The 54089-nt window shown below is 57.5% G+C and carries 65 protein-coding genes and 1 tRNA gene (2 of these 66 only partly in view); 28 read left to right on the top strand and 38 right to left on the bottom strand.

Going from position 1 to position 54089, the window contains the following annotated elements; all coding sequences use genetic code 11:
• On the bottom strand, nt 1-306 hold the 5' end (the start) of the coding sequence (locus tag ACN0WW_RS11530; RefSeq protein WP_417612563.1) for an NTP transferase domain-containing protein. 498 nt of this gene lie to the left of the window's left edge; only the first 306 of its 804 coding nucleotides appear in the window; it begins with the start codon at nt 304-306; its stop codon lies beyond the left edge, outside the window.
• A gap of 109 nt (nt 307-415) precedes the next feature.
• Here ACN0WW_RS11530 and ACN0WW_RS11525 point away from each other — a divergent pair, with 109 nt between their 5' ends.
• On the top strand, nt 416-1783 hold the full coding sequence (locus ACN0WW_RS11525) for a lipopolysaccharide biosynthesis protein (RefSeq protein WP_417612561.1): 1368 nt from the start codon (nt 416-418) through the stop codon (nt 1781-1783).
• A 67-nt stretch (nt 1784-1850) separates the two neighbouring features.
• Here ACN0WW_RS11525 and rpsI read toward each other — a convergent pair whose 3' ends face one another.
• The 3 genes from rpsI to ACN0WW_RS11510 all read right to left on the bottom strand — a co-directional run bounded on the left by rpsI (nt 1851) and on the right by ACN0WW_RS11510 (nt 4165).
• Entirely contained in the window at nt 1851-2390 is a 540-nt protein-coding gene (rpsI, locus tag ACN0WW_RS11520) for a 30S ribosomal protein S9 (RefSeq protein WP_417612559.1), read from the bottom strand.
• Complete coding sequence (rplM, locus tag ACN0WW_RS11515; protein WP_417612557.1) at nt 2390-2869, bottom strand: 50S ribosomal protein L13; 480 nt, start codon at nt 2867-2869, stop codon at nt 2390-2392. The genes rpsI and rplM overlap by 1 nt, the downstream gene beginning before the upstream one ends.
• Nucleotides 2870-3112: 243 nt before the next feature.
• Nucleotides 3113-4165, bottom strand: coding sequence for a COX15/CtaA family protein (locus ACN0WW_RS11510; protein WP_417612555.1), 1053 nt, complete (start codon nt 4163-4165; stop codon nt 3113-3115).
• A gap of 140 nt (nt 4166-4305) precedes the next feature.
• On the opposite strand from ACN0WW_RS11510, the gene ACN0WW_RS11505 reads away from it, so the two are divergent.
• The 6 genes from ACN0WW_RS11505 to ACN0WW_RS11480 all read left to right on the top strand — a co-directional run bounded on the left by ACN0WW_RS11505 (nt 4306) and on the right by ACN0WW_RS11480 (nt 10271).
• Complete coding sequence (locus ACN0WW_RS11505; protein WP_417612553.1) at nt 4306-4713, top strand: MerC domain-containing protein; 408 nt, start codon at nt 4306-4308, stop codon at nt 4711-4713.
• A gap of 46 nt (nt 4714-4759) precedes the next feature.
• Entirely contained in the window at nt 4760-5218 is a 459-nt protein-coding gene (locus ACN0WW_RS11500) for a Fur family transcriptional regulator (protein WP_417612551.1), read from the top strand.
• Between the two features lie 97 nt (nt 5219-5315).
• Nucleotides 5316-7244 carry a 1-deoxy-D-xylulose-5-phosphate synthase gene (gene dxs / locus ACN0WW_RS11495; protein WP_417612549.1) on the top strand — a complete coding sequence of 643 codons (1929 nt, stop codon included), beginning with the start codon at nt 5316-5318 and terminating at the stop codon, nt 7242-7244.
• Nucleotides 7245-7294: 50 nt separating this feature from the next.
• Complete coding sequence (locus ACN0WW_RS11490; RefSeq protein WP_417612547.1) at nt 7295-7978, top strand: pyrimidine 5'-nucleotidase; 684 nt, start codon at nt 7295-7297, stop codon at nt 7976-7978.
• On the top strand, nt 7975-8811 hold the full coding sequence (gene dapD, locus ACN0WW_RS11485) for a 2,3,4,5-tetrahydropyridine-2,6-dicarboxylate N-succinyltransferase (protein WP_417612545.1): 837 nt from the start codon (nt 7975-7977) through the stop codon (nt 8809-8811). The genes ACN0WW_RS11490 and dapD overlap by 4 nt, the downstream gene beginning before the upstream one ends.
• Nucleotides 8811-10271, top strand: coding sequence for a carotenoid oxygenase family protein (locus ACN0WW_RS11480; RefSeq protein ID WP_417612543.1), 1461 nt, complete (start codon nt 8811-8813; stop codon nt 10269-10271). The genes dapD and ACN0WW_RS11480 overlap by 1 nt, the downstream gene beginning before the upstream one ends.
• A 165-nt stretch (nt 10272-10436) precedes the next feature.
• On the opposite strand, the gene ruvB is transcribed toward ACN0WW_RS11480, so the two are convergent.
• The 4 genes from ruvB to ACN0WW_RS11460 form a co-directional block, all read right to left on the bottom strand.
• Entirely contained in the window at nt 10437-11474 is a 1038-nt protein-coding gene (gene ruvB, locus ACN0WW_RS11475; protein WP_417612541.1) for a Holliday junction branch migration DNA helicase RuvB, read from the bottom strand.
• Nucleotides 11475-11571: 97 nt separating this feature from the next.
• Nucleotides 11572-12177 carry a Holliday junction branch migration protein RuvA gene (ruvA, locus tag ACN0WW_RS11470; RefSeq protein WP_417612539.1) on the bottom strand — a complete coding sequence of 202 codons (606 nt, stop codon included), beginning with the start codon at nt 12175-12177 and terminating at the stop codon, nt 11572-11574.
• Between the two features lie 106 nt (nt 12178-12283).
• Nucleotides 12284-12754: a crossover junction endodeoxyribonuclease RuvC gene (gene ruvC / locus ACN0WW_RS11465; protein WP_417612537.1), complete on the bottom strand. Its 471-nt coding sequence runs from the start codon at nt 12752-12754 to the stop codon at nt 12284-12286.
• 199 nt (nt 12755-12953) lie between these two features.
• Nucleotides 12954-13703, bottom strand: coding sequence for a YebC/PmpR family DNA-binding transcriptional regulator (locus ACN0WW_RS11460; RefSeq protein ID WP_417612535.1), 750 nt, complete (start codon nt 13701-13703; stop codon nt 12954-12956).
• Nucleotides 13704-13750: 47 nt separating this feature from the next.
• On the opposite strand from ACN0WW_RS11460, the gene ACN0WW_RS11455 reads away from it, so the two are divergent.
• Nucleotides 13751-14515, top strand: a complete 765-nt coding sequence (locus tag ACN0WW_RS11455) for a type II CAAX prenyl endopeptidase Rce1 family protein (RefSeq protein WP_417612533.1) — start codon at nt 13751-13753, stop codon at nt 14513-14515.
• Here ACN0WW_RS11455 and ACN0WW_RS11450 read toward each other — a convergent pair.
• The 4 genes from ACN0WW_RS11450 to ACN0WW_RS11435 are packed head-to-tail and all read right to left on the bottom strand — an operon-like array spanning nt 14512 to nt 15971.
• Nucleotides 14512-14832: a heavy metal-binding domain-containing protein gene (locus ACN0WW_RS11450; protein WP_417612531.1), complete on the bottom strand. Its 321-nt coding sequence runs from the start codon at nt 14830-14832 to the stop codon at nt 14512-14514. The genes ACN0WW_RS11455 and ACN0WW_RS11450 overlap by 4 nt on opposite strands.
• A gap of 55 nt (nt 14833-14887) precedes the next feature.
• Nucleotides 14888-15376: a GNAT family N-acetyltransferase gene (locus tag ACN0WW_RS11445; RefSeq protein ID WP_417612529.1), complete on the bottom strand. Its 489-nt coding sequence runs from the start codon at nt 15374-15376 to the stop codon at nt 14888-14890.
• A complete protein-coding gene (locus ACN0WW_RS11440; RefSeq protein WP_089133566.1) occupies nt 15376-15618 on the bottom strand; it encodes a DUF2312 domain-containing protein in 243 nt (80 codons plus the stop codon). Before ACN0WW_RS11440 ends, ACN0WW_RS11445 begins: the two co-directional genes overlap by 1 nt.
• Nucleotides 15619-15662: 44 nt before the next feature.
• Nucleotides 15663-15971, bottom strand: coding sequence for a DUF1244 domain-containing protein (locus tag ACN0WW_RS11435; RefSeq protein ID WP_417612527.1), 309 nt, complete (start codon nt 15969-15971; stop codon nt 15663-15665).
• Between the two features lie 86 nt (nt 15972-16057).
• Here ACN0WW_RS11435 and pyk point away from each other — a divergent pair, with 86 nt between their 5' ends.
• A complete protein-coding gene (gene pyk / locus ACN0WW_RS11430) occupies nt 16058-17509 on the top strand; it encodes a pyruvate kinase (RefSeq protein ID WP_417612525.1) in 1452 nt (483 codons plus the stop codon).
• On the opposite strand, the gene ACN0WW_RS11425 is transcribed toward pyk, so the two are convergent.
• The 3 genes from ACN0WW_RS11425 to galE form a co-directional block, all read right to left on the bottom strand.
• Nucleotides 17506-18093, bottom strand: coding sequence for an HAD family hydrolase (locus ACN0WW_RS11425; protein ID WP_417612643.1), 588 nt, complete (start codon nt 18091-18093; stop codon nt 17506-17508). The genes pyk and ACN0WW_RS11425 overlap by 4 nt on opposite strands.
• A 46-nt stretch (nt 18094-18139) precedes the next feature.
• Complete coding sequence (gene ykgO, locus ACN0WW_RS11420; RefSeq protein ID WP_011415100.1) at nt 18140-18265, bottom strand: type B 50S ribosomal protein L36; 126 nt, start codon at nt 18263-18265, stop codon at nt 18140-18142.
• Between the two features lie 101 nt (nt 18266-18366).
• The gene (galE, locus tag ACN0WW_RS11415; protein ID WP_417612522.1) at nt 18367-19371 is read right to left on the bottom strand and encodes a UDP-glucose 4-epimerase GalE; all 1005 of its coding nucleotides are present in this window, start codon (nt 19369-19371) and stop codon (nt 18367-18369) included.
• Between the two features lie 155 nt (nt 19372-19526).
• On the opposite strand from galE, the gene ACN0WW_RS11410 reads away from it, so the two are divergent.
• Together ACN0WW_RS11410 and ACN0WW_RS11405 are read left to right on the top strand one after the other, a co-directional pair.
• The gene (locus ACN0WW_RS11410) at nt 19527-20135 is read left to right on the top strand and encodes a DUF4136 domain-containing protein (protein ID WP_417612520.1); all 609 of its coding nucleotides are present in this window, start codon (nt 19527-19529) and stop codon (nt 20133-20135) included.
• Nucleotides 20132-21256: a M14-type cytosolic carboxypeptidase gene (locus ACN0WW_RS11405; RefSeq protein WP_417612518.1), complete on the top strand. Its 1125-nt coding sequence runs from the start codon at nt 20132-20134 to the stop codon at nt 21254-21256. The genes ACN0WW_RS11410 and ACN0WW_RS11405 overlap by 4 nt, the downstream gene beginning before the upstream one ends.
• A gap of 215 nt (nt 21257-21471) precedes the next feature.
• Here ACN0WW_RS11405 and ACN0WW_RS11400 read toward each other — a convergent pair whose 3' ends face one another.
• The 7 genes from ACN0WW_RS11400 to ACN0WW_RS11370 form a co-directional block, all read right to left on the bottom strand.
• A complete protein-coding gene (locus ACN0WW_RS11400) occupies nt 21472-21624 on the bottom strand; it encodes a helix-turn-helix domain-containing protein (protein WP_417612516.1) in 153 nt (50 codons plus the stop codon).
• Between the two features lie 266 nt (nt 21625-21890).
• Entirely contained in the window at nt 21891-23156 is a 1266-nt protein-coding gene (locus ACN0WW_RS11395; protein WP_417612514.1) for a serine hydrolase domain-containing protein, read from the bottom strand.
• A 194-nt stretch (nt 23157-23350) separates the two neighbouring features.
• On the bottom strand, nt 23351-24832 hold the full coding sequence (locus ACN0WW_RS11390) for a dihydrolipoyl dehydrogenase (protein WP_417612512.1): 1482 nt from the start codon (nt 24830-24832) through the stop codon (nt 23351-23353).
• A 149-nt stretch (nt 24833-24981) separates the two neighbouring features.
• Nucleotides 24982-25656 (bottom strand): FMN-dependent NADH-azoreductase, encoded by a 675-nt coding sequence (locus ACN0WW_RS11385; RefSeq protein WP_417612510.1) that lies wholly within the window; start codon nt 25654-25656, stop codon nt 24982-24984.
• Nucleotides 25657-25783: 127 nt separating this feature from the next.
• Nucleotides 25784-26500 (bottom strand): carboxymuconolactone decarboxylase family protein, encoded by a 717-nt coding sequence (locus ACN0WW_RS11380; RefSeq protein ID WP_417612508.1) that lies wholly within the window; start codon nt 26498-26500, stop codon nt 25784-25786.
• Nucleotides 26461-26946, bottom strand: coding sequence for a YHS domain-containing (seleno)protein (locus ACN0WW_RS11375; RefSeq protein WP_417612506.1), 486 nt, complete (start codon nt 26944-26946; stop codon nt 26461-26463). The genes ACN0WW_RS11380 and ACN0WW_RS11375 overlap by 40 nt, the downstream gene beginning before the upstream one ends.
• Nucleotides 26947-27094: 148 nt before the next feature.
• Nucleotides 27095-27919 (bottom strand): isochorismatase family protein, encoded by an 825-nt coding sequence (locus ACN0WW_RS11370; protein ID WP_417612504.1) that lies wholly within the window; start codon nt 27917-27919, stop codon nt 27095-27097.
• A gap of 238 nt (nt 27920-28157) precedes the next feature.
• On the opposite strand from ACN0WW_RS11370, the gene ACN0WW_RS11365 reads away from it, so the two are divergent.
• Nucleotides 28158-29174 carry an AraC family transcriptional regulator ligand-binding domain-containing protein gene (locus tag ACN0WW_RS11365; RefSeq protein ID WP_417612502.1) on the top strand — a complete coding sequence of 339 codons (1017 nt, stop codon included), beginning with the start codon at nt 28158-28160 and terminating at the stop codon, nt 29172-29174.
• A gap of 80 nt (nt 29175-29254) precedes the next feature.
• Here the strand turns inward: ACN0WW_RS11365 and ACN0WW_RS11360 are convergent, their stop codons facing one another.
• The 3 genes from ACN0WW_RS11360 to ACN0WW_RS11350 all read right to left on the bottom strand — a co-directional run bounded on the left by ACN0WW_RS11360 (nt 29255) and on the right by ACN0WW_RS11350 (nt 30676).
• Nucleotides 29255-29719, bottom strand: a complete 465-nt coding sequence (locus ACN0WW_RS11360; RefSeq protein ID WP_417612500.1) for a DUF1348 family protein — start codon at nt 29717-29719, stop codon at nt 29255-29257.
• A gap of 3 nt (nt 29720-29722) precedes the next feature.
• Nucleotides 29723-29986 (bottom strand): hypothetical protein, encoded by a 264-nt coding sequence (locus tag ACN0WW_RS11355; RefSeq protein ID WP_417612498.1) that lies wholly within the window; start codon nt 29984-29986, stop codon nt 29723-29725.
• 69 nt (nt 29987-30055) lie between these two features.
• Complete coding sequence (locus ACN0WW_RS11350) at nt 30056-30676, bottom strand: glutathione S-transferase family protein (protein WP_417612496.1); 621 nt, start codon at nt 30674-30676, stop codon at nt 30056-30058.
• A 177-nt stretch (nt 30677-30853) separates the two neighbouring features.
• Here ACN0WW_RS11350 and ACN0WW_RS11345 point away from each other — a divergent pair, with 177 nt between their 5' ends.
• The 3 genes from ACN0WW_RS11345 (at nt 30854) to ACN0WW_RS11335 (ending at nt 33062) form a co-directional block, all read left to right on the top strand.
• Nucleotides 30854-31750 carry a LysR family transcriptional regulator gene (locus ACN0WW_RS11345; protein ID WP_417612494.1) on the top strand — a complete coding sequence of 299 codons (897 nt, stop codon included), beginning with the start codon at nt 30854-30856 and terminating at the stop codon, nt 31748-31750.
• Between the two features lie 115 nt (nt 31751-31865).
• Nucleotides 31866-32474: an outer membrane protein gene (locus ACN0WW_RS11340; RefSeq protein ID WP_417612492.1), complete on the top strand. Its 609-nt coding sequence runs from the start codon at nt 31866-31868 to the stop codon at nt 32472-32474.
• Between the two features lie 258 nt (nt 32475-32732).
• Nucleotides 32733-33062, top strand: coding sequence for a hypothetical protein (locus ACN0WW_RS11335; protein WP_417612490.1), 330 nt, complete (start codon nt 32733-32735; stop codon nt 33060-33062).
• A gap of 174 nt (nt 33063-33236) precedes the next feature.
• Here ACN0WW_RS11335 and ACN0WW_RS11330 read toward each other — a convergent pair whose 3' ends face one another.
• From ACN0WW_RS11330 to ACN0WW_RS11320, 3 genes are all read right to left on the bottom strand, one after another.
• Nucleotides 33237-33461 (bottom strand): VapE domain-containing protein, encoded by a 225-nt coding sequence (locus ACN0WW_RS11330; protein ID WP_417612641.1) that lies wholly within the window; start codon nt 33459-33461, stop codon nt 33237-33239.
• A gap of 19 nt (nt 33462-33480) precedes the next feature.
• Nucleotides 33481-33705, bottom strand: a complete 225-nt coding sequence (locus ACN0WW_RS11325) for a VapE domain-containing protein (protein WP_417612488.1) — start codon at nt 33703-33705, stop codon at nt 33481-33483.
• A 477-nt stretch (nt 33706-34182) separates the two neighbouring features.
• Nucleotides 34183-34270, bottom strand: a tRNA-Ser gene (locus ACN0WW_RS11320).
• 218 nt (nt 34271-34488) lie between these two features.
• Between ACN0WW_RS11320 and ACN0WW_RS11315 the strand changes: the two genes are divergently transcribed.
• The 6 genes from ACN0WW_RS11315 to ACN0WW_RS11290 all read left to right on the top strand — a co-directional run bounded on the left by ACN0WW_RS11315 (nt 34489) and on the right by ACN0WW_RS11290 (nt 39677).
• Entirely contained in the window at nt 34489-35481 is a 993-nt protein-coding gene (locus ACN0WW_RS11315; protein ID WP_417612486.1) for a peptidylprolyl isomerase, read from the top strand.
• 188 nt (nt 35482-35669) lie between these two features.
• Nucleotides 35670-36659: a peptidylprolyl isomerase gene (locus tag ACN0WW_RS11310; RefSeq protein WP_417612484.1), complete on the top strand. Its 990-nt coding sequence runs from the start codon at nt 35670-35672 to the stop codon at nt 36657-36659.
• 86 nt (nt 36660-36745) lie between these two features.
• Nucleotides 36746-37870: an alanine dehydrogenase gene (gene ald, locus ACN0WW_RS11305; RefSeq protein ID WP_417612482.1), complete on the top strand. Its 1125-nt coding sequence runs from the start codon at nt 36746-36748 to the stop codon at nt 37868-37870.
• A 114-nt stretch (nt 37871-37984) separates the two neighbouring features.
• Nucleotides 37985-38956, top strand: coding sequence for an oxidoreductase (locus tag ACN0WW_RS11300; RefSeq protein ID WP_417612480.1), 972 nt, complete (start codon nt 37985-37987; stop codon nt 38954-38956).
• On the top strand, nt 38956-39162 hold the full coding sequence (locus ACN0WW_RS11295; RefSeq protein ID WP_417612478.1) for a DUF5818 domain-containing protein: 207 nt from the start codon (nt 38956-38958) through the stop codon (nt 39160-39162). Before ACN0WW_RS11300 ends, ACN0WW_RS11295 begins: the two co-directional genes overlap by 1 nt.
• The gene (locus ACN0WW_RS11290; protein WP_417612476.1) at nt 39159-39677 is read left to right on the top strand and encodes a GNAT family N-acetyltransferase; all 519 of its coding nucleotides are present in this window, start codon (nt 39159-39161) and stop codon (nt 39675-39677) included. Before ACN0WW_RS11295 ends, ACN0WW_RS11290 begins: the two co-directional genes overlap by 4 nt.
• On the opposite strand, the gene rpoN is transcribed toward ACN0WW_RS11290, so the two are convergent.
• The 5 genes from rpoN to ACN0WW_RS11265 form a co-directional block, all read right to left on the bottom strand.
• Nucleotides 39674-41182, bottom strand: a complete 1509-nt coding sequence (rpoN, locus tag ACN0WW_RS11285) for an RNA polymerase factor sigma-54 (protein ID WP_417612475.1) — start codon at nt 41180-41182, stop codon at nt 39674-39676. The genes ACN0WW_RS11290 and rpoN overlap by 4 nt on opposite strands.
• 2 nt (nt 41183-41184) lie before the next feature.
• Entirely contained in the window at nt 41185-41955 is a 771-nt protein-coding gene (gene lptB / locus ACN0WW_RS11280) for an LPS export ABC transporter ATP-binding protein (protein WP_417612639.1), read from the bottom strand.
• A gap of 220 nt (nt 41956-42175) precedes the next feature.
• A complete protein-coding gene (locus ACN0WW_RS11275; RefSeq protein WP_417612474.1) occupies nt 42176-42724 on the bottom strand; it encodes an LptA/OstA family protein in 549 nt (182 codons plus the stop codon).
• Nucleotides 42725-43369 (bottom strand): LPS export ABC transporter periplasmic protein LptC, encoded by a 645-nt coding sequence (gene lptC / locus ACN0WW_RS11270; RefSeq protein WP_417612472.1) that lies wholly within the window; start codon nt 43367-43369, stop codon nt 42725-42727.
• A gap of 57 nt (nt 43370-43426) precedes the next feature.
• A complete protein-coding gene (locus ACN0WW_RS11265) occupies nt 43427-44044 on the bottom strand; it encodes a ribonuclease D (RefSeq protein WP_417612470.1) in 618 nt (205 codons plus the stop codon).
• 337 nt (nt 44045-44381) lie between these two features.
• Here ACN0WW_RS11265 and ACN0WW_RS11260 point away from each other — a divergent pair, with 337 nt between their 5' ends.
• Nucleotides 44382-45044: a cold-shock protein gene (locus ACN0WW_RS11260; protein WP_417612468.1), complete on the top strand. Its 663-nt coding sequence runs from the start codon at nt 44382-44384 to the stop codon at nt 45042-45044.
• A 142-nt stretch (nt 45045-45186) separates the two neighbouring features.
• Here ACN0WW_RS11260 and ACN0WW_RS11255 read toward each other — a convergent pair whose 3' ends face one another.
• From ACN0WW_RS11255 to ACN0WW_RS11240, 4 genes are all read right to left on the bottom strand, one after another.
• Nucleotides 45187-48720: an autotransporter domain-containing protein gene (locus tag ACN0WW_RS11255; protein ID WP_417612466.1), complete on the bottom strand. Its 3534-nt coding sequence runs from the start codon at nt 48718-48720 to the stop codon at nt 45187-45189.
• 339 nt (nt 48721-49059) lie between these two features.
• Complete coding sequence (locus ACN0WW_RS11250) at nt 49060-49524, bottom strand: Dps family protein (protein WP_417612464.1); 465 nt, start codon at nt 49522-49524, stop codon at nt 49060-49062.
• A gap of 137 nt (nt 49525-49661) precedes the next feature.
• The gene (locus tag ACN0WW_RS11245) at nt 49662-50228 is read right to left on the bottom strand and encodes a TMEM165/GDT1 family protein (protein ID WP_417612462.1); all 567 of its coding nucleotides are present in this window, start codon (nt 50226-50228) and stop codon (nt 49662-49664) included.
• A gap of 11 nt (nt 50229-50239) precedes the next feature.
• Nucleotides 50240-50575 carry a hypothetical protein gene (locus tag ACN0WW_RS11240; protein ID WP_417612460.1) on the bottom strand — a complete coding sequence of 112 codons (336 nt, stop codon included), beginning with the start codon at nt 50573-50575 and terminating at the stop codon, nt 50240-50242.
• 199 nt (nt 50576-50774) lie between these two features.
• Between ACN0WW_RS11240 and rpmG the strand changes: the two genes are divergently transcribed.
• Nucleotides 50775-50942 (top strand): 50S ribosomal protein L33, encoded by a 168-nt coding sequence (rpmG, locus tag ACN0WW_RS11235; protein ID WP_066741431.1) that lies wholly within the window; start codon nt 50775-50777, stop codon nt 50940-50942.
• Between the two features lie 18 nt (nt 50943-50960).
• Here rpmG and ACN0WW_RS11230 read toward each other — a convergent pair whose 3' ends face one another.
• Complete coding sequence (locus ACN0WW_RS11230) at nt 50961-51329, bottom strand: response regulator (RefSeq protein ID WP_417612458.1); 369 nt, start codon at nt 51327-51329, stop codon at nt 50961-50963.
• A gap of 52 nt (nt 51330-51381) precedes the next feature.
• On the opposite strand from ACN0WW_RS11230, the gene ACN0WW_RS11225 reads away from it, so the two are divergent.
• The 5 genes in view from ACN0WW_RS11225 to ACN0WW_RS11205 are tightly spaced (at most 14 nt apart) and all read left to right on the top strand, a layout consistent with a single transcriptional unit that may run on beyond the window.
• Entirely contained in the window at nt 51382-51672 is a 291-nt protein-coding gene (locus ACN0WW_RS11225; protein WP_417612456.1) for a DUF3572 domain-containing protein, read from the top strand.
• Nucleotides 51665-52342 carry an HAD family hydrolase gene (locus tag ACN0WW_RS11220; RefSeq protein WP_417612454.1) on the top strand — a complete coding sequence of 226 codons (678 nt, stop codon included), beginning with the start codon at nt 51665-51667 and terminating at the stop codon, nt 52340-52342. Before ACN0WW_RS11225 ends, ACN0WW_RS11220 begins: the two co-directional genes overlap by 8 nt.
• Nucleotides 52343-52354: 12 nt before the next feature.
• Nucleotides 52355-52822 (top strand): RidA family protein, encoded by a 468-nt coding sequence (locus ACN0WW_RS11215; protein WP_417612453.1) that lies wholly within the window; start codon nt 52355-52357, stop codon nt 52820-52822.
• Nucleotides 52819-53577, top strand: a complete 759-nt coding sequence (locus ACN0WW_RS11210) for a glycerophosphodiester phosphodiesterase family protein (protein ID WP_417612451.1) — start codon at nt 52819-52821, stop codon at nt 53575-53577. The genes ACN0WW_RS11215 and ACN0WW_RS11210 overlap by 4 nt, the downstream gene beginning before the upstream one ends.
• A 14-nt stretch (nt 53578-53591) precedes the next feature.
• Nucleotides 53592-54089 carry the 5' portion of a GNAT family N-acetyltransferase gene (locus ACN0WW_RS11205; protein WP_417612449.1) on the top strand. 657 nt of this gene lie beyond the right edge of the window, so the window shows 498 of its 1155 coding nt (coding positions 1-498); the start codon lies at nt 53592-53594; its stop codon lies beyond the right edge, outside the window.

Raw genomic sequence — 54089 nt, 5'->3', positions numbered from 1 at the left:
CTTTTCACATCCTAGCAACACACTGGCAGCGATGTTGCTGTCTGATGCGACGAAGTGGATCGGCATGTCGGATCGTGCAAAAGCTTCCGCAACCGGGCGAACAGCCCGCTCGCCATCGGGCTCAATCAAGACATATATGGCCCGGCAGCCCGGGTGCGAGGAGACAGACGCTAACGTGCGGGCAATCAGCATCTGATCCGCGACTGGAATCAGGCATTTATGGCTTACACCATGGGCCTCAGCGAGCGGATTGGTTACACCTGCTCGTTGGGCGGCAAGCAAAATCACGTCAAATCGAGTGCTCATTCCGCTTTTGTGGGGAGAGAAGATTACTTTTTCAAGACAGATGCAATGATAGAAATATGGAAATAAATGAATTTTACGATAAAGACAGGCTCAACCGCTGGAACCCCTTTTGGAAAAGTTGAAACCTGTGTCGCGAAACATGCTCTCCAGATGGTCCAGCAGCGAAGATTCGCTGGTCCGCGTGTTCCGCAACAGCAGTTGGTTATTTTCCGCCAAGGGCGTCGGTGCGGTCCTCAGCATTTTCTATCTCGCAATATTGACCCGGACGTTAGGCGTCGCCGGTTTTGGTGAGTTCATGGTCATCGTGGGCGCGATTCAGGTGCTGACCGCAGTACTGAAACTTCAGACCTGGCAGGCGGTTGTGCAATATGGAGTGCCCTATTTGCTGGCTGGTCAGCACCAGGCTTTTCGAAAATTGTCGGCCCAGAATTTCTGGATCGAGTTTATCGGCGGGCTCGCCGCTTGCGGGGTCCTGTGGCTGATGCTTCCCTATGGTGCCGCACAATTCGGCTGGAACCCGGCGGTCGAGCAGGCCATCATGGGCTATGGCCTGATCGTGTTCCTGTCTGTTCGATCAACCCCGACCGGAATATTGCGCGCTCAGGATCGCTTTAGCGGCAATGCATTTGGCGATGCGATCATTCCGATCGTGCGCTTCGCCGGAGCGCTGGTGCTGTTGGCAACCGCACCGTCGATGACCGGATTTCTGATTGTCTGGGGGCTTTCCGAGTTCGTCAGTTTTGTCGTCATGTGGTTGATGGTGTGGCGGCGTCATGAGGCAAATGACCCGGTGGAAGATCGACCGGCTGCTGCGGTCGCTCCACCAAGCCGAAAAGAATTTATCGCCTTTCTATTGTTCACCAACCTCGCCTATCTGGTCAGCGTGATCCGGGAACGACTGGTGGTTGTTATCGTCGGCTTCTTTGTAGGTCCGGCTGCGGCCGGACTGTTCCGGCTGGCCGATCAGCTTGCTAATAGTCTCAACCGGCTCGCAGAGGTTTTTGCCCGCCCGTTGTTCGCCGAGCTCTCCCGGTTGTTCGCAATCGGCCAGTCGCGGAAATCCCGCGCCTTGTTCTGGCGATCACTGCGGGTATCCGCGATCAGCGGCGGGATCCTGTTTATCTGCTTGCTGCTGTTGGGCAAACATATCATCGCCATGATTTCCGGGCCAGAATATGTCGCGGCTTACCCGATATTGCTGCTGCTCGGCGCTGCGACCATTATCAGTCTGAGCGGACTCGGCCTCGAACCCCTGCTTCAGGCCGCAGGACGAGCACGGAGTGCGCTTGTCGCTCGTCTGGCCGGGCTGGTCGCGCTTGGCCTGCTGCTGGCAGTTTTTTTGCCGGAATTCGGCACGATCGGGGCATCATGGGTGATGCTGATCTCGGCGATCTTGACGACGATGATCCTCTTTGTTTCCAGCCGGGCCGTGATCAGGGAACCGCAACGCCCAAAACCAAACGCCCCGATCTTTTAAACACCGACAGCCATAAAAAAGGCGACCCGCAGGCCGCCTTTTTGATATTTCGTTGTGGTGGGGTCGCTTAACGCTTCGAGAACTGGAAGCTCTTACGCGCTTTCGCCTTACCATATTTCTTACGCTCAACCTTACGGCTGTCACGGGTCAGGAAGCCAGCTGCCTTGACCGTAGCACGAAGCTTCGGTTCATATTTGGTGAGAGCCTGCGAAATGCCGTGTTTGACCGCGCCAGCCTGGCCCGAGAGACCGCCGCCTTTAACAGTCACGTCGACGTCATACTGACCTTCGCGTTCGGTAATCGCAAAAACCTGATTGAGCACGAGACGCAGGGTCGGGCGAGCAAAATAGGTTTCCTGATCGCGGCCATTGATCGTAATCTTGCCTTTGCCTGGCTTCAGCCAGACACGGGCAACCGCGTCTTTCCGGCGACCGGTGGCATAAGCCCGGCCAAATTTGTCCAGTTCCTGCTCGCGCAAAGGCATGGTGGACACGGGCGGCTCAGCGCCTTCGGAAGCAGCATCACCTTCAGCAGGGGCTGGCGCATCCGCGACAGCCGCTCCAGCGATATCTTTCAGATCAGCGAGATCAGTTTTTACGTCAGACATTATGCACCCACCTTGTTCTTACGGTTCATCGAAGCGACGTCGAGCGCCACTGGGTTCTGGCCAGCATAAGGATGCTCGGTGCCAGTAAAAACATGCAGAGCACGCATCTGGGCAAAGCCCAGCGGACCCTTTGGAATCATCCGCTCGACAGCCTTTTCCATAACACGCTCTGGAAAGCGACCTTCCAGAACCTTCTCTGCGGTGGTGCCGCTGATGCCGCCGGGATGGCCGGAGTGCTTGTAGTAAGTTTTCTGCTTGGTCTTGTTGCCGGTGAACTTCACCTTCTCGGCATTGATCACGATGACATGATCGCCGCAGTCCACATGCGGGGTATAGCTTGGTTTGTGCTTGCCGCGCAGAATATTGGCAATAATCGAGGCGACCCGGCCAACGACCAGATCTTCGGCATCAATAATATGCCATTTCTTTTCGACTTCAGCAGGCTTGGCCGACTGCGTCTGTTTGCTGATACCCTTCATGGGGTGGCTCCTTCTTGGAGAATGAGATTCAAAAATAACAAAAGCCGAACGCTCCTGATTCGCAGGAGTCCGGCCGACGGAGGCGCTATTGGCGTTGTTATTGCCGCAAGTCAAGCGAAAGCGGGGCTTAGCTGGAGGGTATAATGATACCTAAAGCGATTTTTCGAGGTCAGCGGGCACTATTGTCTAGCATTTCAGGAGCGCGGAATTCTGAGCGCTTACCCATAGGCTAAAGCGGCGCCGTCAGAGCGCTCTACGGCCCAGCAAATGCACGCCCCAAACGGTCGACGCGACCACCAGAGCTCCTACGGCCTGATGTAATACTGCAAGATGAATATCGATCCCGGTCACGACCGTCGCGATACCGAGTAGTATCTGGCTTCCGAAAGCGATATGAATTGCGACCGAACTTCGGCGATCCAGTGACCGGACCTGGCGCGCAAGAACAAGCAGGAATCCTACCACTACCCATGCCCACCAGCGGTGAACGAAATGGATCAGATACGGGTCATTGTTCAGGGCGGCCCAGATACCTGAGACCCAGTTGATCCCTCCCGGAATAAAATGGTCGTTCATCAGTGGCCAGGTATTGGAAACATATCCTGCGTTCAGACCCGCTGTATAGGCACCAAATAAAAGCTGGATAAAAAGAACCCCCAAAACCGCCGCGCCCAATGCCGTCATACGCGCGGGCCTTTGGATACCGCGCGCCAGTTGCCGCAGGTCCAGCGCCGTCCACACCAGGCCGCCGAGAATGAACAGCGCAGTCAGCAAATGGACGGCAAGCCGGAAATGGCTGACATCGGTGCGTTCGCTGAGGCCAGAGCTGACCATCCACCAGCCAATCGTTCCTTGCAGACCGCCAAGCGCCAATAACGCAACCAGTCGCCACCCATAACCTGACGGGATCGCTCTTTTGATCGCGAACCACAGCAGCGGCAGCGCAAAGGCTACGCCAATCAGCCGTCCGAGCAAACGGTGAACCCATTCCCAGAAATAGATGAACTTGAAATCTGCCAGCGTCATCCCGGCCGGGCCGCTGATTTCCAGATATTCCGGTATCTGCTGATATTTTCTGAATTCCGACAACCAGTCGGCTTCGCTCAACGGCGGCAATGCGCCGGTGATCGGTTTCCATTCAGTGATCGACAAGCCCGATTCGGTCAACCGGGTGATGCCGCCTACTACCACCATGATGAACACCAGAAAGGCAACAGAATAAAGCCAATTGGCTATGGCTATCGGGCGGGACTTTGCCCCCCCCGTTGGCTGGTTCAAGGCGATCGCTTCGGTCATTGGCCGCTATGTGGGATCAAATTGATGGTCTGACAACAGGAAACAAGGGAAAGGATCGGAAATTCCGCAAATGATATGTTGTATCTTAACACCCTTTTTCCTATATCCTGCGCACGCAGCGAAAAGAGAGACAGTGAGTCGTGTTTACGACAACGAATTTGTGGAACAAAGATGGCCTTCTGGTCAGAGATGGCTTGTGGGACCGAATGGCGGTGCTCATGTCCGGGCTGTGTCTGGTACATTGTGTTTCGACCATCGCCCTTGTTGCTATTCTGTCTTCGGCTGGCGGCATGTTGCTGGATCCGCTTATCCACGAAATTGGTCTGGGGATCGCGATTGCCTTGGGCTTGTTCACCCTTGGTCGCGGCGTGCTGGATCACGGCTATATCATGCCGGTCGCAATCGGCAGCCTTGGGCTGGGAATGATGATGGGGGCGATCACGCTCGGTCATGATGCGGGCCATAGCGGACAGGAAATATTATATACGATGATCGGCGTCGGCTTGCTCGCCCTCGCGCACGATTTGAACTACCGCGCCACCCATTGATTGCACCCCCATTGCCCTTGCGGCGAAACATCCCTAAATTGTCCCGATGGGACAACATAATCATCACGAGCATCATGGCGATTCTTTAGCCGAAGCGGCGAGAGCAAATCTGGAAAAATCCGGCGAGAAGTGGACCGATACCAGAGCGGCGATCTTTGACACGCTAGCTGGATTCTCTCGCCCCGCTTCCGCTTATGATATTGCCGAGCTGGTGTCCGCAGCGCGCGGCAAACGCGTGGCCCCGAACAGCGTTTACCGGATCCTGGACCTGTTTGTGGCAAACAACCTCGCGATGCGGGTCGAAAGCGCCAATGCCTATTTGGCCAACAGCCATCCCGGCTGCGAGCATGACTGTATTTTTCTGGTTTGTGACACGTGCGGCGAGGCAACCCACGTTGACGACGACTCCCTGTCTCAACAAGTACATAAAGTCGCGAGCGCCGAGGGCTTCGAATCGATCCGCCCGGTGATAGAGGTGCGCGGCATTTGCCAAAAATGCAATTGAACCAGCTCGTCTGTCCACCAATGACAGCGACCAGCCCGCTGATAATTCGACAGAGAAGCAAGATGCCGTTACAGCAGGAATCAAACGGGGAGTGAATATGCCGGTTTCGAATACACCATTGCTGGATGATGTGTCCTTGCCAGCCGATTTGCGGAAATTGAAGCCGGAGCAACTCCGCCAGTTTGCCGACGAACTCCGCGCCGAAGTGATTGACACCGTGTCCACGACCGGCGGCCATCTGGGCGCTGGCCTGGGTGTCGTAGAGCTGACGACCGCCATCCACTATGTCTTCAATACACCCGAAGACCGGCTTATCTGGGACGTTGGCCATCAATGCTACCCGCACAAGATCATCACCGGTCGCAGAGACCGGATTCGTACCCTGCGACAAGGCGGCGGCCTGTCCGGTTTTACCAAGCGGTCGGAAAGTGAATATGACCCCTTTGGCGCGGCGCATAGCTCGACCTCGATCAGCGCGGCCCTCGGCTTTGCGATTGCCAACAAATTGAATGACAAACCTGGCCGCGGCATCGCCGTGATCGGCGACGGCGCGATGAGCGCCGGCATGGCCTATGAAGCGATGAACAACGCCGAGGCGGCCGGAAACCGGCTGGTGGTGATTCTCAACGACAATGACATGTCGATTGCACCGCCGGTTGGCGGGCTTTCGGCCTATCTTGCTCGCATCGTCTCTTCCCGAGAATTTCTGGGCGTTCGGCAGTTAGCGCGACGGATCGCCAGCAAACTGCCCAAGGCGATCTATGACGCCGCGCGGAAGACCGACGAATATGCCCGCGGCATGACGATGGGTGGCACCCTGTTTGAGGAACTTGGCTTTTATTATGTGGGGCCAATCGACGGCCATAATCTGGAGCACCTGATTCCCGTGCTCGAAAATGTCCGCGATGCTGCCGAAGGCCCGTGCCTGATTCACGTCGTCACCGAAAAGGGCAAGGGCTATAAATTTGCCGAGGAAGCTGCCGACAAATATCATGGCGTGGCAAAGTTTGATGTGGTCTCCGGCAAACAGGACAAGGGGCCGGGCGGCGGACCGCCTGCCTATCAGAATGTCTTTGGCGAAACCTTGGCCAAGCTGGCTGATGACGACCCGCGCATCTGTGCCATCACAGCAGCGATGCCGAGCGGCACCGGCGTCGACAAATTTGCCAAGGCCCATCCCGACAAGGCTTTCGATGTCGGTATAGCTGAACAGCATGGCGTCACCTTTGCCGCCGGCTTGGCCGCACAGGGCATGCGACCTTTCTGCGCCATCTATTCGACTTTCCTGCAACGCGCCTATGATCAGGTGGTGCACGACGTGGCGATCCAGAATTTGCCGGTGCGCTTTGCGATTGACCGCGCCGGGCTGGTGGGCGCTGACGGTAGCACCCACGCCGGCTCCTTCGATGTCACCTATCTCGCAACCCTGCCCAATATGGTGGTGATGGCTGCCGCAGACGAGGCGGAACTGGCGCACATGACCTATACTGCGGCCCTGCACGACAGCGGCCCGATCGCCTTTCGTTACCCGCGCGGCAATGGCAATGGCGTTCCGATCCCGGAAAAGCTGGAGCGGCTCGAGATCGGCAAGGGCCGCATCATCAAACAGGGTACCAAGGTCGCGATTCTGTCGCTTGGTGCGCGCCTTGAAGAAGCAAAAAAGGCGGCTGAACGGCTGGAGGCGAAAGGCCTCAGCACGACGGTTGCGGACCTGCGCTTCGCCAAACCGCTCGATGAAGAAATGATCCGCAAGCTGCTGACAACGCACGAAGTGGCGGTAACAATCGAGGAAGCAGCAGTGGGCGGCCTTGGCGCGCATGTACTGACCTATGCGTCCGACAATGGCCTGACCGATGCCGGCCTGAAAATCCGCACAATGCGCCTGCCGGATGTCTTTCAGGATCAGGACAAGCCGGAGCTGCAATATGCCGAAGCGGGACTGGATGCGGATGGCATTGTCGACACAGTGCTCAAAGCGCTGCGGCATAATAGCGCCAATGTCGAGGATGCGACCGCGCGGGCCTAGCCTATATTGTAGCTTGTGATTATCAGGAACGGTCTTTAGGCGATTGCTTCATGTCACCTGAGCTTTCCCATATCGATCACTGGATCTTCGATCTCGACAATGTGCTCTATCCGTCGGAGTGCAATCTTTTCGCGCTGATCGATATCAAAATGGGCGAATATATTGCCCAGGCTCTGGATTGCGATCTGGTCGAAGCGCGGAAAATCCAGAAAGGCTTTTTCCACGATCACGGAACCACACTGGCCGGACTGATGCATCATCATGGCACTGATCCGTCCGATTTTCTCGATTATGTCCATGATATCGATATGGACCGGCTCGATCCTGCACCGCTGGTTCGAGCTGCCATTGAAGCGCTGCCCGGCGAAAAACTCGTTTTCACCAATGCCGATCGCCCTTACGCTGAACGCGTACTGGAAAAACGGGGCCTGGATGGCCTGTTTCACCAGATGCACGATATTTTGGATACCGGCCTTGTCCCCAAGCCGCAGCCAGCCGCTTATGCAAGCATGATCGCCGCAACCGGAATCGATCCGACCCGTGCCCTGTTTGTCGAGGACATGGCGCGCAATTTGCTGCCGGCAAAAGATTTGGGCATGACCACCGTGTGGATCAACACCGGTGCAGAATGGGCTGGCCGCGAACATGATCCCGCTTATATTGACTATGAAATCACTGATCTGGAAAGCTGGGTCACCAGCCTCCACAGCGCCAAGGAAGAACAAGCCACATGACCGCAGCACTAGAGACCGTAATCGACGCCGTTTGGGACAAGCGTGAATCCCTCAGCTTGACAACGCAGGGAGTTGAGCGCGATGCGGTCAACCAGGCGCTGGCGATGCTCGACAACGGCACCGCCCGGGTTGCCGAGAAAAAGGATGGCAAATGGGTCGTCAACCAGTGGCTCAAGAAAGCTGTGTTGCTGTCCTTCCGGCTCAACGACAATCATCTGATCGAAGGCCCCGGTGGCGCCAATCACTGGGACAAGGTCCCCAGCAAATTTGCCGGCTGGGGCGAGAACCGCTTTCGCGAAGCCGGATTCCGGTCGGTCCCGGGCTCGATTGTCCGGCAGGGCGCGTTTATCGGCAAAGGCGTCGTGCTGATGCCAAGCTTCGTCAATATCGGTGCCTATGTCGATGAGGGCACAATGGTTGACGGCTGGGCAACGGTCGGCAGCTGCGCGCAGATCGGCAAGAATGTCCATATTTCGGGCGGCGCCGGTATTGGCGGCGTGCTTGAGCCATTGCAGGCTGGTCCGGTGATCATCGAAGACGGTGCTTTCATTGGTGCCCGCGCTGAAGTCGCCGAGGGCGTCCGTGTCGGCGAAGGTGCTGTCCTCTCCATGGGTGTTTATCTCGGTGCCTCGACCAAGATTGTCGACCGGGTCACCGGCAAGGTGTGGATCGGCGAAGTACCGCCTTATGCGGTCGTGGTTCCCGGCACCATGCCGCCGAAGGTGAATATAGACGGCATACCCGGTCCGAGTCTCTATTGCGCGGTGATTGTCAAGACAGTCGATGCACAAACCCGGTCGAAAACCGGGATCAACGAATTGCTGCGCGACTGATGGGCACGCCGGTCAATCAGGTGAAGGCGACGCTGGAACCGAATGACCACCCCTATCGCAATGGTGCCTGGACGCCGGTGTTCGAGGAGCTCGATACTGACGATCTGGAAGTGATCGGCACCATCCCGGCCGATATCGACGGCCTGTATGTCCGCAACACAGAAAATCCGGTGCACGGCAGCCTGGGCCGCTATCATCCCTTCGACGGCGACGGCATGATCCACACCGTCCGGATCAAGGATGGCAAGGCGATCTATCGCAATCGCTTTGTTCGCACCAAGGGATTCGAGGCAGAACAGAAGGCCGGCGGGCCGCTTTGGCCGGGGCTGATGGGCAATCCGCAGGACGCGCTACAGCCGGGCATGACTGCGCACGGCAGCGTCAAGGACAGCAGCTCGACCGATGTCGTCGTCCACGCCGGGGCAATCCTCTCAACCTTCTACCTGTGCGGCGAAGGCTATCGGCTCGATCCGGAAACGCTGGCAACGCTCGGACCCGCCGACTGGGTTCCGGCGCATGGCATTTCGGCCCATTGCAAGGTCGACGAGGCGACCGGGGAGCTGTTGTTCTTCAACTATGCGATCGAGAAGCCACATCTGCAATATGGCGTGGTCGGTCCCGACAATAAGCTGAAGCATCTCGTGCCGATCGATCTGCCCGGCCCGCGCTTGCCGCACGATATGGCGTTCACCGAAAATTTCGCGATCTTCAACGACTGCCCGCTGTTCTGGAAAGAGGAATTGTTCGAGCGCAAGCTGCGGATCCCCGCTTACCACCCGGACATGCCGACGCGCTTCGGCATCCTTCCGCGGATGGGGCAACCCGAAGATATCCAGTGGTTCGAGGCAAGGCCCACCTATGTGCTGCACTGGGCCAATGCCTTCGAGGAGGGCGATGACGTCGTGCTCGACGGCTATTTCCAGAACGACCCGGTGCCGCCACCGCTGACCGATTTTCCGTCCGGCTATGAAAGCATGGGGGCAAGCCTCGACCTGCACAGCTTCAAGCCCGAGCTTCACCGCTGGCGGTTCAACCGGAAGACCGGCGAGACCAACGAAGAGACCCTGTTCGACGATTATCCGGTCGAATTCGGTATGTTCAATCCACAATATGCCGGCCGGCCCTATCGCTATGTCTATAGCGTGACCGGCGAGCCGGGCTGGTTCCTGTTCAATGGCCTGACCAAGCATGATCTGGAGACCGGCGAGACCGAGCATGTCTCCTTCGGCGAGCAGCGCTTCGGCTCCGAAGCGCCCTTCATCCCCCGCGCCAATGCCCGGTCAGAGGATGACGGCTATCTGATCAGCTTTATCACCGACATGGCGCAGGACCGGTCGGAATGTATCATTCTGGATGCGAAAGACCTGTCGACAGGACCGGTCTGCACAATCCTCCTGCCGCACCGGATTTCCAGCGGCACCCATGCCTGCTGGGCGTCGGGCGAGCAGATTGGAAAGTGATTTCTCCTCTCCCCTTGCGGGAGAGGACAAGTGGAACTTGCCAGCTTGCTGGCTAGTGGAACTCGGTGAGGGGTAAGCGGCTAGACGCTGCGCCCTCTCCAACGTCGCCTAACGAGCAAGCTCGTAAGGCTTTGGTATCCTCTCCCGCAAGGGGAGAGGATGAACTCAATCGAACAATTCGCCGTCCACTTCCTTCCCCGCTGGCGGGGACAATCCCAGATGCTTCCAGCCGCGGTCATTCAGCGCCCGGCCACGCGCCGTGCGCGCGATCAGGCCCAGCTGGATCAGATAGGGCTCAATCACTTCCTCGATCGTATCGCGCGGCTCCGAGAGGCCGGCAGCCAGCGTTTCGACCCCCACCGGACCGCCCTTGTAGATATCGGCGATCATATGCAGATAGCGCCGGTCCATGGCATCAAGGCCGATGCTATCGACCTCCAGCCGGGTCAGCGATTCATCCGCGACCTTGCGGTCAACAATCTTGGTGCCTGCGACATTGGCAAAATCCCGCACCCGGCGGAGCAGACGGCCGGCGATCCGCGGTGTACCTCTAGCGCGGCGAGCCACTTCGGTTGCGCCATCCGGAGCAATATCAAGATCAAGCAGCCGCGCCGCCCGGTGGACCACCTGTTCCAGTTCCTCTGTGGAATAGAAATTAAGCCGCACCGGAATCCCGAACCGGTCGCGCAGCGGCGTGGTCAGCAATCCCTGCCGCGTGGTCGCCCCGATCAGGGTGAAGGCCGGCAAGTCGATCCGCACCGAGCGCGCCGATGGCCCCTCGCCGATGATTAGATCCAGCGCGCGATCCTCCATCGCTGGATAGAGCACTTCCTCGACCACCGGATTGAGCCGGTGAATCTCGTCAATAAAAAGGACATCGCCTTCCTCGAGATTGGTCAGCAGCGCCGCCAGATCACCGGACTTGGCGATGACCGGCCCCGATGTCGCGCGAAACCCGACCCCCAGCTCCCGCGCAATAATCTGCGCCAGCGTGGTCTTGCCCAGCCCCGGCGGCCCAAAGAACAAGACATGATCCAGCGCCTCGCTGCGTCCCCTGGCCGCCTCGATAAACACCCGCAAATTGCCGCGCGCCGCTTCCTGCCCGATAAATTCGTCGAGCGATTTTGGGCGCAAAGCGGCGTCGATGTCTTCGACTTTGCGTTCGGCGGAGACCATGCGATCGTTGCCCAGCTCATTCGTCATGCTGAACTCGTTTCAGCATCTGGTGCGATTTGGCAAGCACGGCGCGAGGCCCGTTGGGATCCTGAAACGAGTTCAGGATGACGAGAATATGAAGCCATCACCGCGCTGCCTTTTTCAACGCCAGCCGCACCAGCGCATCCAGTGTCGCCCCATCGCCGGCCTCGGCATCTGCTGCTGCCACCGCCGCGCTGGCTTCCGCCGGCTTGAAGCCCAGATTCTGCAGCGCGCTGACCGCGTCGGCGCTGTTGCTTGAGGGCGCGTGCACGACGCCACCCGCGCCCTTTACCGGATCAACCGCAATGCCGCCGACCTTGTCCTTCAGCTCGTTGACTATCCGGAGCGCCAGCTTTGGTCCGACGCCATTGGCCCGCGTGACCATTGCCTTGTCGCCCGTCGCCACGGCCCGCGAAATCTCGCCCGGTTCCAGCGCGGACAAGATCGCCAGCGCGACTTTGCCGCCGACGCCCTGCACCGAGATCAGCAGCCGGAACCAGTCCCGCTCCGAGCCGCTGGCAAAGCCCATCAGCCGCATGTCGGTCTCGCTGACCTGCATCTCGGTATAGATGGTCGCGCCATCGCCGACCCCCCCGATCGCCGTGATCGTGCGCGAGGAGCAGAAGACCAGATAGCCGACGCCCTGCACATCGAGCACGATGTTATCCAGGCCGATTTCGTCGATGGTTCCGGTCAGTTTTGCGATCATGAGCGTGTTTTAGCGCAGCAGGCGAATCTGTCGAGTTTTTGTTTTGTTCTTTTTCTTCGCGCGTTCCATGGTCCTTCGACAGCCTCAGGGTGAACGGTGCGCTGGACTATCTCTTCCGGTGATGCGCATGGGTGACGGCCACTGCCAGCGCATCGGCGGCATCCGCCCCGGCCAGTTTTACGCCGGGGAGCAAGATCCGCAGCATCGCCTGCACCTGATCCTTGTCGGCCTTGCCGACGCCTACCACGGATTTCTTCACCGTCCGCGCCGAATATTCGCCCACCTCCAGGCCCGAGCGCGATGCGCCGAGCAGCACCACGCCGCGCGCCTGTCCCAGTTTCAGCGTGCTCTGCGGATTGCTGTTGACGAACACTTCCTCGACCGCCGCGGCATCCGGCTTATATTCCAGCAGCAGATCGGTCAGTTCGAGGTCGAGCTTGAGCAAGCGGCTGGCCAAAGCCATTTTGGAATCGGTCTTGATCTGGCCATTGGCGATATGGGACAGGCGATTGCCGTCAGCGACGATGACCCCCCAGCCGGTGGTGCCAAGACCCGGATCGAGGCCGAGAATGATCATTTCAGACTGGTAGCCCAAGGCGGGGACCAACGACGATCACCGGCTGATCCAGGCTGAGCGTCAGCAGGAATAGTGGAAGAAATGGAAGCATAACGCCAAATATTGGCTTGGCCCGCAGCGCGATATTTTCGGCGTCGGGTTCCGCGCGCCAGAGCTACGATCACTCCGGCGAGTGCGGCTTTGGCGGCGCGTTCCGCCATCAGCCGGCGTTCAGTTTTTCCATGATTTCGTCGGACACGTCATAATTGCCCCAGACGGTCTGGACGTCGTCGTCCTCTTCGAGCAGATCGATCAGATTCAGCAGGGTTTCCGCCTGCTCCTGATCCACTTCAACCTGGACCGAAGGCCGCCAGGCGAGCTTGACGCTTTCCGCTTCGCCGAGTGCTTTTTCGAGGGCACCGGACACTTCGTGCAGGTCTTCCATGGCGGTCCAGATTTCGTGGCCGTCTTCGTCGGAGGAAATATCTTCTGCACCCGCTTCCATCGCCGCTTCGAGAACCTTTTCCTCGTCGCCGGCGCTGGCCGGATAGTGGATATAGCCGACCCGGTCAAAACCGTGCGAAACCGACCCACTTTCTCCCAGATTGCCACCATTTCGCGACATAATGGTACGAACATTGGTGAAAGTGCGGTTATTATTGTCCGTCAATGTCTCGATAATCAGCGACACACCACCGGGCCCGAAACCCTCGTAGCGCACCTCGGTGAAGTCATCGCCTTCGTTCGCCGAAGCCTTGTCGATCGCACGCTGGATATTGTCCTTCGGCATCGACACCGCCTTGGCGCTGTTGACCGCGAGCCGCAGGCGCGGGTTGAAATCCGGATCCGGCATGCCGGATTTGGCCGCCACGGTGATCTCGCGCGAGAGTTTCGAAAATTGCGCCGCGCGTTTCTTGTCCTGCGCGCCCTTGCGGTGCTTGATATTGTTAAATTTACTATGGCCTGCCATACGATTCGTCCGTTACCTTTTATTCTCTTATCGAGGCTCTTTGGCGCATGTTTGAGCCCAACTCAACCATTGGATGGTCGATCGGTCGATTGCGGTCAACTGCCGTTGATCTGATCGCTTTTCTCCGCGCGCCTGTACCGGCTCTCCCGGCCACCGGCCAAGAGCGACGCGCCGCAGATGTCGCATGGCTTTTGCTGCTCAACGGTCTGGTGGTTGCGGCGATCGCCGCCGTCCTTTTCCCGGTCATGACGCTTTTGGGCGTCGAGATGTCGAGTGACATGGCGGCGCTGTTCGACCGTCCGCTGTGGCAAATCATAGCGCTGGTCGTGATCGTCGGCCCGATTTCCGAGGAATTGATCTTTCGGGAGTGGATTGTCGGCACCGGGCGATGGCTGGTCATTCTTGCCGGCCTGCTTGCGTGGCTCGGCGGGTCCTATCTGCTCCAGCAACCCGAACTTGCGAATCTCGGACAAAACGCGCCGCTCGTTTTGATGTCCGTGCTCTTGCTGGCGGTTATTTTAGGCCTGATCCGCTTCTGGAAATCGCCTGTGCCGCACTGGTATGTCCGGATATTCCCGCTCGTCTTCTGGGGTCAGGCGCTAGTGTTCGGATTCGTGCACGTGTTCAACTATGCCGGCGAAAATCCGGCGGCTGCCCTGCCTTTCGTCCTGCCGCAACTGGTCGGCGGCCTGATCTGGGGCTATGCCCGGATCCGCCATGGCTGGTGGGCCAATATCATCATGCACATGGTCTATAATCTGCTGGCGACCAGCGGCCTGATCTACATGCTGGTGATGCAACCTGCAGGTTAACCGACCACCACCGCAGTGCCCGACGCCGAGACCATCAGCATCGACCCTTTTTCACCGACGACCTCATAGTCCAGATCAACGCCGACCACGGCATTGGCCCCGACCTTTGCCGCCTCGGCCTCCATCTCGGCCAGCGCTTCGTCTCGCGCCCGCTTCAGGACATTTTCATATTTGCCGGATCGGCCGCCGACGATATCGGTGATGCTGGCGAAAAGGTCGCGGAACAGGTTGGCTCCGACAATGACCTCGCCAATCACGATTCCGCGATAATCGCGGATCGCATGGCCTTCGATAGAGGGAGTGGTGGTGACAATCATATCGCTGGATCCTGTTCCTGGCTGCCGGGATCCGTACGCTAATCTGCCGCGGTCGTCAGAGCAACCGCTGATACCAGGCGACGTCGCGCCAGCCGCCCATTTTCCAGCCGGCTTCGCGGTAGGTGCCGACCGGTTCAAAACCGAAAGCCCGGTGCAACGCAATGCTGGCCTGATTGGGCAGCGCGATGCCGGCAAAGGCGGCGTGTATTTTCCTGGCTTTCAACCTTGGCAACAGTGCTTCATAAAGGGCCTGCCCCAGGCCCTGGCGGCTGTGGCCGGGATCAACATAGACTGCAACGTCGCAACTGGTTTGATAGGCGCCCCTTGTGCGATGTTGGGCGCCATAGGCATATCCACACAGGATGCCGCCGGATTCGACAACCAGCCAGTCATGCGATTGCCGGGCCTGGGCAATGCGGACCGCCATTTCCTCCGCGCCGGGCGGGTCCAATTCAAAGCTGACCCAGCTATCGGTCACGAAGGGCGCGTAGATTTCCGCACAACGGCCAGCATCATCAACCGACGCTGACCGGACTTCGATCATCAGGCGAGGCCAAGCGCCGCTTTATAGGTGTCCAGAATCGCTTCCATTTCCTGCCGGTCGTGGGTCTCCATCTTCCGCAGGCGGACGATTTGGCGCATGATCTTGGCGTCATAGCCCTGCGACTTGGCTTCGGAATATACATCGCGAATATCGTCCGCCATGCCCTTTTTCTCTTCTTCCAGCCGTTCGATGCGTTCGATAAACAGACGCAACTGGTCTGCGGCAACATTGCCTTCGCTCATTCTGTGATTCCCTTGATCTTGATGTTCAGATTCGAAGTCGGTCTTTAAGAGGCGGCGGCGTTTTTGGCCACGCTTTCCTTCATCTTTTTGAGCCGCTCCGGCGTCGCCTCGGTCTGATATTTTTTCTTCCATTCATTCACCGGCATGCCGTGAATGGCTTCGCGCGCCTCGTCCTTGGTCATCTCGCCCCCCGCGTCATTGGTCGCCTCCATCACCCAGTCGGCGAGACAGTTGCGGCAGAAACCGGCGAGCCCCATCAGATCGATATTCTCCGCATCATGGCGGTGCTGCAGATGATTTACCAGCCGGCGGAAGGCAGCAGCCGCAGCGGCGTCAGATATTTGGTCAGTCATGGTTGTTTCCGTTGTTTTTTGTTTTTAACCTGTCATGAAACAGGAATAGGCAAGGCGCAGGTAAAGCGCCACTAAGGAATTTATAAATGGCATCGCCGATCTTTTCCCGCAACCGCAAGGTCAAAGTACTGGCCACGCTGGGGCCGTCCAGTGGCAGTCCCGAAATGATCGAGAAAATGTACCGGGCCGGCGTCGACGCCTTCCGGATGAACATGAGCCACGGCGAGCATGAAGCCCATGCCGCCAATGTCAAAACGATCCGGGCGCTGGAAAAGAAGGTTGGCCGGCCGATCACCATCCTCGCCGATCTGCAGGGTCCGAAACTGCGGATAGCAACATTCGCCAACCCCCCGGTGATGCTGAAAGAAGGCGCGCGCTTCACGCTCGATATGCTGAAGAAAAAGGGCGATGCAACACGGGTCAGCCTGCCTCACAAGGAAATATTGAGTACTCTCGAACCAGGGCACACGCTGCTGCTGGACGACGGAAAGATCCGGCTGGAAGTGACGAAGGCCGACGGCAAGAGCGTTGAAACCAAGGTCATTGTCGGCGGCGAAATTTCGGACCGCAAGGGCGTCAATGTTCCGGAAGTGGTGCTGCCGGTCAGTTCGCTGACCCAAAAGGATCGCAAGGATCTGACTTTCGCTCTCGAACAGGATGTTGACTGGGTGGCGCTCAGCTTCGTCCAGCGTCCGGAAGATGTCGCCGAGGCACGGCGATTGATCGGCGGCAAGGCTGCCTTGCTCGCGAAGATTGAAAAGCCCGCCGCCATTGACCGGCTGGACGAGATACTCGAGCTGTCCGATGCCGTGATGGTGGCGCGCGGCGATCTGGGCGTGGAACTGCTGCCCGAGCAGGTGCCGCCGCTGCAGAAAAAGATCGTTGCCGCAGCCCGCAAACTCGGCCGTCCGGTGGTTGTTGCCACCCAGATGCTGGAATCGATGATCAAGTCGCCCACCCCGACGCGGGCCGAGGTGTCGGATGTCGCCACTGCCATTTACGACGGTGCCGACGCGATCATGCTATCGGCCGAATCGGCTGTCGGTGACTGGCCGATCGAGGCCGCCACGATGATGGACCGGATCGCCGCACAGGTCGAAAATGATCCGTCCTACGCGGATCGGGTACATTTCACGGAAACCGTGCCCGACGAAACAACCGCCGATGCGCTGGCCGCCGCCAGTTATAATATCGCCCGGACCGTCGAGACGTCTGCCATTGTCTGCTACACCTCGTCGGGCTCTACCGCTCGCCGCATGGCCCGCGAACGGCCGTCGGTGCCGCTGCTGGTGCTGACCCCGAATCGCCACACAGCTCGCCGTGTCGGCTTGCTGTGGGGCGCTTATGCCGTGGTCACTCGTGACGTCAGAGACTTTGAGGAAATGATTGCAAAGGCGAAGCGCATGGCGCTGCGTCACAAGCTGGGCACCGCAGGGTCGCGGCTCATTGTCTGTGCGGGCGTGCCTTTTGGCACCCCGGGTTCGACCAATCTGCTGCATATCGTGCGGCTGACCGGAGATGAACTCAAGCGCAGCTAGAGCAGGCCCAAGAGCGTCAGCTGGCGTTCCAGCGCGGGTGAATCGATGAAATGATGGGCGGTCACGCCAAGCGCTTCCGCCGTTTCGACATTGTCGAGCCGGTCATCGATAAACAGGCATTGCTCAGGGCTTCTGGCAAAGCGTTGCAACGCCAGTTCAAAAATCTCCCGGTCAGGCTTGATCATCTTTTCCTGGCCGGAGATGACAATATCCGAGAAGAGCCCGAATATCGGTGCAGAGGGGCGAAACTGGGCCCAGGATTCGGCACCGAAATTGCTGATCGCAAACAGAGGAATGTCACGTGCCGCCAAGGCGCGGACGATTTCAAGTGAGCCTTCGACCGGCCCCGGTATCGTTTCCGGAAACCGTTTCGAATAAGCCAGAATATGCTCGGCATATTGCGGAAATTCGCGGCTGCGCTCTGCGACCATGTCGGCAAAGGGGCGGCCGGCGTCATGCTGAAAATGCCATTCCGGCGTGACAACATGGGCCAGAAACCATTCCAGCTCTTGCGGATCGTCGATCAGCTTTTCGAACAGGCAGCGCAAATCCCAACGGTACAGGACATTGCCTATATCGAAGATGACGGTGTCGATTTTGGAGATGGCAGAACTCCTGCCAGCAGACAGCTTAGCCCTGACGCGCCTTGAACCGGCGATTCGTCTTGTTGATCACATAGGTGCGACCACGGCGACGGATAACGCGGCAGTCCCGGTGACGGTTTTTAAGCGACTTCAAAGAGTTGCGGACTTTCATTTTGGTACCACGCCTTGATTATCTGAATTTCTTGAAAGCAGCCATGCTGCGTTGAAGCAGGGCAATTAGGGTCGGCGGCGGCCAAAGTCAAGCGATCAGCTTTATTCTCCGCGAATTTCGACCAGTTTGCGCTCCCAGGCCAGCGCATGGGCGACAATTTCGTCGAGATCGGCGTGTTTCGGCTGCCAGGGGAAGCGCTCCATGATCGCCCGGTTGTCGGAAATCAGCGAATCGGGGTCGCCCGCGCGCCGGCCTTCCATTTTGCGCTCGATTTTCATGTTGGTGACTCGATCGACAGCATCGAGCACCTCCAGCACCGAAAATCCGCGGCCATAGCCGCAATTCAGCAGATGATTGCGATCCGGATCGGCGATCAGCGCTTCCAGCGCCAGCACATGGGCGTTGGCCAGGTCGGAGACATGGATATAGTCGCGTACCCCTGTGCCATCGGGCGTATCATAATCGGTGCCAAAGACCGCGACGCTGTCGCGCTTGCCGAGCGCCGCTTCCACTGCGACCTTGATCAGATGGGTGGCGCCTGCGGTAGACTGGCCGGTCCGGACTTCGGGATCGGCACCCGCCACATTAAAATAGCGCAAGGCGCAGAAGTTCATATCATGCGCAGCGGCAACATCGCGCAACATATGCTCGGTCATCAGCTTCGACATGCCATAGGGGTTGATCGGCAGCTGCGGCGTGCTTTCGCTGACCGGGCTTTCTTCGGGAATGCCGTAGGTCGCGGCGGTTGAGGAAAAGATGAAATGATGCACACCGCCCTCGATCGCCGATTCGATCAGGCTGCGGCTTTTGGCGCTGTTGTTGTGATAATATTTGAGCGGGTTTTCGACGGATTCCGGCACGATGATCGAGCCGGCAAAATGCATGATTGCGCCGATATTCTCGTCCTTGATGATTTGGGCGAGCAGATCGGAATCCTCAATATCACCTTCATAAAAGGCAACGTCTTCCGGGACCGCCCAGCGAAATCCGGTGGTCAGGTTGTCGATCACCGCGACCGGCCAGCCGGCGTCCCGCAAGGCGAGTACCGCGTGGCTGCCGATATAGCCGGCACCGCCGGTGACCAAGATAGTGAATGGTTTCGCCATTATTGCCCTGTTCCCTTGTCTGTTCAAACGCGGCTGTTCATCGCCCGGATATCTCCGATGGTTTAACCGGGGGCTAAGAGCGATGCAATTTTTTACCGTGGCACTCACAAATTTGGGCTAATAGACTATTATCGGGTGCTTAGAGGAGCAAGTTTATGGCCGGATTTCGATCATTGGCGGCACTAGCGGCTGCAGGGATACTGGTATCGGGGTGCGCAGCCACGACCCCGCCGGTGGACGTCACACGCTTTCACAACGCGGAGGTCGTCCCGATCGTGCCGGGCACTGTCGAGATCAACGCCAGTATCGCCGATCCGGGAGACAGTCGCGAACTTGAATATGGAACCTATTCCGCCGCCATATTGCGGGAATTGCAGCGTCTCGGCTTTACCGATCCGTTTGGCGATGCGGAATCCAGCGAATATGTTGTGCGCTACACGATCGACCGGGCCGTGTTGACCGCTGCCGGATCACGTTCGCCGGTATCGGTGGGCGTCGGCGGCAGCACCGGCAGCTATGGTTCCGGTCTCGGTCTGGGCATCGGCATCAATCTTGGCGGTCGACCGAAAGACAGGATCGTCACCGAATTGTCGGTCCGCATCAGCCGGCGGGACAATGCCAGTGTCGTCTGGGAAGGCCGGGCATCGGTGGAGGCCAAGCAGGGCTCACCGGCAGCGCAGCCCGGACTGGCGGCATCGAAATTGGCGGCCGCCCTATTCAAGGACTTCCCCGGAGTGTCCGGAACCACTATCAGGGTCCCATGACCATTCAAATCACCAGCGCATTCGATAGCGGCAATATCGAAGTTCATGCCATTGATGGCACCACAGCAGAGCTTTCGATCCGCAAGGACAAGGACAGCGATTTCTTCCAGTGGTTTCATTTCCGCGTCGCCTGCGAGATTGGCGACGAACTGGAATTGAATATCGGTGGGCTGAAGGACTCCGCCTATCCGCAGGGCTGGCCCGACTATGACGCGTGCGTCAGCGAGGACCGGGAATATTGGGGCCGCGCCGCGAGCCGCTATGACGAGGAAAGCGGCACCCTGTCGATTCGCTACACCGCCAGCAGCAATCTCGTCTGGTTTGCCTATTTCGCGCCCTACAGCATCGAGCGCCATCACGACCTGATCGCCGAAACCGCGGGCTTTGAAGGGGTCACGGTCCAGACACTCGGCCATAGCCTGGAAGGCCAGCCGATCGACTGTCTGGAACTCGGCAGCGGCGACAAGCAGGTCTGGCTCTACGCCCGCCAGCATCCCGGCGAAAGCATGGCCGAATGGTGGATGGAAGGCGCGCTGGAAATGCTCACCGATCCCGCCGATCCGCACGCGCGGCTGCTGCTGCAGAAATGCCGCTTCCATATCGTGCCCAATATGAACCCAGATGGTTCGTGCCGAGGGCATTTACGAACCAATTTTGCCGGAACCAATCTCAACCGCGAGTGGAACGAGCCGACCGCCGAGAAATCTCCGGAAGTGCTGTGCGTGCGCAATGCGATGGACCGGAGCGGCTTGCATTTTGCGATGGATGTGCACGGAGATGAAGCGATCCCGGCGGTGTTCATCGCCGGCTTCGAAGGCATCCCCTCGATCACCGACGCGCAGCTGGAAAAGTATCACGGCTACCGCGATCGCCTGGCCCAGCGCACCCCGGATTTCCAGACCGAACTCGGCTATCCGACCGCGGCGAAGGGCAAGGCCAATCTGTCGATGTCGACCAATCAGCTGGCCGAGCGATTCGGCGCGGTCACGATGACTCTGGAAATGCCGTTCAAGGACAATCGCGATCTGCCGGACCCCGAACAAGGCTGGTCCCCGGAACGCTGCACCCTCCTGGCCCGCGAATGCCTGGCGACGCTGGCCGAGATGATCGACGAAATATAGGGAAATGGCGGAGCCGGAGGTCTTAGGAAAAATTTTGCAAGTATTTGTAATGACTTGCAGGTTCTCAGGCCCGAATCTTCGTTACCACACGCATCAGCCTATGGTCTAAGCCGGTGTGATATCCTTATCCGCGAAACGCCAAATCTTGTCCAGATTGTCCGGCGGTTTTCTAAACTACGGCGCCGTTGGTTTGACCTGATCTGTCAGGAAGCGCCTCACCGCTTTTTGTTGATGAAGCGCCTCAGGCTTTCGGTCACAACCAGGGTGGATGCGCCAAGCTTGATGATCGCGATCTCACCGCTGGCGATGAGCAGATAGAGTGTGCTGCGGCTGATTCCGGTAAAGCGGCAGGCATCGTTCACCCGCATGCTGATCGGCTCCGGTAAGTTTGCTTGGTATATCGGGTGTCCCGGTGCGGGTGGCATCGACAGCGATCTCCAGCTTCAAGCGAGTGCTGACGAGCCGATCCAATTGGGCGGGGATGGGTCGGCCCGTCAATGATCCTCTTATCGCTCGAACATCTGCTGATGCTCCACATGACGATTGTTCGCAGCGTTAGTCCGATCCAATGTCGGCTACGGGCGCAAAAGCGGTCATTAGAATAACACGCAAGGGAACTCTGCTTCGACCAGTTCTATTTGTTTTGCACGTTGCGCCATTTTCGCCACCCGATGACTATTCCGATCAATAGAATCACAACGCTCCCGATCAATATCCAAAGGAACATGGTGTCCAGCAACATTGCGAATGCCAGATTATCGACGTTGCCGGTTTTCCAGAACACCCATTCGCTTGCGAGCTTTGTAGCCAGCAGGGCGCTGCCGGTCTCCAGAACAACGATTCCATCGCCAGTGGCCGGATCGAGTCTGACGGCGGTATTGATTGCTGGCTCATTGTTTCCGTCATGGCCAATGACAAAGCCGCCGTTGTTGTTCGGGGCGTATAACATCACGCCCAATCCCCAAATATCCGCGCCCAGTGACGAAGCGTGAGGGGTCGCCATCATGGCAAGCATCTTTTTGGAAAGTACAGATTGCTTTCCCTCTGGCGCCTGTATTTCGATAAATTTCGCCATGTCGGCCGGCGATGTAAAAAGCGAGGTAGCTGCAAGCGCAGTGTACCAGCGGAAAGGCTCGCTACGACCATCCAAGGTGAGATTCTCGGCAAGTCCCATCTCAATCGCTTCGGAATGATCAAATGTCGTTCGTGTCATTCCCAGCGGTTGGAACACGCTTTGTTTCATATGGTCGGCAAATGAAAGACCTGACACTTCCTCGATAACCAGTTGCAAAAGCGTGTATCCGCCACCGGAATAGCTCCATTCCTTGCCCGGTTCATTCCCGACTTTTACAATCCCGCTCTTCCCGGGTGAAGCATCCTTGGCGCGCGTCAACGAGTCCTCAAGTGTCTGCACCTCGTCGACCGTGTCGAATCCATTATAGCCGAGACTGTCGTCAAGGCCTGCGGTATGACTGAGAAGTCTGCGGATGGTGACTTTTGAATGATCAAATTCACTGTCGGGCAATTGCCAACGCGTGAGATATTGCGAGACAGGTGCGTCAATGTCGATCAGGCCATCTTCTACCAGAACCATCACACCCCAGGCAGTGAGCCACTTGCTTAGCGAAGCAACTTGAAAAACAGTGTTTCCATCAACGGAGGCACCCGATGAACGATAGTGGCTATCTGCCACGTCGCCTTTTTCGACGAGCACCATTGCAATATTGCCATTAGGTTCTTCATCGATGATTTTTTCGGCTGCAACCATAAACCCATCTGGCGAACGGGAGGCCGTTATTGGCTCGTGCAACCATCCCTCACTGGAGCCAATGAATACCAGCGCGACCCAGCCGATAATGGCAACAGTGGTGCCTAATGCAATGCGTATATATTGTTTCATAATCTACTCCTTCAAATTGGGAATCATCAGAAAGGTTTGCCAACCATCAAAATCAGCGCTGCGACCAAATATAATCCAGCCGTTAGAAAAGAACCGCCGGTGCGGAAATGTATGTCGGGATCGGTAGCGGGTTGTTCGGCCCGCAATTTGTCTTGCGGCGCAATATTCGTGATGATTCCGTAAAAGCCCATGGATCAGGCACCCGGCCCGCAATCAATACATCCCAGCGGAGGATTGGGGCCAAATCCGAGAGCATGGTTCAGATTTCTGAAGGCTGTGCGCACGCCCTCTTCCAGCACCGGGTGGTAAAACGGCATTTGCAGGATTTGCTCTACGGTCATGTTGGCCTGAATGGACCACGCCAGCAGATGCGCCATATGTTCAGCTGACGGCCCGATCATTTCGGCTCCCAGAAACCGTGCGCTGCCGTGTTCGGCATAAAGCCTGAGGATGCCCTTGTTGACATCCATAACGCGGGCACGGCCCTGATCCTCAAATGAAATTTCTCCGGTCGCGAAGTGGCATCCCGGCCTTGCCATGAGCGAGGCATGGCTGGCCCCGACCATCGCAATTTGCGGATCGGAGAAAACGATGCCGATCGGGGTGCGGCGAGATCGTCTGTATGAATGTGGAAAGCGCGCTGCGTTCTCTCCGGCCAAGCGGCCTTCATCTGCCGCCTCATGTAGGAGCGGAAGGTCAAGCGCGGCATCGCCGGCAATGAATATATGGGTGTTGCCAACGCGGCCGGACAAGGGGTCATATTGAGGCACGCCCGTCTTTCCGAGCGGCAGGCTGGTATTCTCGATTCCGATTTTGTCGATATTGGGCCTGCGACCAGTGGCCGCGACCAGATAGTCGAAGCTTGCTTCCTGATCTGGCGCTTCGCCCCAGCGCACCGCGATCTTTTCCCCTTTGCGCGCAATCTGGGTGTCAGCGTGCAAGATGGCCGGGAACTCGCCAGAAAAAGTGTCGGTCGCATATTGGCGCACCACTGGGTCAGTAAGTGGCCCGGCCAGACCATCTCTGGCGAAAAGACGCACGCGTACTCCCAGGCGGTGCAGCGCCTGGCCCAATTCCAGCCCGATCACACCGGCCCCGAATACCGCGACCGAATCAGGCAGATCGGTCCAGTCAAAAATATCATCATTGACGATTAGTCTTTCGCCAGCAGCGAATAATGCTTGTGGTATGGCAGGTCGCGAACCGGTGGCGATAACGATCGTGCGGGCAGAAATCTTGCGTCCGCTGCTCAACCGAAGCGTGTGATCCTCTTCGAAGCGGGCATATTCCCTTATTATCTCGCCCTTGTCGAAGCCATGGACAGCCTCTGTGACGAATCCGACAAAGCGGTCACGCTCGCTGCGTACCCGTTTCATCACGGCTTTGCCGTCGATCGACGGCTCGTCATATCGGACCCCGAAGATGGGAGCCCTAGAACCCGCATGCGCTGCCTCGGCTGCTGCGATCAGGAGTTTGGAAGGCATGCATCCCACGCGCGCACATGTTGTGCCCAGAGGCCCGCCATCGATCAGTGCAACGCGATCGCTATATTGCGAAGCTTCACGATAGGCCGACATTCCGGCAGTGCCGGCGCCAATGATGGCGACATCGAAATCGAATTCAGCTGCACCGGATATAGGTCTGTGGCTGTTGGTGAGTACCGTTTGACTTGTCATGAAAACAGATCCTGATGATTTTAGAGAGGGCAAGACGGAGACGGCGAAAACCCGGGCACTCGGCTTTGCCGATCAATTCTTCGGAAGCCTTTCGGGGGCGTCCCCATCGGCTGCGGGTGCCGCAACAGCACTTTCTTCAAGCCGAGTGGTCATGCTGCCGACTTGCTGCGGTCTGAGTTCAGCCCGAGCGCAGTGATCACTGTTTCGACCAAGGGATCGAGCGCTGCAAAGGCGGCTTTGCGCGAGGCTTCAAAGCGTTTGTCGCCAAACTCCTGATATTCGATCCCGACCTGGTGAATTGTCTCCACGCCAAGATAGCGCGATGCCGTGCGCACATGCGGAGTCAAGCTGTCGCGCCCTTCATTCGGCTCTCCAGCGGCGAAGCCGAATTCCCCCCATGAAGTGAGCAGGATGAGCGTCTTGCCCGCAAATATCGGCTCAAGTGGGGCATCGCCGCGGCTAAGGTCGAAGGTAAAAGTCTTGTCGATTCTCACAACCTGGTCAAACCACGCTTTGAGCGCGGCGGGCATGCCGTCGTTATACATCGGCGTTGCCATGACCATGATGTCGGCACTGGCCACTTCGGCAATCAGTTCGTCTGAAAGCGCAAGAAGCCGTTGCTCATCGTTAGACCGGTCCATTGCAAAAGCCGCTGCAATCCAGTCTTCAGTGATGATTGGAGGCGGATTGGCGCCGACGTCGCGCAGGACAATCTCATCCAGCGGACGCCGCTCACGCCAGCTTTGCGTGAATCTGTCGGCCAGTTCCCGGGTAAGGGATCGCGTGATCCGCGCGCTGGCATCGATGCGTAATAGTCTAGTCATTTGTCAGGTCTCCTGAAGTAGCGGTAAAATCCGATCAACGGGTGGTCTCGCGGTCGAAGCAGACGCGGACACCTTCCCGAGGGGTTCCGAGTGTTTGAGTGGCGGGATGGGCCAGATTTTCCCGGCATCAGCCTATGTTGACAAGGTCGGCAGACCAGGCGTTCGGCGCAAATGCGCCATCCAGTTCGGTCGCAGCGAGATGGTTGGTATAGTTCGACAGAACCTTGAGGGCCGTACCGAGAATCACCTCCAGGATATTCTTTCGGGTGTAGCCCGCGCCAAGAAATGCCTCGATATCTGAAGTTTCAGGCCAGCCGCGTGTTTCATTGATCACGGCGGCGAAGGTACGAAGCGCCTCGAGTTTCGGGTCACCGATCGGCGTATCGGTGCGCAGGGCTTCAATTATATCTCCAGGGACACCAGCACCTTGAGAAATGGAAGTGTGGGCAGCCATGCAATAATGGCAGCCGTTCAACCTGTTATTCGTCATCAGAATGATTTGGCGCTCGGTTTCTGACAGATCGGTTTTGTCGAAAATGCCTGCCAGCGTCATATAGCCTTCTAGCAGAGCCGGGGCCTCGGCCATGGTTCCCAGCAGGTTGGGGACAAAGCCGTATGCGCTTTTGGCGGCATTCAGCAACGGCTGTGCGTCTTCGGAAGCGGTTTCGAAGTTGTGGGTGGTGAAAGATATCATTTCAATTGGTCCTTTGAACGGGTCCGTGCCCGGTGAAAGGCGCGAGCGGGAGGGGGTAGATGCCGGAATGGGCGGCTGGCATTGGGGGATAGCCAGCCGTCCCGCGGCGGTCAGAGATCTTCGACCTTGCTGTGCTTGATGGTGGGCCATTTCTCGTCAGCCGTACGCAGGGTTTTTTCCTTGTCCGCGAGGTAACGCTGGAAAATAGCGGCGTTGACAAAGAGGTAGAGCTTGCCATCAACGACGTCCGCGTAACGCGGATCGCCATCGAGTTTCTTGCCGAGCGCAACCGCATAGGCACAGAAACCACCATATTGCGGGAGATAACGGTCTGGATCGGATTTGAAGCGTTCAGCAGTCAGTTCGGACGCAAAATAATAGGTCACGCCATCGTGAACAACCGCGTGGCTTGCTTCGCCAGGCGCAACAGCGCTCATCGTGCTGAGTACAACCGTGTCGACGCCATGGACGCCCAATCCGGCGCCATCCAGCGTATAGCCATTGGTAATATTATATTCGTCAGCCGCATGAGCGGGTGCCGCGAAGGTTGCGGAAAGCGCGATGGCGAGGGCAAAGCTAGTTGGAAAAATACGCATAATTAATCTCCTTGGGGTTTTGACAAAGGGGGGACGGTGACCGATGAAGCCGGGTTCGAGGGGCAATAGGCGTTCCCGGTCACCGTCCGATCGGCTGGAGCAGGGGGAGAGGGGTCAGTGGCTCCAGCCGAAAACTAAGAGGGGCGGGTTATTTGCTGCGATAGGCAGCCCTGATCGCATTGACCGTGTTGTCGGTGTTGTCGACAGCACTTGCAATCATGCGAAAGTTCACGAGCGAAGCGTCGTAACCGTTATAATACTCGGTGATCGCACCGGCGGTCGCATCGGTAACGACCATGACTTCAAAACCTGCCTCGATCAGCGATCGCATGTGCGATTCCGTGCAAAGGTTCGAGGACATGCCGCCCAGAATTACCTTGGAAATTCCTGCCTTGCGCAGCTGCAGGGCCAGGTCGTTGCTGTCGGGCCCGTAAACCTTGTGCGGGCTGGTCACGACTGTGCGACCGTTGTTGATGTAAGGCTTGTATTGGTCGAGCCAGTCAGCACCTGAACCTTCAAAAGCTTCGAGGGTCAGGGCATGGGGGCGGTCGAACATGCCGATGGAGTGCATCAGCGTTTCAAGTGTGCCTTCGAACTGCCAGCGATGGTCGTGTTTGAAATAATAGTGGGGGGAGACGAACACCGGCATGCCGGTTTGATCGGCAACCTTGAAAAGTGCTCCCAGATTTTCAACGGTGCGGTTCTTGGTGATGCTTTCACCCACGACACCCCAGGTCACACCCTTGGGCGACAGAAAGTCGTTTTGCGGGTCAGTGATGACGATCGCGGTTGTCGCAGGATCAATCTTGAATTCCGGCATCGGCAATCCGTCGTTGACCGGCGGTTGGGTTGCGGTTGCGGCGCGGGATTCTTCCTGTGCGGCTGCGCTGCCGGTAGCCATGCCAATTGTTGCGATAGACGCGAACAAGGCAAATGCCAGCTTGCGCGAAGATTTAGGGGGGCGGTTCATCATTCATTCCTCAGCAAGTGTTTCAACCTGCCAACTCGCCTCGGGTCATATATCCGGACCAACAGATCAATTAGTGTGATTCGGCGGAAGTTTCCCTAGAGTTGACGATGACTGGATTAAGCCGACAGAGGCCGATGGTTCTTGACCGTGGCTGCCAAAAATTTGACCTGGTGTGCCAAATTTCGAGAAATGGGTTATACGAAACATTGAATCGGCAACGGCGGGGCAGGCAGGACGCACATTGGTAGAAGTTTCGAGCCTTTTCGCCCGTAAGGCGATTGCTCAGGCGGAGCAGGCGGTCGCCAATCGAGCGTTGGCGCGCATCGGCATAGCGCGCGAAGTGCTCTCCGATCCTGCGAACCACATACCTGTGCAACAGCACCACCTCCTGTTTGAAACATTGGCTCGGGAAGAACGCCCGGAAATCAGCTTCCACATGCGAACATCGGCTTCGATGCGTTGCGAGGAGTTCGGGCCTCTCGGACTGACGATCAAATCGGCGCCTACGCTGCGACGATCATTCGAGCGGCTTGATCGCTATGCAAGGCTCTACAATCCCTATTCCGTCTTCGCCTTGGCGGACAAAGGTTCGGAATGCTGGTGGATGAACCGTAAGCCGGTCCCGGATAATGACGGCGCGAAGCTGTCGAACGAAGCGGCGCTGGGAACCTTTGTCTCGCTTTGGCGCGATGCGAATGGCGACGAGTTCAATCCCAAGCGTGTCCAGTTCACTCACCTGCCGGTGGGCGATGTGCGGCCACTTGAAGAACATTTCAAATGCCCGGTGACCCACGGCGCTGAAGTCGACGCGATTATCATGCATCAACAGGACGTGGATCGACCAAACCGCGTCGGTGACCAGCATATCTGGAAATTTCTGCGCGAGCATCTGGAGGAAATCCTTCGCACCACCGAACCGAATCGGATTGATCGCGAAGTGGTAATCCAGATTGCCAACAGCCTGAGCGATGGCGTGCCGCGCCTCGAGGATGTGGCACGCCATCTGGGCGTGGGGAGCCGTACCTTGCAGCGCCGACTGTCGGATCTGGGTCACAGCTATCAATCCCTGGTCGATGAGGCACGACGGGAAGTTGCGCTCAAGCTCGTCGGCGAAACCAGCCATTCGCTGGTGGAGGTTGCCTTCCTGACCGGCTTTTCGGACCAAAGCTCCTTCACCCGTGCCTTCAAGCGATGGTCAGGAAAAACGCCGAGGACCTATCGCGGTGAAGGGCCGAGAGTAGCGGCTGCCCAATATTAAGGGTTGAAGGTCTTTCGTCATTGGTCGCAAACATATCCTGCTGTCTCACGTGAAGACTGTCTGCAGATATCGGCAGTCCGCTAAAGCCCTAGCTCGGACAGACCCGGATGATCGTCAGGCCGCCGCCCGAGGGGCCAGCGGAAAAGACGCTCCGCTTCTGTGATGGGACGTTCGTTAATACTGGCATGACGGCTATGCATCAGACCGTCTTCGGCAAATTCCCAATTCTCGTTGCCATAGGCGCGAAACCAGTTTCCGCTGTCATCATGATACTCGTAAGCATAGCGAACCGCGATGCGATTGCCGCTATATGCCCAAAGTTCCTTGATTAGCCGGTAGTCGAGCTCTTTCGCCCACTTCCGCTCCAGAAATTTCCTGGCTTCTTCGCGGCCCCGGGGAAATTCGGCGCGATTCCGCCATCTGGTATCTTCAGTATAGGCCAGAGCAACCTTGTCTGGATCGCGACTGTTCCAGCCATCTTCGGCCAGTCTCACTTTCTCGCGAGCGGAGTCTGCATCAAACGGGGGCAATGGGGGACGTGACATGGTTCAATCCTTTATCTTGTGGGGAGAGAGGGGAGGCTGAATCCAATCCTCACAGGGGAATTCTACTGGCGCGGCCGCGTCTGATCGCGCTTCGGTGGAGCGGCCACCCGATGGAAACTGGAATATGAGCAGCAACATCAGCAGATAGAGGCCCGCGATCTTGCAAAGGGCAACGAAATCGCCATGCTCGCGGCTGACGCCATCCGGTGGGAAAGTATCCATGGCCAGTTCCGCGGCGGCAGGCATAGCTATCAGGCTGAAAGTCATGGTTCGATCTCCCCGGCCGCGCTTCCGGTCGCCCGTGTGGCGGCGGAAAGCGTTGCCTCGCCAGTGGTGTCAGGCCGCTGCGGCGAGCCCGATCGGGGTCTGCTGAAAGGGCACGAAGCCGGGCAGCGCTTCGATGCGGGAAAGCCAGGCGTTCACTTCGGAATAGCCAGAGAGATCGACGTTTCCCTCCGGCGCACGCGCGATATAACTGTAGAGCGCAACGTCTGCGACCGATGGTTTTGGGCCGCCAGCGATCCAGTCGCGGCCTGCCAGTTCTGCCTCGATAACGGTCAGAAGATCGTGCGCGCGTCCAATCACCTCGTCCGGGCTGAAGGATGCGCCGAATAAAGTTATCAAGCGCGCTGCGGCGGGTCCGAAAGCAATCTGTCCTGCGGCAACCGACAGCCAACGCTGGACCGCTGCTTCTTTGGCTGGGCTCTCAGGCAACCAGTCTGTGCGGCCAAATTTCTTCGCGGCATAGACCAGAATTGCGTTGGAATCGGCGATGACCGTATCACCGTCGACCAGAACCGGAACCTGACCAAAACGGTTCAGCTTCAGATAGTCGGGCTGTTTATGTTCGCCTGCGCCCAGATCGACGTCGATGACTTCAACCTCCGCATCGATTAGGGAGAGGAATAGACGCGCCCGATGGGCGTGGCCGGAAAGTGGGAAGTGGTAAAGTTTCATGGGATCACTCCTGATTATATGGGACCGATATGTTCGGTTGGTCCTATGTGGAGCAATCCAGTTCCCGTAAGAACCGGGATTATTTTGAATTTAGTATTTCGCAAATTGAAACAATATGACTTGTTTCTCTCTGCTGTGCCGATAATCTGCGCTCTTCCATTGCTGGAGGAGAAAAAAATGGACCGGATCCAAGCCATGCGCGTGCTGGTGCGCATTGCCGATAGCGGAAGTTTCGCGGAAACGGCCCGCCAGCTAAATATGAGCCCGCCTGCAGTGAGCCGCGCCGTCGCGGGACTGGAGGACATAGTCGGCGCCCGTCTGCTCACGCGCACTACGCGATCGGTTAAACTGACCGAGATTGGCGCGCGTTATGTCGAAGACTGCCGGCAGATCCTCGCCGCGGTTGAAGAGGCGGAGGCCGCCGCATCCGGATCCTTTGCAAAGCCGACCGGAAGTTTGACCATCACGGCTTCGGTGATGTTCGGGCAGATATATATTCTGCCGATCGTTACCGAGTTTCTCGATATCTATCCCGAGGTGACAGGCCGTCTGGTGTTTCTGGATCGAGTTACCAACCTAATTGACGAAGGTCTGGATGTCGCCATCCGGATCGGTCACCTTCCTGACTCCAGCTATAGTGCGATCAAGGTCGGATCCGTCCGGCGTGTTGTCTGCGGCGCTCCGGAATATTTCGATCGCGAGGGTGTCCCGGCACGACCTGCCAATCTGGCGACGCACCGGATAATTGCAGCAACCAGCGCCTGGACCTCGCTGGACTGGAGATTTGGCCGAGAAGAAAAGGAAACGGTCCGGGTCTCGCCGGGTCTGTTCTGCAATTCCAATCCTGCGGCAATCGAGGCGGCGCGATCCGGTTGGGGACTCACCAGGGTTCTATCCTATCAGGTCGGGCCGGATCTGGTTTCGGGCCAGCTTCAGACGGTTCTCGAGGAATATGAGGAAGAGCCTCTGCCGGTTCATATCGTCCATCCGGAAGGCAGAAATGCGTCTGCCAAAGTTAGGACATTTGTCGATTTTGCGGCTGAAAGGCTGCGGGCAAACCGCTTTATCAATTGATTCAGCGTTTCATTTAATGGAATAATATCTTTCATTTAAGAACGATTATCACGAATACCGGACGATCCTATCTGCATATCCGACCCCGCTAAAGGGGCAAGATATGGAGTTAGAAATGAAATCGAAAATAATCTTAACGGCCCTCGCAAGCATTGCAGGCTTCATCGCAGTGCCAGCGCAGGCAAATAAATTTGACGGCCCCTATATTGGTGTTCAGGCGGGCTGGAACAGAGCTGAAGTGGCTGATCGTACGATCGATGCTCAGCCTGTTGATGCCGAAGTGTCGCGCGATGCCGTCTTGCTGGGCGGCTATGCTGGATATAATTACAAGGTCAGTGACCGCTTCGTGATCGGTGCAGAGGCCGGATTCAGCGGCGCATTTGATGATGAAGTTCGCGCCCAGACGTCTGGCGATTTGGTCACGATCGATCCTCGCTACAGCATCGATCTGACGGTGCGTGCGGGTTACCTCGTGAATGACAAGACGCTGACATATGTGCGCGGCGGCTATGCCAATACCCGGGTTCGCACGACACTGGTTTCTGATGATGCGACGTCTCACGCATCCGACAATCTGGACGGCTGGCTTGTCGGCGGAGGCGTGGAACGAACGCTGACCGACAACATCAGTGCACGTCTCGAATACCGCTACACCGACTTCGGCAACAATGGCGGTCAGTATGACCAGCATCAGGCCCTGGTCGGCATCAGTTACAACTTCTGAGCCGCTTGATGGTGCCGCCGTCCTGGAAAGGCAGCGGCACCAATGCGGTCATGGAATTCCTCATGAAATGGACTTATTCAAAATTTGTCGAACCCGATCTACGGTTCTCCTTGTTCAAGCTGCAGTCGATCGTGAATGCAGCCTTCGGCAGCGGTCCTCTCACCGCAGCTCTTTTGAACCTGACTGCAGTGGCATTGGTTACGGTGGTTAGGCATCACCTGTCTGACCATCTGCGTCTACGCTCTGTGCAACCCTGCAATGGCTGATCCTGGATACGAACGGATATTAAGCCAGCTGAAACTGGCCTTGCTTAACGATTGCGGCTGTGAGGATACGCTTTCCAAGGCTGAGGAAGACGCGCGCGATGCGGGGCTCTCTGGAGCCGATATAGATGCCGCGTTGGGCGAACGCAGCTTCGACGTGCGAACCGCAGCAGTTCTCACCCTCGGTTGCGCGATCAAAAAGGGTGATGCCGCCGCCCGATATTCAGCCAGGGAAAGGGCGCTGGACGTAGGTTTGACAGCCGAAGAGCTGGATTTCTTTACCGGCTTTGTTTCGGAATTTCGGGGGCTGGCCCAGAAACGTTAGCACGGCCAAGTCCCTTATTGTCGATTGGCTGATCGTCCGGTTCAGCGATCATTAGTTTTGAACAAGGGAGATCGCCGATGACGGATCACGAAAACAGCAAAGCCAAGGAAATATAAATGGCGGGCGGAAAGGCCTTTGTCCGCGTTGTCGCTGATGGGAATTGGCTGTCTACTCCTATCCATCTGTCTCGTATCGCTCCTCTTGCTCTTGGCGCGCTAACTGTTTTGCAAAGTCACGATCCGGCCAATACCTCTCTGCCCAGCTACATGCTTCCGCCAACAATTGATCCCGGTCTTTTTGCAATGCTTTCATGTCAATTCGGTCCGCAACCTTCACCGGCCAGAATCTTCGCGCACTGGTTTCATCACCCAAGTACTGCTCGCTGTTTGTGGTCCCAATGAAAACGCGCTACCGCCACTCAACGCCCATACAGTGGTCGATAACGCTCTTGGGTCCGCGTCATGAAAGATTTAAGTTGGGAATTCTCAGCCAGCCGCATCGCTTGAAGTTCACCTAGTTCAATAAGCCATTTCCCTCGCAAATGCTGGGACGATTCTTTTCCCGAAGTTAAGTCAGGCAGACTATCTGAATACCAAGTGCCTCCCAAAATTACACATGCTGTAGATTTTCCGTAGTGGATCAATTTTCAAACTCGCCCACTACCTGCCAGTGTGTTGGAGTGACTTACTACAATCGGTTAGCTAGACGGCCATCCATTTTGGCCCAAAAGCCTGCCAGACAAGCATAATAATATATCCAAACCAAGGCCACTTTATACACTAACCGCCCAATTAGAATCCGATACTCCGTGACCCTATAAATTATTAGCGGATATAGGATCGATGAATTTATCGGATCAAAAAGACGCTGTTATCGTCAATCAAAGAGCGAGAGGTACAACCAGTGGGAATCAGCTCTCTCCATATTCCAAATTTGGTTGCGTATCCGAGGTACAAATTTGATCACCGGTGGCAATTGTACCGGACACTTCAATTCGTCTCGTCAAATCTGAATGTGACTGAGGGTAGTTCGAAGAGTAGTATGCGAGAGCAATTTATGGTGGGTTGAGTGGTGGGTAAATTCACGCAATGTCAGATTGGCCATGAATTTAGTGCATTAATGGCGGAGCCGGAGGGATTCGAACCCTCGATAGGTTGCCCTATACACGCTTTCCAAGCGTGCGCGATCGACCACTCTGCCACGGCTCCGCAAACACCGCCTGACCCGTGAATCCGGTCGAATATCAGACAGCGCCGCTTCCCTAATGCGGGATTGGCGCTTTCGCAAGCGATAGTGTGGGGTTAGGGTGGCGAACAGCGGATTGTTGAAATTAAACCCGTTAGGGGTGAGCCTGTCGAACCCCGCCTCCAGACGCGAGGCGTCCTTCGACAGGCTCAGGACTAACGGCATCAGGCGGGACCCCTATATGAACAGATTATTCTCCATCGCATCGCTCACGGCGCTGGCCATTGCAGCCCCCGCCCTCGCCCAGGAAACCGAAAAACCGGAATATCCCAGCCCCAATGCGATCGTCGAACAGGCCGCGCCTGAGGAATGGGTGGCGATTGCGCCGAGCGACCTGCTGGTCATGGACCTTGCGCCGGACTCAGAGGGCAATGCCCGCCGCGTGGTCATCCAGCTGATGCCGCCGCCCTTCTCGCAAGGCTGGATCCGCAATATCCGCAAGCTGGCGGAGGCGCACTGGTGGGACGGCACCAGCATCAACCGGGTGCAGGACAATTATGTCGTGCAATGGGGGGATGCGAGTGAAGAGAAGGCTTTGCCGGAGGGTTTGGAGACGGTGCCGGAGAGCGAGTATGTAGTCGAGCTGGAGAATCTCCCAGAAAAGGCCTTCAAAAAGACACCGCCAGGAACATATGACGATCCTGATCTCGACGCTGCTGCGCTTGATTCACGAACCGTGTCCGACACCGACCCATATGCCGATTGGTCTAGTTTCGTCAAAGGTTGGCCCGTGGGCACCAAAGATACTCAAACTTCTCCGGTCCACTGCTACGGCGCCGTCGGCGTTGGCCGCAACTATTCCCCCGATACTGGCAGCGGCGCGGAATTGTACACCGTGATCGGCCATGCGCCGCGCCATCTTGATCGCAATATTGCCGTGGTCGGGCGCGTTATCGAGGGGATCGAATATCTCTCCAGCCTGCCGCGCGGCAAGGGGCAGCTGGGCTTCTACGAGGATAAGAGCAAGCGCGTCCCGATCACCTCGATCCGGCTGGCCAGCGAACTGCCGGCAGCGGACCAGCCGCGGTTCGAATATCTGTCTACCGAAGGTGAGACCTTCGCAAAATATGCCGATGCCCGGGCCAATCGCCGCGATCCGTTTTTTATCGTGCCAGCTGGCGGGGCGGATATTTGCAATATCCCGGTGCCGGTCAGACGGGTTAGCGGGGAGTGAATTTCCCATATTGTTCCCCGGCGCAGGCCGGGGTCTAGGCGAGTCCTCGCGGTGCGTTTCAAGAGGCCGCGGAGCGACTGTTCTGGGCCCCGGCCTGCGCCGGGGAACAAAACAGGCTGTGCAGAGAAAGTGGACATTCTTTTCAATAGCGCTGTAAAGTTTGTATAGTTGATGAAGGAGAGAGCAGCATGAAACACCGGTCTCGATCAGCGCCCTTCGCTTTTTTCGCGATGGCAGCCGCCTGTTTTTCCCTGGTATCGCCAGCATTGGCGCAGGAAGAAGCACCGGCGCCAACGCCTTCAGAAGTCCTTGCCTCTGCCCCGGCCGAACACTGGCTGCCTATTCCGGTCGGCGACCTGCTGATCCTGACCCTGCCCGATGCTGCCGATGGCACAAAGCGGCAGGCGGTGATCCAGTTGCTCCCGGCCGGCCTCTCCGGCGGTCATGTCCGCAATGTCCGCGCACTCGCGCGCAATCACTGGTGGGACGGTACGAAAATCTATCGGGTGGCCAAGGATTTTGTCACCCAGTTCGGCGGCAATCCCGATGGCAAGGCACCGCCCAAGGCGCTCGAGACGGTGCCGGAGAGCGAATATTATAACGCTGCGCTGGGCGCGAAACGCGACACCGATATGGCAGCGCTCAAGGCCGCGGTCGAGTACAGCAACCAATATCAGGGCACGGCAATCCGTCCGCTGATGAAGATGATTTACGAAAATGGCGGCGCGCAAACAGTCGGCTTTGGTGGGGGCTGGCCGATCGGCAGCAAGACCGTCGATGGAGAAATCAAATTTTACCCGCTCACCTGTCGCGGGTCGCTGTCCCCCGCGCATTATGATCCGCCGGACACCGGCAGCGGCACCGAAATGTCGATAATCACCGGCGAAGCGGCGCGCAGCCTCGACACGACCTTCGGCATGGTCGGCCGGGTAATCGACGGGCTGGAGCATTTGCAGAATCTGCCACTGGGCACCGATTCGGGAGGCTTCTATGCCGACAAATCACAGCATATCCCGATAGAGTCGATCCGCCCGGCCAGCGAACTGCCGCTGGCCGAACAGCCAGCCTATGAATATCTCGCCAGCTACAGTCCGGCGCTTTTGCAATATATCGAAGCCCACGGCGGTTATGGCAATATTTGTACCGTTCCAGTACCGATCCGGAAAGTTTCAAACTAGTGTAATAATATTACAATGCATCTCGCGCCGACCGTCATTTGCTGGTAATGCAAAGCCGATAGACTCACCAGAACAGGAGCCTCCCCATGCGCGTCGGTACACCCAGGGAAATCAAGAACCACGAATATCGGGTCGGCCTGACCCCCGAATCGGTCCGCGAATTGATCGCGCATGGCCACGAAGTGCTGGTCGAAGCCGGTGCTGGCCTGGGCATCGGCGCGGAGAATGCGGAATATGTTGCCGCCGGCGCGACGATTGTCCCTACCGCAGCCGATATTTTCGAACAATGCGAAATGGTGGTCAAAGTGAAGGAACCGCAGGCGATCGAGCGGGCGATGCTGCGCGAAGGCCAGATCCTGTTCACCTACCTGCACCTTGCCCCCGATCCGGAGCAGACCGAAGATCTGGTCGCATCCAAATCCATCTGCATCGCCTATGAAACCGTCACCGGCACCGGCGGCCTGCCGCTGCTCAAGCCGATGAGCCAGGTCGCCGGGCGCATGTCGATCCAGGCCGGCGCAACGGCGCTTGAAAAGGCGCATGGCGGTCGCGGCATCCTGCTTGGCGGGGTTCCCGGCGTGGCCCCCGGCAAGGTCACCATCATCGGTGGCGGCGTGGTTGGCTTTAACGCGGCGCAGATGGCCTCCGGCCTCGGCGCGGACGTGACCATCCTCGACCGCAATCCGGACGTGCTGGAATCGGTTGGCACCCATTTCGAGACCCGCGCCAAAACCCGCTTCTCGAACAAGGCCAATATTGCCGAATGCGTCGCCGAGGCTGATCTGGTTATCGGCGCGGTGCTGATCCCCGGCGCCGAAGCGCCCAAGCTGGTCACCCGCGACATGCTCAGCACCATGCGGCCCGGCTCGGTGCTCTGCGATGTAGCGATCGATCAGGGCGGCTGTTTTGAAACGTCCAAGGCCACAACCCACGAAAACCCGACCTATGTGGTCGATGATATCGTGCATTATTGCGTTGCCAATATGCCGGGCGCGGTCTCGCGTACCTCGACCTATGCGCTCAACAATGTGACCCTGCCGCACACGCTGGCGATTGCCAACAAGGGCTGGGAAGCGGCGCTGCGCGAAGACCGGCATCTCGCCGAGGGACTGAATGTGTGGAACGGCCATGTCACCTACAAGGCCGTCGCAGAGGACCTGGGGTATGAATATATCTCGGCCGCCGAAATTTTGGGAGTGAAGGCGAAATAATCGATCGGTGTTGATCTTGTCCGTTGGTGGTGAGCTTGTTGAACCACGCTGCGAGACCATAGGCGCCTTTCGACCAGCTCAGGGCTAACGGATAGATCGAAAGGACAGACGAAAATGGCAGCAGCAGACCAGAAACCACTCGGATCGGGATTTCCCGCCAAGAGCGAACCACATGAAATCCTGGCCGGGATCGATCTGAACGGCAAGACGGCGATCGTCACCGGCGGCTATTCGGGCATCGGTCTAGAAACCACCCGGGCACTGGTCGAGGCTGGCGCCACGGTCATCGTGCCCGTACGCGACCCCGCCAAGGCGGAGGAGAATCTGTCGACCATCGAAGGCGATGTCTCGACTGCCAGGATGGACCTGGCCGATCTCGACTCCGTGCGGACCTTTGCCTCGTCGGTCTATGACAGCATCGACACGCTCGATCTGCTGATCAACAACGCCGGGATCATGGCCTGTCCGCTGGCCCGTGTCGGACCCGGCTGGGAAAGCCAGTTCGGGGTCAATCATATGGGCCATTTCGCGCTGACCAAGGCGCTGTTGCCGCTGCTTGAAAAGGCGCAAGCGCCGCGCGTAGTCGCGCTGTCATCGGTTGCCCACAAGCGGGCCGGCATCAACTGGGACGATATCCAGTTTGAAAACAGCGAATATCAGAAATGGGTCGCCTATGCCCAGGCTAAGAGCGCGAACGCCCTGTTTGCCAATGCGCTCAGCCGCCGCATGCAGGGCTTTGGCGGCCGCGCCTTCTCGGTCCATCCGGGCGGAATCTTCACTCCTTTGCAGCGCCACCTGCCGATGGAAGAACAGGTCGAACTGGGCTGGCTGAACGAGGATGGCACCGTCCCGCCGATGGTTGCCGAAATGTTCAAGACACCGGCGCAGGGGTGCACCACAAGCCTGTGGGCCGCCACCTCGCCGCTGCTGAAAGACATGCCGGGTGTATATTGTGAGGATTGCGACGTGGCGCAACTGGCTGGCGAGGATTCGCTGCCTTTCCAGCATTGTGCGCCCCATATCGCCGATGATGAGGCGGCCGAACGGCTCTGGGAGATCAGCGAGAATTTGCTCGCCGCTGCCTGATGGGGACCGAAGAGCAAAGCGATCAGGAATATGCGGGTCTGTTGCAGCGCGATGTGGCTGGCTTCCTGCTGCAATGCGACGATGGCAGCCACTATCGGCTCGAACTTTTGCGCACACCGATTGATGCAGTCGAGAAGCGGGTGGTCGTGACAGGCCGCCTCTCCGACCAGTCCATTCTCGAAGCAAGCGGGGTCCGACTGGCGTGAAATTCCGGTCGGCAGAAGCACAGGATATCGCCGCGCTCCATGCGTTGATCGAAAGCGCCTATCGGGGGGACAGCGCCAGACGAGGCTGGACCCACGAAGCTGACCTGCTCGGCGGCCAGCGGACCGATACGGAAGCGCTGCGCGCCATCATCGATGATGCGGATCAGGTGATCAGGATCGCTGAACAGAAGGGAATGGTGCACGGCTGCGTGCAGCTATCACGCGTTAATGACACCACCGCCTATCTCGGGCTGCTAACCGTGGACCCGTCGCTGCAGGCCGGCGGTCTGGGCAAACAGCTATTGGCCCATAGCGACGATTATGTCCGCGACACGTGGGGATGCCAGGCGATGGAAATGACCGTGATCAAGCAGCGGGCTGAACTGATCGCTTATTATGAACGCCGGGGCTATGTCCGCACCGGCGAATATCGGCCCTTCCCGCACGGTGATCCGCGCTTTGGCTTGCCAAAGACCGATCAGCTGGAATTTGCGGTGTTGCGCAAGACAATCTAGGCGGCCTTGCCTTCGAGCGCTTTCTGGCGGCGGCGCTGCACCGAACTGCCGAGGCCCAGCGCTTCGCGATATTTGGCGACGGTCCGCCGGGCAATGTCGAACCCCTTGTCCTTTAACAAGGCCACCAGCTTGTCGTCGGACAGGATTTTCTTCGGATCTTCCTCGTCGATCAGGGCCTTTATATGACTCTTGACCGCCTCGGCCGACGCCGCCTCGCCGCCAGTGGAAGACTGGATCCCGCTGGTGAAAAAATATTTGAGCTCGAACGTGCCGCGCGAACAGGAGAGATATTTGTTCGATGTCACCCGGCTGACCGTCGACTCATGCATCTCGATCTTCTCGGCGACATTCTTGAGCGTCAATGGCCGCAGATGCGCCACGCCCTTGCGGAAGAAGGCCTCCTGCTGTTTGACGATCTCGGTTGCTACCTTGACGATCGTCCGCTGCCTCTGGTCCAGCGCCTTGACCAGCCAGTTGGCATCGGCGAGGCATTCGTTGAGCCATTCTTTCGACTGCTTGTCCTGTGCTCCGTCCTTCAGCTCGCTATAATAGCTGCGGTTGACCAGCACCCTCGGCAAGGTCGCGCTATTCACTTCGATGATCCACTTGCCCGCCCGTTCCGCGATAAACACATCGGGCACCACCGACTGCACATCGCCGCCACCGATTTTGCACCCCGGCTTCGGATCGTAATTGCGCAGCTCGCTGATCATATCCATCAGATCTTCATCATCGACCCCGCAGATGCGCTTCAGCTGCGGCAGCGCGCCCTTGGCCAGCAGACCGAGATTGTCGATCAGCCGCGCCATCGCCGGATCGTAGCGATCCGCCTCTTTCGCCTGCAGGGCCAGACATTCAGCCAGATCCCTTGCGCCAACACCGACCGGGTCAAGGGTCTGGACGACGCCCAGCAGCCGTTCGATATCCACTAGCCCGACATTCAGCCGTTGCGCCAGTTCCAGCAGGTCGGCCTGAAGATAGCCGCACTCGTCAATCTGATCGATAATATGCTGCGCCACAAACAGATCCACGCCTGACAGGATTGCCCCGGCCTGATCCATCAAATAGTCGGTGAGCGTCATTTCCGCGACCAGCATATTCTCGTAGTCTGGCGCCTCGCCTGAGGTTCCTGCCCCCGAAGTTGCGCCATTGATGCCCAACTGGCCATCGAGCGCTCCGTCACTTTGTGACAGGCTGTTGTTCGAGAAACTATCGGTATCGCTCGGCATATCGAGAGCGGATTCGGATTCGGCAGGGCCGGACGTCAGGATTTCATCGCTGCCCTGCGTCGCGGCCTCTCCTGCGCCGTCCCCGCCATAGTCTGCCTCGTTGCTTTCCGTCGAAATCTCTCCGGTATCCAGCAGCGGATTCTTCTCAAGCTCGTCGGAAAGAAACGTCTCAAGTTCCAGATTGGACAAGGTCAGTAGTTTGATCGCCTGCTGCAATTGCGGCGTCATCACCAGGGACTGGCTTTGTCGCAGATCGAGACGGGGGCCGAGAGCCATGGCTATAGAGCGAAACCTTCGCCCAGATAGAGGCGGCGCACATTGGCGTCGGCAACCAGATCCTCGGGACTTCCGGCGAACAGGACCTGCCCATCATAGATGATACAGGCCCGGTCGACGATATCGAGCGTCTCGCGAACATTATGGTCGGTGATCAATACGCCGATCCCGCGCTCGCGCAATTGGCAAACCAGATCGCGAATGTCGGCGATCGACAGCGGATCGATACCGGCAAAAGGTTCGTCCAGCAGGATGATCGACGGGCTTGCGGCCAGCGCACGGGCAATCTCGCACCGCCGCCGCTCACCGCCGGACAGGGCCATTGCTGGCGAACTGCGCAACCTCGTCAGACCAAATTCGTCGAGCAGGCGGTCAAGCGTTTCCGCCCTGGTGCTGGCATCGGGTTCAACCATCTCGAGCACTGCGAGGATATTCTGCTCGACGGTCATGCCGCGGAAAATCGAAGTCTCCTGCGGGAGATAGCCGATGCCCAGAATCGCGCGGCGGTACATGGGGAGCGCCGTGATATCCTCACCATCGAGCATGATCCGGCCAGCATCCGGGCGGACCAGACCCATCACCGAATAGAAACAGGTGGTTTTGCCGGCACCGTTGGGCCCCAGCAGACCGACAACTTCACCGCGTCCGACGGACAGCGACACATCGGACAATACCGATCGCTTGTCGTAGCTTTTGGCAATTGAAACCACCGCCAGCCCATGTTCCATCGCATCACTGGCCATGGCAGCGCCGGGATCGGCCATGGCTGGCATATCAGATATGGCTGTATCGTTCATTGTTGGTCCTCATATGCATGGCGTGTCTTGTGCTTTGGTTAACAGCATGCCCCAATCCGATGCAAAGTGGCAAGCTTTGTGCATGGCAAATCGGAAACGAACTGTTCTGAACATAATCGAGTCTGGATACCGCAGGAACTAGCGCTTTTGCCTCATTCGAACATTGCGCTGCGCGTGATAGCCGGGAAGCGAGCGTTTAATTTTTCCGCTGCGGCACCGTAAAGGTTCCGGACACGCGGCCATTGGAGTTCTGCGTGCCGACCGAAGACCCGCCCGTCGAGCGTCCGTCGATCGTCGACCGGCCCGACGTGAGGTCGATAATCACCCGGCCACCGGAAAGACGGTTAGACCCCTGGTTCAGCGTCACATCGCCGATCAGCGTGATCAGCCGCCGATTGAGATCATATATGGCCACGTCGCCGGTAGCGGTGTCGCCCGCCATGCGAATGGTCACGCCGCCAGAGGCGTCGATCCGGTCAATCTCGATGCCGCCAGCGTTCCGGTAAGCCACGGTCATGCGCGCAGAATTGAGCACCATGCCGGCCTGCTCGACCTGAACAGAGCCCGACAGGACGACGCGATCGGCGCGATCCTGGACTTCAATCCGTCCGGCGTTGAAGGTCACGGGCGCGTTGCTGTTGTGACTTCCGAACACCTGCGCAGGAGCGGGCGCCGCCAGCAGCAAAAAAGAAGCGGCGACAACAGCCGATCCAGCGGAAAGGGAAAGGAATAGGTGCAATTTCATCTAACGCCTTCTTAGTCCATTTTGTTCGATCCGCAAACGCGCATTGCCATTGAGGCTGACCGTGCGGTCGGCCAGATCGGCTTCAAGTCTATCGGCGCTAAACGTTCCGATATTGGTGCGTCCCTCAACCGTGCCAACGCTCCGCAAGGTCCGTTGTTTGAGGTCGACGGTGACATCGTTGGTGGAAAGGCGATAGCCGTTGGCGGCTTCAACCTGCACTGGCCCCGGCACCCGCACCTTTTCCTGATCCATGTCATATTGACCGCCCCGCGCCCGAATCTGGGCCGGGCCTTCGCTCAGCAAGATGCGGGCGGACAGATCGCTCAGATCAACGACTGGTTCGCTGGAGCTTTTCTGAACCGCAGACCCGGCTTTCAGGGAAAACGGGCGGCCTTCACTATCTTCGCCGCGATACAGCGCTTCGGTGACGCGCATCCGCTCCTTGGCCACCTCCACACTATTCTTGTCCAGCACGAAACTGAGTTCGCCGGTCATTGTGAACGGTGCCAATGCCAGCATCGAACCCAATACCCCCACACCGACCGGAAGGATGAACCGCAGCCATTTTATATTGCGATCGTGCTTGCTGTTGGGTGCAGCAAACTTTTGACGCCTGGTGCGGACGATTTTTGCGGTCGCTACCATGGCAAACCGAGAGCCCCGCGATCGCAATGATCTATTGTGGACGAAATGGTCATCGGCTCAGGCATGCGCGAATATGTCGGTTTCCGGCCAGCCAGCGAGATCCAGGCGAGCCCGATCCGGCAGAAAATCAAAACAGGCCTGCGCAAGGGCGGTTCTGCCTTCCCGCTCCAGCCGAATCTCGAGTTCATCTTTCAGCCGGTGCAAAAAGCGAACGTCCGATGCGGCGTAGTCTTTCTGGGCATCGCTGAGCTCGGGGCTGCCCCAGTCGCTGGACTGCTGCTGCTTTGAAATATCCTGGCCGAGCAGTTCCCGGACCAGTTCCTTCAGGCCATGGCGATCGGTATAGGTCCGAATGAGGCGCGACGCGATTTTTGTGCAGAACACCGGCTCCGCCATCACGCCCATATAATGTTCGATGGCGGCAAGATCAAAACGGGCAAAATGATAGAGTTTCACGCGGTTCGGATCAGCGAGAATGGCGCGGAGATTGGGCGCCTCGTAATCGCTGTCAGGGCCGAAGCGGACCAGATGCTCGTCGCCCTGGCCATCCGATATCTGAAGCAGACATAACCGATCGCGATGAGTCTGGAGTCCCATGGTTTCGGTATCCACAGCGACGGCTCCCTCATCCAACACGCCCGCAGGAAGATCTTCCTCATGAAAAAAAACTGCCATTACTATCTGCCTGTGTAATTTATCTTTGAGCCGACGCCATTTTCGCAACCGAGGCGTCTGTGCAATGCCATTTGGCGCAGACCGGTTCAAACCGCAAGTTTAGTTTGGGCGGCTTGCAGAATTGACAATGCTGTATAGCGGATCTGTTCGCGAAGCTATCTGCAAGATCGAATCCTTCGGGTCGCCAGGCCATTCACCGATTTCATTCGCTTATTCGTCTGTTTTTCTATATAGTTGAGATGCACGACGTTTGGATTCGTGTAAAACAGTGTCCCGGAAATCGTCCGCTGTGACATTGCTATATTGGGCAGGACGAATTGAAAGTGACGATTTAAGAATGGGTTTTGACAGAAACCGGCGAGGCAGAGGCCGGGACAAGCGCGACAGCTTCGGTGACGAAAACTTCGATGGATATCAAGGCGATAGTGGCCCGCCCATAGAGCGTTATACGCGGCCAGACAGCGATTCTGGTGGCCCCAGACGCGGCGGCGGGATGCCGGATCAGGTGGTCGGCGAAAGTACCGGCACAGTGAAATTCTTCAACGCACAAAAGGGCTTTGGCTTCATCGTACAAGATGGCGGCGGTGAAGACGTGTTTGTGCATATTAGCCAGGTGGAACGCGCTGGGCTGAAAGGCCTTGCCGAAGGCCAGACATTGCGCTTCTCGCTAGTGGACCGTGGCGGTAAAGTCTCCGCTTCCGACATTCAGATCGAAGGCGATCTTATTGAGGTGCCGAGCGGCGGTGGCCGTGATGATCGTGGTGGTCCTCCCCGGCGGGAACTAACCGGCGAAAAGGCCAGCGGCACGGTGAAATTCTTCAATGGCACCAAAGGCTTTGGCTTCATCCAGCGCGATGACGGTCAGCCCGACGCATTTGTCCATATTTCTGCGGTCGAACGGGCCGGGATGCGCGGCCTAGAAGAAGGCGACAAGCTTGAGTTTGAACTGGAAGTCGATCAGCGCGGCAAGACGGCGGCGGTCAATCTGGTCGCAAAATAACTTTTCCGGTTAACTGAATGAGAAAGGCGGGCATTGACCCGCCTTTTTTTTGCGCCGGTAACAAACCAATCCCACCGATCGCGCAGGCACAAAAAAGCCCACCGGACGCATCCGGTGGGCTTGTTGTTTCAGAAAGCCGCTATCAGAAGCGGATGGTTGCCGAGGCGGACACGCCGCGTGCTTCCGCATCATAGCGCTTGATGGTGGTAAATCCGCTCAGACCAAATGACAGGTTGCCGGTATTCACGCGAATGCCCGCAGATGTTTCAAACCAGTCGTCATCCTGACCAGCCAGAGCAAATGGCGCGAGCAGGCCAACACCATTAGTGAAGTTTGCCCCGACATTTGTCTGCGCATCCTGGAATTCGTGGACATAGAATGCCGAACCGAAGAACTGCACATTGCTGCCAGCTCCCCCTTCAAATTCGGCACCCGCACGACCTTGCAGACTGTCATAATCGGGCCGCGCCGTGGTCAAAGCCATCGGTCCGCCCGTTTCGATCACATTGCTGAAATCGATCTTGGTCGCGCGCATCCCCACCGTCGGGGCGATAGAGAAGCCACCGGTACCGAGCTTGTAGGACAGATCCACAGACGATGTGAACAGCAGGTTATCGTCTTGACTGTTGAGCGTGTACAGCTGCGGACCCAGCGCCAAGTTGCGCTGCGTGGACGCTTCATAAACACCCGCAGTCACCTGCGTATCCAAAGCAAGCTGTCCGAGCATGGTCCGCCCATAGAGCGTGCCGGTAATCGTCTTGCCACTTGCAGTGTTGCCAAGAGCGGCGGTCGCATCAAGATCGGTGTAATGGAAGCCGAAGCCGATCATGCTTGTATCGGACAGGAAATGTTCGATACCGGCGGCAACGAAGAATCCGTCGAATTCATCCTTGCCTTGAGCCTGACCAGGCAGAGGCGCAGAACGACCCTCACCATCGATATATCCGCCCGCCAGATAGACGGCCATATCTTCGTTTACGCCATTGGATATCGTTTCGACATCCTGTGCCGCGCTAGCGGCCGCAAAGTCCGTCATAACGGCAGCATTTCCGCTGGCACGGCCATTCAGCGCCATCGATGCGGTCTGCAGTGGTCGTCCCATGGTAGCGATCGTGCCGCCACTGGAGTCCCGATCCGACAAGGCGATGCGGGAATCGAAGAAGTTGGCGATGTTGGTCGCCACCGACTTGCCGACCGAGCGCACCGTGCTTTCGGTCGTCGGGGCCCAGCTGTTAAAGGTCGACTGGATTGTCGCGGCATCGGTGAAATCAAGGAATGTGTACAAGTCTAACACAGCCGCGTTTCCACGATTGCGGTCCATCAGGGCCGCATAGCTGACCTGAACAGCATTGGATTGATCGATCACATTCTGATAGCTCTGCGCCCGAACCGTCAAATCGACAGCATTGGCGCTGTAGCTGAGGCTCGACAGCAGGATTGCCGAAAGATTCGGAGCGCCGGCGAACTGATCCGTCACGCCGCCGTCGGCCGTCAAGATCCGATATGTGCTTGGCGTAGCGGTCTGGAAGCCGTCTACAGGCGCCAGTCCGATATTGCCGCCAACATTGGCTTCACCGGTAACGGCAATGCTATCGGAATTTCCGGGTGCACCAAGATCAAGGAACAATGTCGATCCCGAAGACAGAACCAGATTGCCGTTGATGTTCAAAGTGCCGATGGTTCCCATCGTGCCCGGTGCGATAGCACCAGAGATGTTGGTCAGGAACGGAGCGTTAATGGTTCCCGATCCCGACAGCAATCCAGCAAAGAGGGAATAATCACCCACACTGCTCAATGTACCATTGACGGCAACGCTGCCAGCAGTCTGGTTGACATCGATCAAGGCAGAAAGGCTTGATCCCGAATTGATCGCCAATCCGGCCGTGCCACCAACATTGAGGCGGTCGATCGTCACATCGCTGTTCAATGACGTTGTACCAGCCTGATTCAACGTCACTTCGAAATAGCGCGCCTTCACTCCACCAGCGACATCAGCATCCACATTATCGGGGACGAAATCGGTCGCGCCTGGCAGACCATTGGCCAAGGTTGGATCCGGCAATGGATCGCCGCCAGCTTGTGCTTCTTCCTCGGCTTCATCAGGGCCAGCGTTTGCGGCTGGTACAGCAGCGACCGGCGTAGCGCCGCCGCTGATTGCGATTTCGCCAACTGGCGTTGCGCCGCCACGGATGGCAACATTTTCAACGATGGATGCTCCGCCGCGGATGGCGACATTATCTACCAGCATATCGCCGCGAATAGCCGCGTTGGCCAGCGACTGCGGCCGCCCCGAGGCTGGCGCTGCGTTCACTGCCGTTGCCTGAACATCGGCAGACGCCTCGACCACAGGTGCAGCGGGCGATGCCGCAACTGCTTCTACGGGCGTGGCGTTCGGAACAGAAGCTACGCCGATGCTGGAGGTTGGCGCCGGCGTTGGTGCGGGCCGCGATGGTGGCACTTCTTCGCCGGTTGCAAAATCATAGCAACCGTCGCCCGGATTATCACCTTCCGGATCGAAGCACACATGTCCAAATTCCGGGCTATCGCCGAAACGGCCAGCGGACTGGGTGTCGGGGAAACCGTTTACGACATTTCCGTCGGCATCAATGATGCGGTAAGCAGGGTCCAGATCGGTCTGCCAGTGTGTCGCATCTTCCCAATTGCCGTCACCTGCCTTTGCACTCACGTAGCGATATGGATTGGTTGCCGCGATATAATCAGCAAACAGGAACAATGGCTGATAAAAGCTTTCTGTTCCGTAGGAGCTGAAAACCTGTGGGCCAAAGAAACGCGAACCACCGGACAAGACGCCAATTTGCAAATCTTCGGTGGACAGGCTGTTATTCGCTGCATCCAGAATGAGCGGACCGCCGGAATCGCCGCCTGCCGTTGTGCCTTCGCGTTCGCGGGGTTCGTCCTTGTACAGGTTAAAGTCAAATGGATTGGTTTTGTTCGGATCGTCAAAATCCATCCGGTACAGAACCTGTGGCAAGCCACCCGTGGTATCACCGAAAAGCCATGCATCGCGAGAGTCAAAGGAAGACAGTGAACCAAGCATATTTTCCGCAGCACGGCGACGCCAGTCAATGCCTTGTGAAGCACCGGTGGTGCCGCTGCCGGTGCGGCCATAGCCAGTCATTTTCACATGATAGCCCGTGCCATCCTGATCACCAATCGAATCGGGGGTCGGCAGCGGTGAGAAAAGCAACGCCCAAGTGGGGATATTGGCTGCCGGATCAGACAGCGTGGCAAGCGCGATGTCGCCTTCCAGAAAACCGACGCCTTGAGGTTGCGCCAAGGATTCCGGATTATAGGCAATCTGGCTGATATTATAGACAAACAAATCGGGATTGGAGGCAAAGCCGTTGCCAATCCAATTCTGAAAGCCGGGAAGGGCATTGACGTTGAACGAAAAGGCCGACTGAATTGTGCCGTTGGTGTCGTAGTCCGTTTCTGGACGGTCATTCACGCAATGGGCAGCAAATAATACCGTCCGCGGATTAATCAGCGTGCCAGTACAGACAAATCCGTCATTGCGGTAAAACATGCCGACGCCATTGACGCCGCCTGCTTCGTCGACAATTTCGTCCGGAGTATAATTATCGTTGGGCACGATAGCCTGTGCTGGTGTCGCCAGAGCAAGCGTGGCGATTACGCTCGCTGCCGCAGTACGCAACAGTACAGATCGATTAGATTGTCCAAAATTCCTGTGCATGAAAGAACGTCCCCTATAATATTCATCTACAATAGACTTCAGGCGAATGTTCTGCTTGATTCTGGGACCCAAATCAAAGCTAAATTTTCCGGGATCCACGGCAATCGACGGCAAAGTCTTGTTTTCGGCGAATATTGGGGATCCCGACAACGCATTTTAGTTTCATCTGTGATGATTGGGCAACAGGTTTTCCAGGTCTCAGCCAGACCGCTGCCGCCGCCCTACTGATATTCAGGCAAGCGGCAGCGCCGGGCTTTTGCTTTTCAGCCATCCCATTATTGAAGAGGACACTGTGGACGATCAGTCTTTCTGCGCAATCTCCAGCAAGAACCACGCACGCTCTTCGGCCTGATCCGTCCAGTCGTCAATCAGGCCATCGGTCGCGTTATCACCCGCTTCTCCGGCCAGCTCTTTCGCCTCACGAAGTTGTTCGACCAACTTCAGATTGTCCGCACGCAACTCGGCCAGCATATCAGCTGCAGCCACCTTGGCATCATCATTGTCGACGATGCTCTGTCGTTTTGCGATGTCGCCAATCGAGGTCAGGGTGCGAAGACCATTTTTGCGAACCCGCTCGGCAATCAAGTCGGTGGTCGCCAGAATTTGGGACGCATGCTCGTCAAACATGAGATGATAGTCCCGGAAATGCGGGCCCGAAACATGCCAGTGGAAATTTTTCGTCTTGAGATAAAGGGCAAAACTGTCTGCCAGAATTCCATTCAGTGCTTCGGCTACAGCCTTCTTTGCATTGTCACCAGTCGTCATTGTCATTCTCCTTTTCGGATCTGTCTAGTCTATGACAATGTAATATATTGCTTTGACGCCTTAAGATAACCGGAAGATTTGCTCTCTCAGATTGATAATATCGATTGACTGCTGTCCGAAGGGCACGGCTGTTTTCTTCAGATGATGCCCCAGGCACCGAGGGCCAGAACGGCACCAACCAGAAGAAACGCCGCGCCACCGACATAGCGAACAGGAGCCATCGGGATCGTGTCGGTCAATTGCCGATAGAACAGGATCGCGGGCAGGCAGGCGATCATCACCCCGAACCATCCTCCCGCTGTAACAAAGGCCGCCATGTCAGTACGCGCGGCTGTGGCGACCAGTATGAATTGCCCCTTGTCCCCAAATTGCAGGATGAACAGGCCGAGAAAAGATGTCCAGAACGGTCCCAGTCGCCACTTTTCGAGCAGATCGACCGGGCGACGCCAGGCGACCATGCCAAAGCCGGCAAAAATGAGAGACAAGGCATAGAATAGTTGCAAGGCGTCTTCGCTGATCCAGCGGTGGATTGCCGATCCGGCTATGGCGGAAATCACGCAATTGCAAAATGTGGCAGCCGCAAGACCAAAGATTACCGGCGACGGCCGGCCGTAGCGCATCGCCAGAGCGGCACAGAGAATCTGGGGCCGGTCACCGAATTCTGCGAGCGCCAGCGCAAAGAGCGAAGTGAAAAATGCATCCACGATCCGCGCGGTTACGGCATGCCGCCGAGGCGGAGGGCGACATTCGCCATCAGCGCTTCGGTCATGGCAGGATTGATCTCTTCGCAATCCAGCGTCGCGCGCATCGCTTCAAGATAAGACCGGGCAATGGTTGTCGCACCGCCATTTTGCAGGGCGGATTGCAAGGTGCTCTCCAGGGCACAAGCAAGATCGCGCAGCGCGAACAGATGATGTTGCGTTGCTTTTTGCCGAATCTCGTCCAGATGGATCAGGAATTGGCGCGGACGCTGCGTGACCATCTCGACCGGCAGAGCGTCCAGCAATTTCAGCATTTCTGCCTGGACAAAAAGAATATTATCGTGATTCACCGCAATTGCTCCCTGATGCGGCCCAACCATGCAAAATCATGGTTAAATAGTCGTGAACAGCAGTATAGTTTGCAGGCCAGTCCCTGATGCAGGCTTTTTCTTGACAACCTGCGGCCTTTTCACCATTAGCGCGCTGAACGAATGCGGCGCCGGATTGCGTCGCTGTTTTTATTTCAGCTTCTGCCTTAAGGAATGCACCATGGCGAAACCAGCCAATGTAAAGATCAAGCTCGTCAGCACCGCGGACACGGGATTTTTCTATGTAACCCGCAAAAATCCGCGCAATCTCACCGAGAAAATGGTGCAGCGCAAATATGATCCGGTTGTGCGCAAGCATGTCGAGTTTAAAGAAGCGAAGATCAAGTAAGCGGTTTTTCGTTGAACTTTAGCGGTGCAGCACCTGCTGCACCGATTCGATAAATTTGGCGACCGATATCGGCTTTGAAACATAAGCTTCGGCGCCGGCGCTCAATATCCGGTCTTCATCGCCCTTGCCAGCATAAGCGGTCACAGCCATGATCGGAATGATCTTGAGCTGGCCATCATTTTTGATCTGCTCGATCAACTCCAGGCCACTGACGTGGGGCAGCTGGATATCCATGATGATCAGGTTCGGTACGAAGCTCCTCGCCTTTTCGAGCACCTGCCGACCATCGCTGACCGGCTCCACCGCATAGCCATGCGCCCGCAACAGATCGCAGAACAACTTGAGGTTCAATTCATTGTCCTCAACCACCAACACTCTTTTTGCCACGACCGAATTTGCCCTTTCAAACTTCCCGCCGAACCATTAGGCGAAAGCGGTAATGGAAACAAATCCCAATCTCGAGCCGGATAGCGAAATCATCGCCCTGCAGGCGCTCGGCTGGGTGCTGCAGGATCAGGATCGCGCCGAGCGGTTGCTGGCACTGACCGGACTGGATCCGCGCGAATTGAGGTCCGGCCTTGAAGATCCGACCATGCTGGCATCCCTGCTCGGCTTTCTCGCCAATCACGAACCCGATCTGCTAGCCTGCGCAGACGCGATTGGAGTGGCGCCGGCGAAATTGTCCGCCGCCGCCCACCATCTTAACGCCGCCGGAGAGTTCCATGAGTAAAAAGCCGCTTCTGATCAGTGACTGCGACGAAGTATTGCTGCACATGGTGGTGCCGTTCCAGCAATGGCTGGACAGTGACAAGCACATTCATTTCGATCTAGAAAATGGTAGCGATTTCGCCAACGCGCTGCGCCATAAACATGATGGCACTCAGGTTCTGCCAGAACAGATCTGGCCGATGCTGAAGGAATTTTTCGACACCGAAATGCACCGTCAGGGCGCGATTGAAGGTGCGGTCGAAGCGATCAATGCCCTCAGTAAAGGGGCCGATGTGGTGATATTGACCAATCTGCTCGACGACCGGCGCGAAGCGCGAGCGGAACAGCTCAAGGCCGTCGGCATCGATTTTCCGGTCTATACCAATCAGGGCGGCAAGGGCGAGTTGCTGACCAGTATTCTCGCCGAATTTAATCCTTCGGTCACGGTGTTTGTCGATGATCTGGGTCATCAGCACGGCAGCGTAGCAAAACATGCGCCTGATGTCTGGCGGCTGCAGATGGTCGGAGAACCGATCATGGCAAAACATATCAAGACCAACCCCGCCGCCCATGCCCGCATCGACTCCTGGAGCGAAGCCGTGGCCTGGATATCCGAAAAATTCGAACAGGCCCGACCAGCTCCGGCGACGGGCCTGCCCTCGCAAGAGCGTGATCCCGCCAACCATGCCTGAAAGTTATGCCCTATGACCAATAATATTGAAAAAGCCCTGTCCGCCAAAGGTATCGATTTGCCGACGCCCGCTGCGCCGGTTGCGTCTTATGTACCTGCGGTTGAAATGAATGGATTGCTGCATATCAGCGGGCAGGTTTCGATGCATGATGGCCAGCTGATCACGGGAAAACTGGGTGACGATATGTCGCTTGAAGAAGGGCAGCAGGCGGCAAAAGCCTGTGCGCTGATGATCGCGGCACAGATCAAGAGGGCGGCAGGATCGCTCGACCGGGTTGACCGGATTGTCAAACTCGGCGTGTTCGTCAACAGCACGGCGGACTATACCGATCACCCCAAGGTGGCCAATGGTTGTTCTGACATGATGGAAGTGATCTTCGGAGCGGCCGGACAGCACGCCAGAAGCGCCGTTGGGGTCGCATCGCTACCGCTCGGGGTCGCGGTGGAAGTCGACGCCATCATCGCCCTCAAGCCCGAGTGATCGGCACGCTGCTCGATAATGCGCTCGCGCCAGCTCCGGACCCTGGCCGCGTAGCCTTTCTCAAGGGTCAGCCCTATGCGCATCGCGGCCTTCACGGCAATGGCATACTCGAAAACAGTCCGGCGGCGTTCGAAGCAGCAATCAAATTGGGCCATGGCATCGAATGCGATGTTCAGGCGGCGGAAGATGGTCGCGCCTTTGTCTTTCATGACTATGAGCTGGACCGGCTGACAGAGCGGTCCGGACCGATCGGCAATTTGCGCTCCGAAGAGATCGATCAGATCGCGTTGCGGAATGGCCACGGCAAAATTCCGCGCTTGCGTGAGACCTTGGAGCAGGTTGCGGGACAGGTGCCGATGCTGATCGAGATCAAATCCCGCAGCCGGCGCGTGGGCCCCCTGTGCCTGTCGGTACGTCGTGCGCTGGAAGGCTATGGTGGCAAGGCAGCGATCATGTCTTTCAATCCGCTGGTGAGTGCCTGGTTTCGCAGCAATGCCGACCATATTGTGCGCGGACTGGTGGTCACCGAGGAACATGGCAAGAATTGGCGCGGCCGGATCGCTCGCCACCGCAACCTGTGGATCGCGAAGCCGGATTTTCTGGCCTATGATATACGCGACCTGCCGTCGCGCTTTGCCGCTTCCCAGCGGGCGCGGGGCCTGCCAATCGTTACCTGGACGGTCCGCTCGGCCGAACAGGAAGAGACCGCCCTTCGCTATGCGGACGAACCGGTTTATGAGATACCGCAGACCTGATAGCATGGAACGCGATGTCTGATTCTCCCGCTGCTCCCGACGACATACTAGCCCGCGTTGCCGATGATATCGCCAGCCTGCCCGCGGATCAGTGGGATGCCTGTGCCGGTGAGGCCAATCCGTTTGTGTCGCACGGCTTTCTTTCAGCGATGGAGGAATCCGGCAGCGTTGGTCCGGGTACCGGCTGGAAATCCCTGCCGATCATCATTGAAGACAAGGCCGGCACCATTGCCGCCTGCCTGCCCAGCTATCTCAAGTCCCACAGCCAGGGCGAATATATTTTTGACCAGCAGTGGGCCCATGCATTCGAAAATGCCGGCGGCCAATATTATCCGAAAATCCAAATCGCGGCGCCCTTTTCCCCGGTACCCGGCCCCCGTCTCCTGATGCGCGACGAAGCGCTGGCCGTACCGCTGTTACGAGCGGCGGAGCAACTGGCGGAGAATAACGGGATCTCGTCGGTCCATGCGACATTCGTCAGCGAAGACCAGCTTCCCCATTTTCGCGAGGCC

It is taken from the genome of Parasphingorhabdus sp. (genome assembly GCF_048269865.1).
In the GTDB taxonomy this organism is placed as follows: Bacteria; Pseudomonadota; Alphaproteobacteria; order Sphingomonadales; family Sphingomonadaceae; genus Parasphingorhabdus.
The sequence above is the reverse complement of the archived record's forward strand: the minus strand, read 5'-3'. Positions and strand labels throughout refer to the sequence as shown.

Coding starts and splice junctions, on each gene's coding strand:
- ACN0WW_RS11300 (WP_417612480.1), top strand. CDS start 37,985: ATGGCAGCAGCAGACCAGAAACCACTCGGATCGGGATTTCCCGCCAAG.
- ACN0WW_RS11370 (WP_417612504.1), bottom strand. CDS start 27,919: ATGATGAACCGCCCCCCTAAATCTTCGCGCAAGCTGGCATTTGCCTTG.
- ACN0WW_RS11390 (WP_417612512.1), bottom strand. CDS start 24,832: ATGACAAGTCAAACGGTACTCACCAACAGCCACAGACCTATATCCGGT.
- rpmG (WP_066741431.1), top strand. CDS start 50,775: ATGGCGAAACCAGCCAATGTAAAGATCAAGCTCGTCAGCACCGCGGAC.
- ACN0WW_RS11220 (WP_417612454.1), top strand. CDS start 51,665: ATGAGTAAAAAGCCGCTTCTGATCAGTGACTGCGACGAAGTATTGCTG.
- rplM (WP_417612557.1), bottom strand. CDS start 2,869: ATGAAGGGTATCAGCAAACAGACGCAGTCGGCCAAGCCTGCTGAAGTC.
- ACN0WW_RS11310 (WP_417612484.1), top strand. CDS start 35,670: ATGAAACACCGGTCTCGATCAGCGCCCTTCGCTTTTTTCGCGATGGCA.
- ACN0WW_RS11275 (WP_417612474.1), bottom strand. CDS start 42,724: ATGAAATTGCACCTATTCCTTTCCCTTTCCGCTGGATCGGCTGTTGTC.
- ACN0WW_RS11435 (WP_417612527.1), bottom strand. CDS start 15,971: ATGACTGACCAAATATCTGACGCCGCTGCGGCTGCTGCCTTCCGCCGG.
- ACN0WW_RS11460 (WP_417612535.1), bottom strand. CDS start 13,703: ATGGCAGGCCATAGTAAATTTAACAATATCAAGCACCGCAAGGGCGCG.
- ruvB (WP_417612541.1), bottom strand. CDS start 11,474: ATGACGAATGAGCTGGGCAACGATCGCATGGTCTCCGCCGAACGCAAA.
- ACN0WW_RS11455 (WP_417612533.1), top strand. CDS start 13,751: ATGTTTGAGCCCAACTCAACCATTGGATGGTCGATCGGTCGATTGCGG.
- dapD (WP_417612545.1), top strand. CDS start 7,975: ATGACCGCAGCACTAGAGACCGTAATCGACGCCGTTTGGGACAAGCGT.
- ACN0WW_RS11355 (WP_417612498.1), bottom strand. CDS start 29,986: ATGACTTTCAGCCTGATAGCTATGCCTGCCGCCGCGGAACTGGCCATG.
- ACN0WW_RS11380 (WP_417612508.1), bottom strand. CDS start 26,500: ATGGCCCACCATCAAGCACAGCAAGGTCGAAGATCTCTGACCGCCGCG.
- dxs (WP_417612549.1), top strand. CDS start 5,316: ATGCCGGTTTCGAATACACCATTGCTGGATGATGTGTCCTTGCCAGCC.
- ACN0WW_RS11445 (WP_417612529.1), bottom strand. CDS start 15,376: ATGATCGAAGTCCGGTCAGCGTCGGTTGATGATGCTGGCCGTTGTGCG.
- ruvC (WP_417612537.1), bottom strand. CDS start 12,754: ATGATCATTCTCGGCCTCGATCCGGGTCTTGGCACCACCGGCTGGGGG.
- ACN0WW_RS11265 (WP_417612470.1), bottom strand. CDS start 44,044: ATGGCAGTTTTTTTTCATGAGGAAGATCTTCCTGCGGGCGTGTTGGAT.
- ACN0WW_RS11350 (WP_417612496.1), bottom strand. CDS start 30,676: ATGAAACTTTACCACTTCCCACTTTCCGGCCACGCCCATCGGGCGCGT.
- ACN0WW_RS11260 (WP_417612468.1), top strand. CDS start 44,382: ATGGGTTTTGACAGAAACCGGCGAGGCAGAGGCCGGGACAAGCGCGAC.
- ACN0WW_RS11375 (WP_417612506.1), bottom strand. CDS start 26,946: ATGCGTATTTTTCCAACTAGCTTTGCCCTCGCCATCGCGCTTTCCGCA.
- ACN0WW_RS11480 (WP_417612543.1), top strand. CDS start 8,811: ATGGGCACGCCGGTCAATCAGGTGAAGGCGACGCTGGAACCGAATGAC.
- ACN0WW_RS11440 (WP_089133566.1), bottom strand. CDS start 15,618: ATGAGCGAAGGCAATGTTGCCGCAGACCAGTTGCGTCTGTTTATCGAA.
- ACN0WW_RS11250 (WP_417612464.1), bottom strand. CDS start 49,524: ATGACGACTGGTGACAATGCAAAGAAGGCTGTAGCCGAAGCACTGAAT.
- ACN0WW_RS11395 (WP_417612514.1), bottom strand. CDS start 23,156: ATGAAACAATATATACGCATTGCATTAGGCACCACTGTTGCCATTATC.
- ACN0WW_RS11215 (WP_417612453.1), top strand. CDS start 52,355: ATGACCAATAATATTGAAAAAGCCCTGTCCGCCAAAGGTATCGATTTG.
- ACN0WW_RS11450 (WP_417612531.1), bottom strand. CDS start 14,832: ATGATTGTCACCACCACTCCCTCTATCGAAGGCCATGCGATCCGCGAT.
- ACN0WW_RS11360 (WP_417612500.1), bottom strand. CDS start 29,719: ATGTCACGTCCCCCATTGCCCCCGTTTGATGCAGACTCCGCTCGCGAG.
- ACN0WW_RS11315 (WP_417612486.1), top strand. CDS start 34,489: ATGAACAGATTATTCTCCATCGCATCGCTCACGGCGCTGGCCATTGCA.
- ykgO (WP_011415100.1), bottom strand. CDS start 18,265: ATGAAAGTCCGCAACTCTTTGAAGTCGCTTAAAAACCGTCACCGGGAC.
- lptB (WP_417612639.1), bottom strand. CDS start 41,955: ATGCCAGCCATGGCCGATCCCGGCGCTGCCATGGCCAGTGATGCGATG.
- rpsI (WP_417612559.1), bottom strand. CDS start 2,390: ATGTCTGACGTAAAAACTGATCTCGCTGATCTGAAAGATATCGCTGGA.
- ACN0WW_RS11345 (WP_417612494.1), top strand. CDS start 30,854: ATGGACCGGATCCAAGCCATGCGCGTGCTGGTGCGCATTGCCGATAGC.
- ACN0WW_RS11340 (WP_417612492.1), top strand. CDS start 31,866: ATGAAATCGAAAATAATCTTAACGGCCCTCGCAAGCATTGCAGGCTTC.
- ACN0WW_RS11510 (WP_417612555.1), bottom strand. CDS start 4,165: ATGACCGAAGCGATCGCCTTGAACCAGCCAACGGGGGGGGCAAAGTCC.
- ald (WP_417612482.1), top strand. CDS start 36,746: ATGCGCGTCGGTACACCCAGGGAAATCAAGAACCACGAATATCGGGTC.
- ACN0WW_RS11405 (WP_417612518.1), top strand. CDS start 20,132: ATGACCATTCAAATCACCAGCGCATTCGATAGCGGCAATATCGAAGTT.
- ACN0WW_RS11225 (WP_417612456.1), top strand. CDS start 51,382: ATGGAAACAAATCCCAATCTCGAGCCGGATAGCGAAATCATCGCCCTG.
- galE (WP_417612522.1), bottom strand. CDS start 19,371: ATGGCGAAACCATTCACTATCTTGGTCACCGGCGGTGCCGGCTATATC.
- lptC (WP_417612472.1), bottom strand. CDS start 43,369: ATGGTAGCGACCGCAAAAATCGTCCGCACCAGGCGTCAAAAGTTTGCT.
- ACN0WW_RS11385 (WP_417612510.1), bottom strand. CDS start 25,656: ATGACTAGACTATTACGCATCGATGCCAGCGCGCGGATCACGCGATCC.
- ACN0WW_RS11500 (WP_417612551.1), top strand. CDS start 4,760: ATGGGACAACATAATCATCACGAGCATCATGGCGATTCTTTAGCCGAA.
- ruvA (WP_417612539.1), bottom strand. CDS start 12,177: ATGATCGCAAAACTGACCGGAACCATCGACGAAATCGGCCTGGATAAC.
- ACN0WW_RS11410 (WP_417612520.1), top strand. CDS start 19,527: ATGGCCGGATTTCGATCATTGGCGGCACTAGCGGCTGCAGGGATACTG.
- rpoN (WP_417612475.1), bottom strand. CDS start 41,182: ATGGCTCTCGGCCCCCGTCTCGATCTGCGACAAAGCCAGTCCCTGGTG.
- ACN0WW_RS11490 (WP_417612547.1), top strand. CDS start 7,295: ATGTCACCTGAGCTTTCCCATATCGATCACTGGATCTTCGATCTCGAC.
- pyk (WP_417612525.1), top strand. CDS start 16,058: ATGGCATCGCCGATCTTTTCCCGCAACCGCAAGGTCAAAGTACTGGCC.
- ACN0WW_RS11400 (WP_417612516.1), bottom strand. CDS start 21,624: ATGCGGGTGAACGATGCCTGCCGCTTTACCGGAATCAGCCGCAGCACA.
- ACN0WW_RS11295 (WP_417612478.1), top strand. CDS start 38,956: ATGGGGACCGAAGAGCAAAGCGATCAGGAATATGCGGGTCTGTTGCAG.
- ACN0WW_RS11335 (WP_417612490.1), top strand. CDS start 32,733: ATGGCTGATCCTGGATACGAACGGATATTAAGCCAGCTGAAACTGGCC.